Source organism: Phycisphaerales bacterium, from assembly GCA_035627955.1.
GTDB lineage: Bacteria > Planctomycetota > Phycisphaerae > Phycisphaerales > UBA1924 > JAEYTB01.
The window spans coordinates 1-57,671 of record DASPKU010000012.1; the positions used below are offsets into that span (position 1 = coordinate 1).

A 57,671-nucleotide genomic window follows, 5' to 3' on the forward strand; every position below is an offset into this window, starting at 1 on the left:
AAATGCCGTCGAGGTTGAGGTCGAAGGGCTCGGGGCAGTTGCTGGGCAGCAGCATCGCCGAGGCGGCGAGCGGGAGTGCGCAGGCCGCGGCGATGGCGGCGAGGGTGGAATGCTTGATCATTGGTGGGTGGTCCTGAGTCGATCGCAATATCAGCAGCTGCCGCCGCTCAGCACACGGAAGAACGCCTCGATGTCGCCGTCGGTTGCAACATCGCCGTCGGCGTTGAAGTCGGCCGACCCACAGGTGGGGCAACAGGTGCCGCCGATGCAGGCGAAGAACGCCTCGATGTCCTGGTCGGTGCCGGAGTCGCCATCGCCGTTGAAGTCGGAGGTCCCGCCCGGCGGAGTGCCGGGGGCGCGGAGGCGGACGATGGCGGGCACACCGTTGATGTGCACGGAGATGTAGACCGAGAGCTTGCCGTCGGCGCTCGCCATCTCGCTGATCGCGGCCACGGGGGCGATGTAGGTGACGACCTTGTCGCCTTCCGGCGTGCCGTCGCCGTCGGTGTCGACGGTGTCGTTGACCTTGAGGATGGGGGCGCCGTTGAGGAACGCCGCAAGGGTCACCACGCTGGCGCCGGGCTCGCGGGCGCCCCAGACCATCAGCAGGTCGTTGGTGAGGTTGAGCTTGAGCACCATGGGGGACCCTGACAGCACCAGGCCGCCGACGGTCGCTCCTTCACGGAACGCCAGCTGGTTGTTGACAATGACCAGCGAGTCCTGATCCTCGGAGTCGATCACATCAGCGGCCACGGCCCAGCGCTGCGGGTGGTTGCACCCGGGCACCTCGCCCGCGGCCGGCAGGTAGAAGCGGCGGACCGGATAGCCGTTCCAGGTGCCGCTCTGGCTGATGAGCGTGTGGTTGTTGTCGGGTGAGTTCTCCGGGGCCGCGAGGTTGCGGTTGATCACCCGCCACTCCCCCGCGCCCGCGTACCCGCGGTCGACCGCCACCACGGCGAGGATCTGCGAACCCAGCGGTGAGACCGAGAACGCTTCGATCGACGCGGAGGCGCCGATGACGGCCGCGTCGGGCTCAACGGTGTCGCCGCCGGCGAGGATGCGGGTTGGCGTCATCCCCATGAAGACGCCGCGGTTGACGGCGGCCCCGCGCTGCTGATCGGCCTCGCCGCCGAGCCAGTAGGGCGTGCCGGTTTTGGTGATGCCGGGCCGGCTGAGGAAACGCCAGCGGCGAGTGGCAGACAGCCCCGTGGGCATGGGCTCGCCCTCGATGTGGACAGGCCCAACCAGGTCAGGAGCGCCGAACCACATCGAGTCGAAGAAGCGCCGCATGTAGCTGAACTGCCGGTTCGCACCCGGCACCGGCGAGAGCTCGATGCTCATGGACAGCACGCCCGCGCTGCTGATCCCCAGGCACGACTCGATCCGAGCGGGGTGGTAGTCGGCGGTGCGCTTGGTTTGTGAGTAGTCGTGGATTGCTGACGTCGCACCGCGGTCATCACTCGTCCATAGCACCGTGCGAGTCGCTCGATCGTCGACATTCTTCTGAACGACCGCGGCGGCGTGGTCGCCGGCGGCGGCAAGCGCCTTGATGCGCGCGGCCTCCTGATACTGATGCATCGCCGCAAAGTCGGCCACCTGCGTCGGCCCATCGCCGGCCATCGCAACCGCCGACATCGCAACGGCCGCGCCAAAGAAGCTGAACTGTTTGATCACGCTCCGCCCTCCAAATGCAGGTGCACACAGTCGCACGCACGTTTGTGCGTCGCAGAGCAGATTGGAAGTGGTGGAAGCGGGGTTAGGGGCGGGGCTCAGCCGCTTGGGCTTTCTTTATACAGCTTTCATCTGTACTGCTGGTGCAGCGGGGTCAGCAAATTGGAAGATTAGTTGCACGGCCTCTGGAGAAACCCGGCGGTAAGTGTCGACGGATGAACTCGTTAGAGCCTGCAGGATGCGTACCTGAGTGTCTGGGTTTTTTTCTCAACCCGCGACCACGCTTAGGGGATCGCTCAAAGTTTGTGAGCGCAGCCCGATCCGCTGACTTGGGTCGGTAATGCGGAATTTCCGAGCCAACGGGGAGCATTTCCGCCCAACGCGGAGCCCGTTGGCCCCGACGCGGGACTTTTCCGGCCAACGCGGAACAAGTCAGCCCCGACGCGGGGTAAATCAGCCCTGAAAAGTTGCGTTGTGGCCCCAACGCGGGGCTCGTCGGGGCCATTTTCCATCGTGTCGGCGGCAACAACCCGCGCTGCGCGGCGGCAGCGGCGTTATTCGCGGACCAGGGCAGCAGGGCGGTGGTTATCGCGCCTGTCGCGCGCCTCGGCGCTCAGAGGATCTCAACGACCTTGTACATCTTCACGCCCCGCGGGGCGTTGTAGCGGACGATGTCGCCCACGCGGGTCTTGAGCAGGGCCTCGCCCATCGGGCTGGTGGCGGTGACCTCGTCGTACTCGTCGTTCTCGGTCCCCGAGAAGTCGCCCACCAGCTTGATGGTCTCCTTCTTGCCCTTGGGGGTGCTCTCGTCGGTCATTTCCTGGAGACGCACGGTGGAGCCGATGAACACCACGCCCTCGACCGCCTTGGCCATCTTCTCGTCGATGACGCTCATGTTCGACAGCCGTTCCTGGAGGCGGCGGATTTCCGACTCTTCGATGCCCTGCTGCTCGCGGGCGGCGTGGTAGTCGCCGTTCTCCTTGAGGTCGCCCAGGGCGCGGGCCTCGGCGATGCGGGTGGAGAGGACGGCGCGGTTGTTCACAAGGGCCGCCAGGCGGGCCTCGATCTGCTCTCGTTCGGCCTTGGTCACCAGTTCCATCGCGCGTTCCTCTGCGGGCCGTTGGCCGCCCGCGGTTGGGTCGGTACAGAAAGAAACCCCCGGGGCGTCCTTTCTGGAAGAAGGCCCCGGGGCGTCCCCACAATCTAGGCCACAACGCCGGTCCGTGCCACTCAGCCGGGTTCACCCGGTGTGCGGCCGCCCTTCACTGCGCCACGGCCCGCGATCAAGGCCGCGCCCCAGGTGAGCAGTCCGCCGGCCCAAGCGAGGACAACGCCGGCCCAGTGGCGTGCATCGATCGCTGCGGTCTGTCCGGTCCACGAGCGGTCCCGCGTGATCTCGTAAACGCCGGTGAGCGGGCTGGTCATGAGCCACTCCACCAGCGGTCGGGCGCGGCTGGGGTCAGCGGGGTTTGTCGGCGCGGAGAGCGCGGCGATCACCGGCCCCAGGACCACCAGCAGCACGAGCATCGCCATCATCCCCCAGCGCGAGAGGCGCGGGCGCACCATGTACGTCGCCAGCAGCCCGCCCATCAGCACCGCCCACCCCGCGATCAGCAGGTCCAGGCACAGCACCACGCGCCACGGCCAGCCCGCCATCCACGTGAACGCCTGCGGCCACAGCACCGCCTGCACCGGCCCCAGCAGCACGATGAGGTCCTGCACCACCGCGCGCACGCGGGTCCCTTCGCGGGGCAACTCCTGGGACAACCGCACCATCGGCCACAGCACGCACACGCCCGCGGCCGCGAGGGCGACCATCAGGCGCGCGGCGGGGCGGTAGACGTCGGCGCTCAGCAGCCCCAGGGCCCCCACTGCACCCACGGACACGACGGTCGCGCCGAAGAGGAACATGATCCACGCCGCAGCGAACGTGCGCGGCTCGCCGCGCCGGTGGGCCCAGCGGTCGCGCGGCGCATGGGTGTAATCAGGGTTTCCTTGCGACGCCGGGACTGAGCCGCCCTCATGCGACGCCGGGACTGAGCCGCTCTGGGCGAAGTCCCGGATTGGCGGCGACACCGGAGCAGGCTGAGGCTCACCCTCACGCGGCGGGTCTCCCCCACTCCCCGCCCCCTCCCCACTCACGGCTGAATCGCCGTCGCGGAGATATCAAACTGGAGGTTGGCCGCGTTCACGTAGATGAGCGGGTAGCCCGCGTCGATCCGCTTGTAGTCGTGCATGATCTGGGAAAGGTGCGCCAGCTTCTGGGGCGTGGACACCTCGCCGACCAGCGGCTTGGTCGGCCGCCCGCCCCACACGACGCGCGTGCCCTCGGGCGTGACCAGCGTCAGGCGGCCCTTGGCCGAGTACTCCGAGGCGTCAACGCCCGCGACCTGGTGGTACCACGCCTTCTCCTGCATCAGCTCGATCAGCTCGATGCTGGCGACGATGTCCTCCCCGGGCCACGCGGTGCCGTAGTCGGGCGTGCCGTCGGCGTACGCGGGGGGCGCCACGGCGGGGTTCATGACCACCCGGAAGTTGCGCTCAAGCCCCGCCTTCCGAACCGGCGGGAGCCGCTTGCCGTCCCACGAGACGAGGTAGTCATCCCCCTTGTAGCGCACGAACACGCCGGGGACGCGCCACTTGCCGGTGATGTTGACCTTGCCGCCCCGCCCGCGCGTCACGCTGGGCGTACCGTCGAACCAGCCGGAGGCCTTGAGCGCGTCGGCGACGCGCGCGAGCGGCTCGGGGCTGAAGGCCTCCTGACGCGTGTCGCCCAGGGCGTCGATCACGAGCTGCTCGATCTCCTCCTGGTTGGACTTGGGCAGCCATGTTGACGGCTTGCCATCGGGCGTCACCGCGTTCATGGGCCAGGCGATCTCGGGCTTCACGCCGTTGAGGCTCACGGTCTGCGCCGCCCGCTGCTCCAGCGGGCGCAGCCCCACCGCCACGGCGACGAACAGCCCGCCGATCAGGATGATGATGCTGAAGGAGCAGACGTACGTGATGAACTGCCGCCACTGAAACCCGGAGTTCGCGTCGTTCTTCGCCATAGTCGTCCCTGACGTGCCACCGAGATGTCTTCATCTCGGTGGCTGTTTGCCGGTCTAAACCGCGGCCTTCCGTGCCGCGGGATGCTGATGATCCCTGACCGCCAGCTCCACCAGTTTCGCCGCGAGGTCCGCGTAGGACAGGCCCGCGTGCTTGGCCGCCATCGGCATCAGCGAGTGGCCGGTGAAACCCGGCATGGTATTGACCTCCAGCAGCCACGGCGTGCCCTGTTTGTCGAGCAGGAAGTCGACGCGGGCGAGGTGGCGGGCGCCCAGGGCGTCCCACATCTGCTTGGCCGCGCCCTGGATCGCCTGCTTCACCCCTGCGGGCAGCTCAGGCTCAACCACGTACTTCGTGTCGTCGCTGGTGTACTTGGCCTCGAAGTCGTAGAACGCGACCTTGGGGATGATCTCGATGGGAGCGAGCACCTTGCCATCAAGCATGCCGACGGTGAGCTCGCGCCCGCCGAGCACGGCCCGCTCGATCATGTGCACCCGCCCGGGGTGCTCCCGCTGCTCGCTCATGACCCGCTCGCGCACGCCCGCCCACTCCCCCGGGGAGCGGACAAAGTGCACCCCCACGCTCGAGCCCTCGTGCACGGGCTTGACGACCACGGGCGCCTCGAACGGGCAGCCCTCGTCCGCCGCGTTAAATACCGCGGCCTCCTGCGTGCGGACGTCCACGCGCCACGCCGCGGCCTTGGTCGCCAGCTTGTCCATCGCGAGGCGTGCCGCCTGCGGGCGGCAGCCCACGTATGCCCGCCCGTCGCGCTCCAGCAGGTCCTGGAGACCGCCGCCCTCGCCCCAGCCGCCGTGGAGGACGGGGAAGATCACGTCGCCAGGCAGACCACTCAGCTCGGCCTGGGTGAGGCGGCCGATGACCTCGTAGCGCACGCGGTACGTGCCCAGACCCTTGAGCGCATCGGCCACGCCCTGCGAGCTCCACAAGCTCACCTGCCGCTCGGAATCGGGGCCGCCGCCTAGAACAAGAACATCCATACGTGCCACCGAGATGTCTTCATCTCGGTGCGTTCTCCTATTGATGTCTGGACCACACCACCACCTCAGGCTCGATCGTGACGCCGAACGCGTCGCGCACCCGAGCGACCATCTGCCCCATCAGCTCGATCACGTCACGGGCCTTCGCCCCCGCGTCGGTCACGACGAAGTTGCCGTGCCGCATCGAGACACTTGCCCCGCCCACGCGCATGCCTTTGCACCCGGCGCGGTCGATGAGCAGCCCGGCGGACACACGCCGGCCTTTCGCCCCCACCTCGCCGAGCTCCTTCACATCCTCGCCCAGCGTCGGGTTCTTGAAGCAGCAGCCCGCGGAGTTCTCCGCCATCGGCTGGCTGGTCTTCTTGTACGCCATGACATCCTTGAGCTTCGTCCGCAGGGCCGCGGCGTCGCCGGGCGGCAGCATGAGCTCGGCCCCGGTAATGATCAGCCCCTGCAACCCCGAGTGGCGATACGTGAAGCGGACGTCGCGCCCGTTCTCCAGCACCCGCTCGCGCCCGACGCGGTCCACGGCGAACACCCGCACGATCGATGGCCCGATCTCCCCGAACGCCCCGCCCGCATTCATCATCACGGCCCCGCCCACGGTCGCCGGGATCCCGCCAAGGCCCTCGAGCCCCGACAAACCCTGCCGCACCGACTCGGTCACCAGCTTGGCCAGATCCGCGCCCGCCCCCGCGTACACGCGCCCGGTCTTCACATCCATCTCGATCTTCGTGAACCCGGTCGCAGCGAGCTCAACCACCAGTTCCGACACGCCATCGTCATCAACCAGCAGGTTGGCCCCATCGCCGAGCACCCGCAGACGCGGATCAATCTCCACGCACCGCCGCAGTTCCTCCACCGAACGCGGCACACAGAACCGCTCCGCGCCACCGCCGATCCCAAACCACGTCGGAATGGGGGCGTTCGCCTGGATCACCGGTTCAGTCGCGACTGCGGTCATCTCAATCCTTCATACCAAACACGGAGGCACGGAGAGCACGGAGAGGATGGTGGGACGAAAAAAACAGGTCCAGCTTCAACATCCTCCCGTCATCTTCTCCCTTCCCATCCCAACTCTGCCTTCCTTCTCCGTGTACTCCGTGCCTCCGTGTTTAGTTTTCTGCCTCACGCCTTCAGGAACCCCCGCGCCACCTGCCACACCGGCCCCGCCCCCATCACCACCAGCAGGTCGCCGCCGCGGCAGACATTCTCGAGCTGCTCGACGATCGCCTCGAAGGGGTACAGGTGCATCGCCCGCACGCCCTTGCTGCGAAGGCGGTCAACGAGGTCGCCGGCCGTGACCTTCTGCTTCTCCTCCTGGCTGTCGCGCACGAAGTAGATCTGCGGCACGATGACCACATCCGCCTGCGAGAAGCTGCTGGCGAACTCCTCCATCAGGTGTCGCGTGCGGCTGTGCTGGTGTGGCTGGAAGACGCACACGAGTCGCCCGCCGCGGTCCTGCGGGCGCTCGCTCTCGCGCAGAGCCCGCAGCGTGCAGTCGATCTCGGTGGGGTGGTGGCCGTAGTCGTCGTACACGCGGACGACGCCGCCGCTGGGCATGGGCCGCTCGCCCAGGAACTGCATCCGCCGATCGATCCCGCGGAACGCGCCCAGGCTCTTCGCGAGCGTCGCGGCGTCACCGCCCAGCCACGATCCGAGCACGAAGGCGGTGGCCGCGTTCACGGCGTTGTGCGCCCCGGGAAGCAGGTTCGTCCACGTAGCCACGACCTCGCGCTCGTGCGACACCGTCACCTTCCGCGTCCCGGGGTCGTAGCTCACGACCCAGTTCGCCTCGGGCGAGAAGCCGATGGTCTCGACCTCGCAGTCCAAGCCGGCGGTCACCTCGCGCCGGTGGGCGCCGTCATGAGCGATCAGCAGCCTGCCGCCCGCGCTCTTCGCCGGCACCAGCTTCGCGAAGTCGCGGAAGGCCTCCACCACCGCGTCGAGCGAGCCGTAGATGTCCAGGTGATCAGCCTCCACCGACGAGATGCTCGCGATCGTCGGGCGGAAGTTGTGGAACGAACGGTTGAACTCGCACGCCTCAGCCACCAGGATGCCCGGCTTCCCCGCCATGCCCCCACGCGGGATCGCGTTCGCGCCCAGCCGGAACCCGGTGGGCTGCCCGATGTCCGCCAGCGCCCCCGTCGAGAGCTGCGCACTCGTCGCCCCCACGATCACCGTCGGGTCCAGCCCCGCGTCCGTCGCGGCACAGCCCAGCATGGCAGTGGTCGTGCTCTTGCCGTGCGTCCCGGCAATGGCCACCCCCGTCCGCCCCACCATCGAGCGGCCCAACGCCTCCGCGTACAGGTACACCGGCACGCCGCGCCGCTGCGCCTCCAGCAGCTGCGGGTGGTCGGGCCGCACGGCCGCGGTCGCCACCAGCACGTCGCACTGCTCGGGGATCCACGCCCGGCTCTGGTCAAACCCGACCGCCACACCCTCGGCCACCAGCGCGTCGGTCGTCTCGCTCTGTTCCTTGTCGCTCCCGCTCACCGCCGCGCCGCGGCTACGCATCATCCGGGCCAGCCCGGACATCCCGCACCCGCCGATGCCCACGAGGTACACCGACCGCCCCTCAAGGGCGGAAAACACCTCGGACTCGCTCGCTTGCACGCCGGAATGGACGGGGGAGTTGGGAGTGGGGCTCATCGCCCAAAGCTATCGGATGGCGGGCAACCGCCGGCCCAAAACACAGGTTGCTCTCTGTCTCCGCCCCGAAGGGGGCGTTGGAGCGTTGCCACGGGTGCAGCGACGCGGCTTCGCGTCGCTGAACCCATGGTTCGCTCGGGCGATCTCAAGCCGCCCCGTATGGGGCGGAGGAGCTGCAGCAGATCAGCGCAGAGCAAGTCACCCCTGCGCCGGCGTGTCTTTCAGCTGCTTGAGTTCATCCCGCAGGATGGCCGCGAGCTCGTAGTTCTCCTGCTCGATGGCCTTGGCCAGCCGCTGGCGGAGCTCGGTCTTCTGGGAGATGGGCAGCTTGGGAACCAGGGCGTCGCGCATGCCGCGGAGCAGTTCAACCTCGCTGCTCTGGTCGAACATCTGCGGCTTGCCCGAATCGTTGAAGTAGGATCGGAGGGCCTCCAGCCCCTCATCCAGGGCGTGGATCGCGGCCTTGGGCTCGTTGTCCTTCATCGCCTGGCTGGCAAGGGCCCTTGCCCGCATCATGGTGATGTAGGGGCGGAACTGCTCCAGGATGGTGCGGTCCTCCTCGGTGGAGGCGTGCTTGGCGCACAGGTCCAGCACCCGCAGGTTGCGGGTGGTGTCGCGTACCACGCGGTCAAAGTCCTCCAGAACGAGCAGGGCGAGGTACCGCTGGTAGAACTGCGCGGCCTCCTCCCGCAGGGCCCGGCAGTCGTCGGACGTCAGATTCTGCTTATCGGGCTTGCTCTCAGCCCCCGAATAATCGGGCTCATCCTCGCCCTCGAGCTGCGCCTCGAAGTACTCCAGGAGGCTGGGGTACCCGAACGGACGTTCGCCGTCCGGACGCCCGTCGGCGAACATTTGGATGATGCCGAGGTCCAGGCGGACCTGCACGCGGGGCTCGCCGTCGTCCCCCACGATCATGCGTGCGTTGATTTGCCCGGGCTGGAAAGCCCATTCCTGCAAGAGTTTAGAGATGTCCTGGCTCATGGGTTGCCGCCTGCCAATACTTCATCCTGCCAGCTTGGCGACACTCAAAATATACGTTCGGACGGGCCGGAAGGGTGCTGGAGGGGGGTGGCGCAGAAAAGTTCGTCGACGAGCAAAAAATTCCGAGTGTGCCTTGCATTTCGCGCAAACCGGCACATGTTCATACTGGGGAGAGGTGCGCGAGAGAGATCCTTCAGCCCTTAGGCCCCAGAGTCGATGAAACCCTAGGACGGGGTCATACGGATAGTGGCTTGCTGCCTGGGCCTGCGTGCCCCTGCGTTTGTGTGCAGAACCGGAGTTCCGACCGGGGCAGTACGGCGAATCTACGCCGGGAAGGGTGGGAGACGTGAGTCGAGTTTCCGCTGACAAGACAACCACAGGGAGCCGGTCTGTCCAATCGGACCTGTCGCTCTACCTCAAGGAAATCAACCGCTACACGCTGTTGACCGCCGAGGAGGAGCGCGAGCTTGGCTGGAAGATCATCAACGACAACTGCGCCGCCTCCCGCGAGCGCATGATCCGCTCCAACCTGCGGCTCGTCGTGTCGATCGCCAAGAACTACGTGAACCGCGGCCTGTCCCTCACCGACCTGATCGAAGAGGGCAACATCGGCCTGCTCCGCGCCGTCGAGGGCTTCGACCCCGCGCAGGGCGCCCGCTTCTCCACCTACGCCTCTTGGTGGATCAAGCAGGCGATCAAGCGGGCGCTGATGAACGCCACGCAGCCGGTGCACATCCCCGCCTACATGGTGGAGCTGATCGCGAAGTGGAAGATCGCGTACCGCCGCCTCGAGGCCGAGCTCGGCGCCCCGCCCAGCCTTCAGGACCTCGCCAAGGCGATGGACCTGCCCCTCAAGAAGGTCCGCATCATCCGCCGCTCCATCCGCGCCTTCCAGTCCGGCGGCAGCACCGCCAAGGACGACAACGGCGACCTCATCAACCTGTCCGAACTCGTGGCCGACACGCGCCACGGCACGCCCGACGAGCGCATGTTCCACCATGAGGAGCTCACCCTCCTCAAGAAGCTCCTCGAGTCCATTGACGAGCGCGAGGCCGCGGTGCTCCGCATGCGGTTCGGCCTCGACGGTTGCGAGCCCCTCACCCTCAAGCAGATCGCCGACGAGATCGGCATCAGCCGCGAGCGCGTCCGCCAGATCGTGGATGAGGGCCTCACCAAGCTCAACGCCCGCCTGAGCGACGAAAAGCCCAGCCGCTTCTTCCGCCGCATCGACCCGGAGCTCGAGGCCCTGGTCGAGGCCGCGCACCGCAAGGGCGACGCGGCGGCGAACTGAGCCGCGCGACAACAGTGATACACGAAGGCCGGCGCGTTGCGCCGGCCTTTTTCGCATAGGTCCTATGAGTCCTCTCGGTCCTATGGGGCTGCGCTACGCACCTATCATCCTCCCCTTCACGGAGTTGCCCCATGCGCGCCATCGTCACCGGCCAGGTTGGAATGGACAAGAAGCCGTACCTCGATGGCGCGGCCCGCTTCGCCGGCGAGCAGGGCGATCCCATCAGCATCTACCACGTCGGCGACATGATGTACCGCGAGGCCCGGGACGTGCGCCCCGGCCGCATCCTCGACCTGCCGCTGTCGCGCCTCGACTCCCTCCGCCGGGCCGCGTTCAAGGACATCATCGCTGACAGCCGCGACCAGAAGAACCTGATGGTGAACACGCACGCCACCTTCCGCTGGCGGCACGGCCTGTTCTCCGCCTTCGACTACGACCAGATCGCCAAGCTCAACCCGGACCTCTTCATCTGCCTGGTGGACAACATCGAGGTCGTGCACCACCGCCTGCACAACGAGCATGAGATCGACGCCACGCTCAAGGACTGCATGGTGTGGCGGGAGGAGGAGATCCTCGCCACTGAGCTGATGTCCAAGGCGATCCCGAGCTCCAAGTTCTACATCCTTTCCCGCGGCCGGCACCAGCCCACTGTGAAGCAGCTGTTCCGCCTCATCTGCCGCCCTGGGATGCGGAAGGTGTACCCCAGCTTCCCGATGTCGCACGTCGTGGACATGCCCGACGTGCTCGCCGAGATCGACGCGTTCCGCGCCGCCCTCGCCCAGCACTTCATCACCTTCGACCCCGGCGATGTGGACGAGAAGCTCCTGCTGGAGCGGTCGATGGCCGCGGCCCGCGAGGGCAAGGAGTTCCTGGAGGTTGCCCCGCACACCTTTGGCGGTGCCAAGACCGCCGCCCCCATCAAGGTCCGCATCCGCGAGGTGCTGGACATCGCCGGCGACATCGACGGCCAGATCTACATGCGCGACTTCAAGCTCGTGGACCAGTCGGACATGATCGTGAGCTACATCCCCGAGCTGCCCGGCGGCATCCCGGGCCTGTCAAGCGGCGTCGAGCGCGAGCTCCACCACGCGTGGGAGCACACGAAAGAGGTCTTCGTGGTGTGGAAGCCCAAGAAGAGTCCCTCGCCCTTCATCACCGAGACCGCGACCAAGATCTTCGCGAGCGTCGATGAGGCGATGCGGTACTTCGAGGCGAACGGGTACTTTGGTGAGAAGAACCTCTTCGGGAACTGAAAGACGAAGACCAAACACGGAGGCACGGAGTACAGGGAGGCGGAGTTGGTGAAAGGACGGGAGGCGGATGAGAGGCCACGGCCTTCTTGACCCTTGATTCCAGTTCCCACCTCAGTGCTCTCCGTACCTCCGTGTTTGGTACCCCGCCCCTGAAAGGCGCGACGGGGAATACCGAAAGCAGTGGCGTGGAGACCTACCCCCCACAAGCCGACCCCCTGCACGACCCGCACGCCGCGGAGTGGGAGCGGACGTGGGCGGTCTTCATGCACCTCACGGCGTTCATCCTGCCGGTGTTCTGGATCCCGGTGATCCCCGCCCTCATCATGTGGCGGGTGCGGCACAAGGAGTCGCCGTTCGTGGACGACCACGGGCGCGAGATCGTCAATTTTCACCTGTCGATGCTCGTTTACGGAGTGATCGCCCTGCTGCTCACGGTCATCTGCATCGGCGAGGTGCTGATCGTGGGCCTGTACCTGCTCGGCTACATCGCGGCCATCTTCGGCGCGCTCTCCGCCGGCAAGGGCCGCTACTTCCGCTACCCCATGTGCCTGCGGTTCCTGCATTAGCCTGGCGGTGCGCGGGGTGATTCACCACACGGCAGCCCGCATAGGGGCCAAACACCCCAAGACGCATCACCGCTTCCCACCGTCTAAACTCTGGGCCTGATGCCGCTGCTCCAGACCCAGAAACTGCACAAGACGTACAACGGGCGGGTCGTCGTCGACGACGTGGGCTTCTCGGTGGAGCGTGCCGAGGTGGTCGGGCTGCTGGGCCGCAACGGCGCGGGCAAGACGACCAGTTTCCGCATGACCATCGGCATGATCGACCCTGACCCGGGCTCCGGCAGCCGCGTGTTCTTCGATGGCCAGGACGTCACCGACCTGCCGATGTACCGGCGTGCCCGCCTGGGCATGGGCTACCTCTCGCAGGAGCCAAGCATCTTCGGCCGCCTCACCTGCGAGGAGAACCTGCTCGCGATCCTCGAGACGCTGAAGCTGCCGCGGGCCGAGCGCAAGCACCGCGCCGCGGCCCTGCTCGACCAGTTCGGCCTGCTCAAGAAAGCCAACGAGCCCGCCCGCACGTGCTCGGGCGGCGAGCGCCGCAAGCTCGAGATCGCCCGCGCCCTCGTGACCGAGCCCAAGCTCATCCTCCTCGACGAGCCCTTCAGCGGCGTCGACCCCATCGCGGTCGAGGACCTCCAGGCCGAGATCCGCCGCCTCGCGGACCGCAATATCGCGTTCCTGATCACCGACCACAACGTGCAGCAGACGCTGCGCGTGTGCGACCGCGCGTGCATCATCCTCGAGGGCCGCAAGATCGCGGAGGGCACGCCGCGCGACGTGATCAACGACCCCATCGTCAAGCGGGCCTACCTGGGCAACCTGTTCCGTGGCGACGAGTTCGACGATGTAGTTGTCGGCGCCGCACGGTGAGTGCCCGAGTCAGACTCGTTGTTTTCACTTCGGCGAAGTTTCTGACAGAATCGCTGCTTCAGCGGCAGGCGTATCCACCGTGATGTGGTCGGCTTTGCCGCCGCTCACGACAACCTTCGGGATAGACGACTTACACAGGTCCTCGCCAGCAGCGCACCGCTCGAATAGTCGAACCTGCGCCCGTGTGGCCATGAAGGCTCCGGGCACAACGTAGAAGGTGCCTTCCGGCAGGCTCGGCGATTTGCCATCGCCGGTTACCTCAATCGCATCCCCGGGCACCAGGTCCAGAAACGACTGTACAAGAGAACCATCAGACTTGACGAACGAGATTCCACGGAGCCGCGTTTCAGCGAGTCCTTTGCCTGTGAAGTTGGTAAGAGTGATGGGAACTTGAGCGGACTCTTTCCAAGTCGGCACCTGAAACACGCCGAGATTCGTGTCCTTCTGGATCGGCGGAGTCACGATTGGAACCGCCGCGGAGTTGCCGCACAGTGCAAACAGCACCGTCCGCTCGTTAGGCCTAATGCAGCCGATGGTCCACGAACCATTGACCGGCCGCTTGGCTTGCACTGTCAACGGGAGCTGGCGGCCAACCACCCCACCGTGCTGTACAGGAGTACCGGCGTCCTCAACCTTGAACGTAACCTTGAGCGCGGGCTGAACAACGATGCGGAGCGAACCACGCTCACTCCCCTGCGGCACGCTTGTGGCATATGCCTTTTCAAACGTATGAGCCTCGATCAGGGCAGCACCTGCAGCTTTCCTTTCGCGGTACTCGCTGTACTTCTCGCCCCTTCGCGCCGGCCCTACCAATGTCGCGATATCAACTTTTACATCTGTCGCGGGTGCCAAGAGGTTGAAATTGGCGGTTCCATCCGCGTCGGTCTCCGCGAACGCATTTGTCGAATCGACTTTAGCCATGAGCGGTACCCGTGCAACTGGCGTACCGCTCGCGTCCACAACTCTCACATCAACGGTGATGTGCCGCGGGTCAGCAGGTGCCTGATGCCACAACCCGCTTGTGAGGACGACAGCCGCAAGGAGGTTCATGACACGAATCCTTTCACTGAAACTCGTACAACCGCGGCCCCGTATCGGCCCCCGCCATCCGGTCCTTCACCTTCAGCAGCACTTCCTTGCCCATCGCCTCCGCGGTGGCCATCTCTTCCACCACCGCGTGATCAGCCCCGAGCTGCATCGCCATCAGGCCTTTGCTCAGTGCGTTGGCGCGGGCCGCGAGGAACACGTCCTTCTTGAGCATCCGCACCGTGCGGCAGGCCCGCAGCATGGCTTCCTCATCGGGCATCGTCAGCACAACGGCGTCGGCATGCTCGATGCCGGCCGAGTGCAGCACCTCGGGGTTGCTGGCGTCGCCATAGACGATCTTGCGACCCAGCAGCACCTGCCGCTGCACGGTGTTGGGGTTGAGCTCCACCACTGTGATGTCCACGCCTTCCGGCTGCAGCGCATCGGCCACAGCCCGCCCCACCGGCCCGAATCCCGCGATGATGACCTTGAACTTGTCCCCCTGGGCGTCGGCCACACCGTCAACGGCCGCGGGCTCCTCCCGCAGCATCGAACGCTGCACCCAGGGCGCATTTCGGACGGACTCAAGGCGCGGAGCCACCCGCCGCCCGAGCGCCGCGATGAGCGGTGACCACAGGATCGAGAACGCGACCACCGCGACCGCCTGCGCGACGTACTCCTCCGTGAACAAGCCCTCCTGACGCCCCTTCGCCAGGATGATGAGCGTGAACTCGCCCGCCGCTACGAGGGTGACCGCCGCGAGCACGCCCACCCGCAGCGACGCGCCCAGCGCCCACGATGCCAGCGGTATCCCGACCAGCCGCACGAACGCGAGCCCCAGCAGCCCCAGCAGCACGACCCACCACGAGCTCGCGACGTCCCGCAGCGGCACCGCGAGACCGACCGCGGTGAAGAACACGGCCAGGAACAGGTCGCGCATCGGGATCAGCTGCCCCGAGACCTGGAACCGGAAGGGCGTGCTCGCCAGCATGAAGCCGCCCAGGAACGCGCCCATCTCCGGGCTGAAACCCAGCCACGCGGTGTACATCGCGCCCGCGAGGGCCATGGCCGCGGAGACCACGATCATGACCTCGCCGCCATAGCGGCTTGCCTCCCGCAAAATCTTCGGGAGCACGAAGCGCCCAAACAGCAGGAGCAGGGCGATGCCAGCGACCGCGATGCCGCCCGCGCGGAGCGCCTGCAGCGGCGTCGTCTCCTCCTGGTTCACAGCAGTGCCGTTCCACAGCGCCAGGAAGGGGATCACCGCAAGGGCGACCACGGCGAGCAGGTCCTGGAACAGGCACATGCCGAATGCCAGCCGCCCGTAGGTCGTGTGCAGTTCCCGCCGCTGCTCCATCATGCGGATTGGCGCCGCCGTGGCCGTAAACCCCATCGCAAGGGCGATCCCGAGCGCCACCGGCACGCTGCCGACGAAGAGGTAGGCCAGGCCCCAGGCGAGGAGCACCATGATGGCGGTGGCCAGCGTCGTGCCGCCCACGATCGAGAACAGCCCCTTCTTGACCCTGGCCATGTCGAGCTCAAGGCCGAGGATGAACAGCAGGAGGATGGTCGAAAGGTGGCCGATCTCCTCGACGCGCCCAGCCGTGCGGATGATCTGGAACGCGTGCGGCCCTATGAGCGCGCCGGCGATGATGTACCCGGGGATCGAGGGCAGCCGAAAACGGTTGAACGCGAGCGCCACCAGCGCCGCCATCGCCAGGACCACAACGAGGTCCAGAGCGAAGTTGCGTTCCGCGGCGGTTTCGGCGAGCAGTGCAATCAGCATCGGCGTCTCAATGGCTCACTTGCGGGCGACCAGCACGGCCAGCAGTGTAAGGTCCGCCGGGGTCATCCCCTCCAGCCGCCCCGCCTGCCCGAACGTGGCCGGCCGGAACTTCACCAGCGCCTGGCGGGCCTCGGTCCGCATCTGGTGGAACGACTCGTACGGGGCATTCTCTGGAAGACGGCGGTGCTCGAGCTCCGCCTGCCGCTTGATCTCCGCCCGCTGCCGCACCAGATAGGGCTCATACCGGCGGTCGGCGTACACAGTGGTCAGAGCCGAAACAGCCGATCGCGCAAGCGATCGGATGTCTTCGTCACCCACTTCCTCCAGATCCCGCCGCAAGTCGTCCAACTCGAACTCCGCCGCCATCATCCGCCGCCCCAGCGGCACACCCTCAACCCGCGCCGCATCGATGGCCGCGTGCAATGCCCGCATCTGCTCCCCGCGCAAAGCAAACACCCGCGACCGCACCCGCCCCCACGCGTTCTCCAATAACCCCACCTCCCGCGCCACGGGCGTCAGCCGGTCGGCGGCGTTATCCGCCCGCAGCAGCAGCCGGTGCTCGGCGCGGCTCGTGAACATGCGGTACGGCTCGATCGGGGTCTTGGTCACGAGGTCGTCCATCAGCACGCCGATGTACGCCTGCTCGCGCCCCAGTACCCATTCACCCTGGCCCGTCGCACGCCGGGCCGCATTGACGCCCGCCACAAGCCCCTGCGCCGCGGCCTCCTCATAGCCGCTGGTCCCATTGATCTGCCCCGCGAGGAACAGGTTCCGCACCAGCTTCGTCTCGCCCGTGGCGCGGATCTGGTGCGGGCGCACCATGTCGTACTCGACCGCGTACCCGTAGCGGTACACCTCCGCCCGCTCGCAGCCCGGCATCGAGCGCACGATCGCGTCCTGCACATCCGCCGGCAGGCTGGTGGAAATCCCGTTGCAGTAGACCCAGTCGTCGCGGAGCGATTCGGGCTCGAGGAACACGCCGTGCGTCTCGCGCTCGGCGAAGCGCACGACCTTGTCCTCGATGCTGGGGCAGTAGCGAGGGCCCACGCTCTCGATCTGCCCCGAGTACATGGGCGCGCGGTGCAGGTTGACACGGATGATCTCGTGCACAGCGCGCGTGGTGTGCGTCTGGGCACACGCGACCTGCGGCAGGAGTGGGAAGCGCTCGAACAGAACCGAACGCGCAAGCGATCGAGTGCATTCCTCTTCGCCTTCCGCTCGGAAGTCCTCAGAGAAAGCACCTCCGATTGCTCGCGCAATCGACTCCTTCGATCCCGTGAGATCGGAGAACGGCGCCGGCCGCTCATCCCCCCACTGCTGCGGCAGTCCGTCCCAGTCGATCGACCCCCGCTTCAACCGCGGCGGCGTTCCCGTCTTCAATCGCCCCAGCTCGAACCCCAGCTCGCGCAAGGCCCCCGAGATGCCCACCGCCGCTGCCTCACCGAACCGCCCGCCCTCCGTCCTGCGCTCGCCGGTGTGCATCAGCCCCCGCATGAACGTGCCAGTGGTCAGCACAACCGCGCCCGCGTGCAGCTCCAGCACCTCACCGGAAGGCGCCCGCTTCACGACCACCCCGCGCAGCTCGCCGCGCTCCACCACCAGCCGCTCCACGCTCCCCGCCACCAGCTCGATCTCAGGGCGCATGGCGATCAGACGCTGCACTTCCTCCGCGTACGCGTGCTTGTCGCACTGCGCCCGCGGCCCGTGCACCGCCGGCCCCTTGCTCGTGTTCAGCACCTTGAACTGAATGCCCGTCGCGTCCGTCGCCAGCCCCATGAGGCCGTTGAGCGCATCCACCTCTCGCACGAGCTGGCCCTTCGCCAGGCCGCCGATCGCCGGGTTGCACGACATCACCCCGATCTTGGATGTGTCGAGCGTGACAAGCGCGACTGACGGCCCGTCGGCTCCAATCGCGGACCCACCCAGCACATTGGCCGCCGCCCACGCGGCCTCCACGCCCGCGTGCCCTCCCCCCACCACGATGACCCTGTACGCCTGCACGCCCAATCTTACGGGACGCCCCGGCTCAGAAACTCCACCGCATCCCGCACCACCAGCCGCTGCGCGTTCGCGAACAACTGGACCAGGGGAGCGGGGTCGCCTTTGCGTGCCGTGGACACGCAATGCAGGTACGTGGGGTGGGCCGTGGGCGGGAGCATCAGGGGGAAGCCCCCGGCGCGGATCATCACCGCCGAGGCCAGGGTCCGCGCCAGCCGCCCGTTGCCGTCATAGAAGGGATGGATCACGCCGAGCGCGTGCAGCACCCACGCCGCACGCACCAGCGCCGGCACCCCCGCGGCCCTCGCCGCGGCATTCGCCCGTATGGCCTCCGCAATCGACGGCAGAACCCGGTCAACGGGCGCCGTGTCCTTCCGCACGCCCTCCCCGTCGATGACCAGCACCATGTGCCGCCGCCACTTGCCGCGGCTGTCACGGAGCACCTCGGGGTCCTGCACCATGCCAGGCACCGCGGGCGGACGCAGCGTGGGGCAGAGCAGCGCGTGCAGCTGCGCCACCTCGGCGGGCGCGATGTCCACCCCTTGCTTGATCACGCCGACCAGCAGGTCGGCGCTCTGCCGACGCCCGGCCTCTGTCGGCCACTTCGAAAGATCGGTGCTCACCTCCGCCGAAGCCGCGACTGCGGCGTCGATCCCGATCTCCAGCATCATCGCGATGTGCGACCGCCCGCTCACCTGGATCGGGCGCACCAGCAGCCCGCGCGAGGCCCAGTGCTCAACCAGCGTGCGCATGGCCGCGTCGAGCCGCCCCGCTTCGGACAGGGCCGTGCGGAGTGCAAGCCACGCCGCCCGCAGGCCGCCGGTGTCCTCCGGCAGCTGCCACCGCGCGTCCAGCGGCAGCGGTGGGATGTACCGGAGGTACTCCGAGCCATCCGGCAGCCTGCCGACCGGGTCAGTCATGAACGGTTCCGTGACCTGCAAACAGCAACCCTGCAACACAATCCCCTGACGGGGACCGACACCCGTTCGCGTCTGGTCACCAGCGGTTGCACCGGAGGGCGAAGGTTCGCGCAACTCGCTCCAAGGCCCTTGCGGCGGCCACGTTGTGCGACCGGGGTGCGCCGGAATTCGGCGCCTGTCCGACGGATCAGCACGCCCACCGCATCTTGTCACCCGGGCGGGGTGACTTATCCGGACGGAGGGGTTATGCGCGCGTCTGCGGCAGTGAAAACGATGATGCGGATTGCAGGCTTCTCGGTGTGCACCATGCTCGCGGGCGCCGCAGTGGCCCAGCCCGCCGTACCCTCGCCGGCAACGCCGCCGCAGGCCGAAGCTGCTCAGCAGCCGACCACAAAGCTCGAAGTCAAGCCGCTGGGCGCTGTGCCCGTCGTCATCACCAACGTCACAGTGATCACTATGACCGACGCGGGCACGCTGCCCAAGCGCACCGTCGTTGTCCGTGACGGCAAGATCGCTGAAATCACCGACAAGCCCGTCTCCCTCAAGGGTTCGACGGAGGTTGATGGCTCGGGCAAGTTCCTGATCCCCGGCCTCTGCGATATGCACGTCCACTTCCCGCCCTTCGCTGGCGATCAGGGCGACCCCTCCTGGCGCGCGGCCGCGCTGCTGCTGGCCAACGGCGTTACCACCGCCCGCGGGATGATCGGGCACGATGCCCACATCGAGCTCCGCCGCCGCATGGCCACCGGCGAACTCGTCGGCCCGCTCTGCTACTTCGCCGGCCCGCCGATGAACGCCCAGGCGCACAAGACCGCCGACAAGGCCCGCGAGGCCGTGGCGGCGCAGAAGGCCAGGGGCTTTGACCTCATCAAGTCGCACCGGGTCATTGTGCCGCAGGTGTACGAGGCCATCCAGAACACCGCCCGCGAGCAGCGGATCGCCGTGGCAGGGCACGTGGACAACGAGGTTGGCCTCGACCGCGCCCTCGCCGCCACCATGCAAATTGAGCACATGGACGGCCTGCTCGCCGCCATCTGCCCCCCGGGCGCCGAGCACGGCTGGGCACAGATGCCCGCCCCGCACGTGAAGGACGCCGCGGACCTCACGCAAGTCCCTGCGGTTGTTGCCCGCATCAAGAAGGCGGGAGTGACCGTGACCCCCACGGCCGCGCTCTTCGACCTCATCGCCGACGTGAACACCACCAACGAGACCCTGCTCAAGAAGCCGGGCATCAAGTACATCATGCCCAACGCCGTCAAGCAGTGGGAGCAGCAGCGGCAGCACACCGTCGACAACGGCCCGTTCTCTGATGGGGAGCTGGGCCCCTGGTTCACCCGCGTGCGGGCAGCGTTCGTTGCCGAGCTCAACAAGCAGGGCGTGCCGCTGATGGCGGGCTCCGACTCGCCGCAGTTCTTCCTCGTCACAGGCTTCGCCCTCCACGAGGAGCTTGAGGCCCTCGTCCGCGCGGGCCTCTCGCCCGCGCAGGCGCTCAAGGCCGCGACCGCGACTCCCGCCGACTACCTGCGCTCGCTCCCGAACAAGGGCTCGGGCGCTGGGATTGACCCGGACTTCGGGGTGATCGCCGCGGGCAAGCGCGCGGACCTGGTGCTGCTCAGCGCCGACCCGACCAACGACATTGCGAACACCCGCAAGATCGAGGCGGTTTGCGTGCGCGGCAAGTGGCTCGACCGCGCCGCGCTCGATGACCTGCTCAAGCAGATCGAGGCCTCGGTCGCCCCCAAAAAGCCGCAGGAGTAAGCACGAGCCCTGTGCGCAAGCACAGGGGATACCTGCACCCACGGTTCCTGCAAAGAAAGAACCCTGTGCTCGCGCACAGGGCTCGTGGTTCTCCCCGTGTTTCCGGCCCCGCTTACGACATCACCACCTCGCGCTGGTGCACACCGTTCAGCACCGGCGCCCGCGCCGGCAGCCGCTCGATCGGCAGCCCGTCGGCATCGAGCTCCGCGTGCTTGTGCTGGGCTGCGATCAGCATGTAGATGCACGGCACCACGAACAGCGTGAACAGCGTCGAGATCGTCATCCCCGCCACCAGCGTGATGCCGATGCTGTTGCGGGCCTCGGCGCCGGCGCCGGTGACGAGCACCAGCGGGAAGTGGCCGAACACCGTGGCCGCGGAAGTCATGAGGATGGGCCGCAGGCGCGTAGCGGAGGCCTGCTTGACCGCCTCGAACTTGCTGAGCCCCTGCTCCTGCAGGTGGTTGGCGAACTCCACGATGAGGATGCCGTTCTTGGCCACCAGCCCCACCAGCGTGATGAGCCCCACCTGCGAGTAGATGTTGAGGGTCGTGAAGCCCAGGTAGGTGAACAGCAGCGCCCCGGTGATCGCCAGCGGCACCGACCCCAGCAGCACGATGAGCGGGTCACGGAAACTGGAGAACTGGGCCGCGAGCACGAGGTAGATGAGCCCCAGGGCCAGGCCCAGCGTCGTGACCAGCGAGGAGGACTCCTTGCGGATCTGGCGGCTCTCGCCGGCGTAGTCGATGGTGTACCCCGCGGGCAGGACCTTGCGGGCCGCGTCCTCGAGGGCGGTGAGGGCCTCAGCCTTGGTCACGCCCGGGGCCGCGCCGCCGAACACCTTGAAGCTGTTGCGCTGCTGGAACCGCGTCAAGGCCCGCGGCCCCGCTTTGGTCTCGAGCTCCAGGAACGACCGCACTGACGCCAGTCCGCCGTTGGCCGAGCGCACCTTGAGGTCCAGGATCTTCTCCGGGGTGGAGCGGTCCAGGTCTTCCACCTGCGGGATGACCTTGTAGCTGCGGCCCTCGTAGTTGAAGCGGTTGGTGTACCCGCCGCTGAGCATCACTGCGAGGTCCCGTCCGACGCTCGCGAGGTCCAGCCCCAGGTCCGCCACCTTCTCGCGGTCGATGACGATCTTGGTCTGCGGCAGGTCGAGCTTGAGGTCGGTGTCGGCGTACTGGAACTTGCCCGACTGGAACGCCGCGCCCACGAGCTGCCCGGCGAGCGGGGCCATGTCCTCGGCCTCGTCGGTGCTGGTGATCACGAGCTCCACGTCGAACTGCCCCGCGCCCGGCAGGGGCGGCGGGGTCTGCGGGAACGCCATCACCCCCGGCACCATGGAGAGCTGGGCGTACAGCCCGTCCATCCCGTGCTTGGCGGGGTCGCCGTCCTTGATCTGCGCCGTGGTGCGGTCGCGCTTGCCCCAGTCCTGCGTCTGGATGCCGCCGAAGCCGCTGTTGACCATCGCGACCTGGAAGTAGAACTTCCGCTCGGGCACGTTGAGGAAGATGTCGCCGACCTGGTTGAACGACTTGATCGTGTTCTCGAGCGACGAATCGGGCGCCGCCTGCACGAAGGTGAAGATCACGCCCTCGTCCTCTGTAGGAGCGAGCTCGCTGCGGGACTTCAGGTACAGCGGCACCGCCGCCGCGGTGATCAGCAGGGCGCACACCGCCACCGCCCACCGCATCTGGAGCACGAAGTCCAGCTGCCGCGCGTACACGCGCCGGATCGTCTCGAACCGGCGGTTGACGAACCGCTGGAAGCGGCTCTCCTTCCCGCCCGCGGGCACCATCTTCGCCGACATGATCGGGCTGAGCGTGATCGCGACCACGCCAGAGATGATCACCGCGCTCGCCAGCGTGAACGCGAACTCGCGGAACAGCATCCCCGTCAGCCCGCCCTGGAACCCGATCGGCGCGTACACCGCCGCCAGCGTGATCGTCATCGCGACCACCGGCCCCATCAGCTCGCGGGCCCCGATCAGCGCCGCCTGCAGGCGCGTCTTGCCCTCCTGCACGTGCCGCTCGACGTTCTCCACCACCACGATGGCGTCGTCCACCACCAGACCCACGGCCAGCACAATCGCCAGGATCGTCAGCAGGTTCAACGAGAAGCCCATCAGCAGGATGGCCAGGCACGCCCCCACCAGCGACACCGGCATCGCGACCAGCGGCACCAGCACCGTCCGGAACGACCCCATGAAGATGAACACCACCAACGCCACGATCCCGATGGTCTCCATCAGCGTGGTGCGGATCTCGCGGATCGCGTTCTCCATGTAGTACGTGCCGTCGTAGGCGAGCGTCATCTCAACGCCCGACGGCAGCGTCGGCTGCAGCTCCGCCAGCTTGGCCTTGAGCGCCTTCGCCACGTCCAGCTCGTTAGCGCTGGGCAGCGGCCAGATGCTGAACCAGATCGCGGGCTTGCCGTTGAACCCGGCCTGCCCCATCGGCTCCTCGCTCCCAAGCTCCACCCGCGCCACGTCCCCCAGCCGCACGATCGTGCCCTGCACCTGCCGCACGATCAGCTGGCGGAACTCCTCGGGGCTCCGCAGGTCGGTGTCGGTCACCAGGTCGATCTGCACCTCGGCGCCCTTGGTCCGCCCCACCGTCGCCACGAAGTTGTTCCGCACCAGCGCGCTCTGCACCTCGAAGGGCGTCACGTCGAACGCCTCCAGCTTGCGGCTGTCCAGCCAGATCCGCATCGCCAGCGCCCGCGGCCCCTCGATGCCCGCCTTCTGCACGCCCGGCAGGCTCTGCAGCTCCGGCTGCAGCTCCCGCGCCATGTAGTCGTTCAGCTGCGGCAGCGTCAGCGTGTCGGTCTGCATCGCGATGTAGAACGTCGCGTAGGGCTTGTCCGTCCGCACGATCTCGATCACCGGGCTCTCGGCCTCCTGCGGCAGCTCGCTCCGCACCTGATTCAGGCGCGCCGAGATCTCCGCCAGGGCGTCGTTGCTGTCGTGGTTCAGCCGCAGCCGCACCGTGATCATGCTCACGCCCGCGGTCGAGCTCGACTCGATGTAGTCGATGCCGTCGATCGCCGACACCGCCTTCTCGATCGGCGTCGTGATGAACCCGCGCACGGTCTCCGCGCTGGCGCCGATGTAGAACGTCTGGATGGTGACTGCCGAGGACTCCAGGCGTGGGTACTGCCGCACCGGCAGGTGCGAGATCGCCTGGAACCCCACCGCGAGGATGATCAGGTTGATCACGATCGCCAGCACGGGCTTCTTGATGAAGATGTCGGTGAACGACTTCATTCGTGTGCTCTTGTATGTGCTCTGAAACAACCGCGGAACGCTCGCCCCACCGCTGCCGCTGACTCTGCTGACTTAGTGCTCTGGCTTACTTGCTGCTCGCCACCGGCTTCTCAGTGCCGGCATTCGGAGCCGCGCCCTCCGGAGCCCCCGGCCCCCCCGGACCGCCGCCCGGCGGCCCCGCCTGCGCCTTGATCACCGTCGCCCCCGGGAACAGCTTGAAGGACCCGCCCGCGGCGATCTCCTCGTTCCCCTGCAGCCCCTTCTTCACCAGCACCTTGCCGCCGATGTCCGGGCCCAGCTCCACCATCATGGTGTTGGCCATGAACAGCGGCGGCATTCCCGGCATCTGCTTCTCGGCGGGCGCGGGCACCACCGCCCACACGTGATCGCCGAACGCCGCGCGACGCACCGCGGTGGTCGGGATCGCCAGGTAGTCACGCGGGGCCTCCAGCGGCACCACCACATCGATGAACATGCCCTGCTTCAGCTTGTGCTCGGGGTCGGGGATCGTCGACCGCACGCGGATGTTCCGCGTGTTGGGGTTCACCTGCGAATCCACGGACAGCACCGTGATCTTGAGATCCGGCCCCAGCACCTCCGACTGCGCCACCACTGTCAGCCCCGGCACGGCGCGGCTTGCGTACTCCTGCGGGATCGCGAAGTCGAGGTAGATGTCGTCGGTGATCTCGGCCAGCATGATGATGGGCGTGCCCTCGGGCAGGTACTGCCCGGGGTGCACCGTGCGGATGCTCGCGCGAGCGTGGAACGGAGCCGTGATCGTCTTCTTGTCGATGACCGTCTGTATCTGCGCCACCCGCGCCGCGGCCTGCTCAACCTCCGCCCGCGACTTCGATATCGCCGACTGCGCCCGCTCGATATCGGCGTTCGCCTTCCGCAGGTCCGCGTTCACGCGGTCGATCTCGGACGCTGATACCGCGCCGCTGGCCGTGGAGTACCGCTGCTGGTTGCTCCTTGCAAGCTCCAGGTTCGACTGCGCCACCACGAGGTCCGCCTGCGCGAGTTCGACGCCCTTCTGCGCCACCGACATCGCCGCGTTCGCCGCCGCCAGGTCGGCCTCCTCGGTCCGCGTATCAAGCTTGAGCAGCACCTGCTCGGCCTGCACCTCATCGCCCGTGTCGAACATCACCTCGCGCACCGTCCCGGAGACCTCATTGGCCACCTGCACCGAGCGCTTGGCGACCACCGTGCCCACAAGCCGCGCCGTCTCGAACCACGAGACCTTCTCAACCGGCACCACGTCCACCGTGAACATCGGCGTCATTGCCGGCTTCTCGGCCGCCTTATCCTGACGCTTCTTGAACAGGTAAACCCCGCCGCCCGCGACGAGAAGAACGACGACCAGCAGGACGCCGGCGATAATCGGCTTGTGCTTCATGGGTGGTGCTCGCTGCCCTTCCAGGCTCACGGCGCCGCGCGGCGCCCGCTCGCCCCGGTGCTCTCGGATCTCTTCCCGGCCCGGGTGGAAAGAACCCTATGTTCGATAGTTGAGGTTTTCAACTGTTCCGCTACACTCACTCCTGATGCCCCAGTGCCGCATCCCACGCCCCAAGGACCCAGACGCCGCGCTCCGCGCCGAGGTGGTCGAAGTCCTCTTCGCTTACGTCGAGCGCCTCCGCGTTCACTTTGAGGGCATCGCCAAGAGCCACGACCTCACCCCCGTGCAGGCCAAACTCCTGCTGGGCCTTGGGGATAAAGCGCCCATGCGCACCCTCGCCTCCGAGATGTGCTGCGACCCCTCCAACATCACCGGCGTTGTTGACCGCCTCGAAGAACGCGGCCTCATCTCCCGCACCGAGGACCCCGAGGACCGCCGCGTAAAGATCCTGCAAACGACCGCCGCGGGCCGCAAACTCCGCGACAGCTTCGTCGCCAAGCTCTTCGCCGACGTCCCCGGCATGTCCAATCTGACCCGCGCACAAGTTGCGGGACTGAAAGCCGCGCTCGCGCCGCTCGTAGAGGAATGACCCGACGCCGGGACTGAGGAGTCCTCGACGAAGTCCCGGGTGGTGTAACCATCGATGCGGTTCACACACCCGCACTCGTCGCCGAACTCCCCTCTACCCTCCGAGGGTTGACCCTCCTCGACCCCACCTCCGCCCTCCTCGCCGCGGCCATCACCATCCCCGCGCTGCTGGTCCTCTACCTGCTCAAACTCCGCCGCCGGCCCGTCCGCGTCTCCACCATCATGTTCTGGCCGCGCGCCACCGAGGACGTGCAGGCCAACGTGCCGCTGCGCATGCTCCGCCCCTCATGGCTGCTGCTGCTGCACCTGCTGATCCTCGCCTGCTTCTGCACCGCCCTGGGCCGCCCCGCGCTGCTCCAGGGCGCGCCCGCCGCGGAGCGCGTCATCCTGCTGATGGACACCTCGGCCTCAATGGGCGCGCTCGAGCCCACCGAAGGGCCCGAGCCGCTCTCGCGACTGACCAAGGCGAAGCGCCGCGCCCTTGACCTGGTCGATGAGCTCCGCTCCGGCGGTGGCCGGCGCGAAGTGTGCGTGGTCGCGTTCGCCGCCGATGCCCGCGCCGTCACCGGATTCACCAGCTCCCGCGCCGTGATTGCCGACGCCGTCAACAGCCTTCAGCAGACCGACGAGCCCGGCAACCTGTCCGCCGCCATCAAGCTCGCCGACGCCATCGCGGCGGGCGCCTCCGACGCCGAAGCCGACGGCGGCGAGCCCCCCACCACCCTCCTCCTCAGCGATGGCTCATTCCGCGACCAGGGCCGCCTGCCCGCATCCACCAGCCGCCTGCGCTTCGAGCGCGTGGGTGCTCAGGAGCTCGACAACCTTGGAATCGTCGGCTTCTCCGTACGCCGCGATGCCGCGGACCCCGCCACTGCCCGGGTCTTCGTCGACGTCCTCAACACCGGGAACCAACCCCTCGCCGCCCCCCTGTCGCTCTCCCTCGACGGCACCATTCTCCAGAGCCGCGCCATCGACCTCGCCGCCGCCACCCCAGCCGGCCCCGCGCGCCAGAGCGCCATCTTCGAGCTCCAGAACACCACGGGCGGCGTCCTGCTCGCGACCATCGGGCGCGACGACACGCTCGCCGCCGACAACATGGCCGGCGCGGTCCTCCCGCCCGCCGAGCGCCCCTCCATCCTCCTCGTCGTCCCAGACGACGCCGCCGATACCAGCAGCCTCACCGCCGCGACCTGGATCCTGGAGGATGTGCTCACCGAGCTCCGCTCCCGCTCCTTCCGCCGCATGCCCGCCAGCGAGTACGAGCGCAACGCCGCGACGGGCGACCTCGCCGCCGCGGACCTCATCGTCTTCGACCGCGTAAGCCCCACCCGTCTCCCCCCGGCCCCCACCATCCACTTCGGCGCGGTGCCCATGTTGACGTTCCTCACCGCCGCCGGAACCGCCGGCCCCACCAACATCCTCTTCTGGCAGCGCTCGCACCCCATCCTCCGCAACGTCGCCCTCGACAGCGTGCTCGTCTCCCGCAGCACGCCGCTCGTCATCGAAACGCCCCCGCCCCCGCAGCCCGGCACTCCGCCCACACCCGCCCCCCAGGAACTCATGCGCGGCCTCGACGGCCCCCTCATGGCCCTCGTCACCGATGCGTCCGGCACCCGACGCCTCGTCGCCGCATTCGACCTCTCACACACAAACTGGCCGCTCCAGGCCGGCTTCCCCATCTTCCTGTCTGACGCGGTGGACTTCCTCACACTCCGCGCCGACGCCGCCGCTGGCCGCGCCTTCAAGACCGGCGAGCCGGCCGAAGTCCGCCTCCGCCCCGACACCCCCGGCCGCGTCACCCTCCGCGGCCCCGTCGAGCTCGTCCTCCGCGAGGCCGACAAGCCCAGCGCCTCCACCCTCAGCGCCGGCCTGCTGCCCCGCGCCGGCGTCTACCTCGTCACCGGTCCGGCGCTCGACAACGCCCTCGTCATCAACCTCGCCGACGACGTCGAGAGCGCCCTCGCCAGCCCGCCCGCCCTCGAAGTCGCTGGCCGACCGGTCGAGGGCGTCACCGGCGTCTCCGGCACGCGCGAGGTCTGGTGGTGGTTCGTCCTCGCTGCCGCGGCCATGCTCGCCTTCGAATGGTTCATCTACGGCTGGTCGATCAGGGCATAATCCGCAGCTGTTCGATCAACAGATCAGCAATCTGCTCGCAGGTGAGCCCGTCGGTCTCGACCACGACATCCGCGATTGCACGGTACAGACCGTCACGTGCCTTCAGCACGTCAGGCACTTCCGCAACGGCGTCACTGCCGACGAGCGGAGGCCGCGCGGTCGTATCCCCACGCAGCCGCGCCTGCAGTTCCGAGGCGCTCGCCCGCAGGTACACGAGGCGAACTCCGTCCATGCTCCGCAGAGCTTGAACTGCTCCAGGCGCCGTGGGCGTCCCCCCACCCAGCGCCAGCACACCGACACTGGCCGACCGTCCGCTCATCGCTCGCAACGCCGCGACCTCCGCCGCACGGAACGCCTCCAACCCGCGAACACCCAGCGCCTCGCCAGCACCCGCAAAGCCCAGCACCTTCGCAGTCTCGTCATCAAGGTCGACGAACTCACGCCCGAGCCGACCGGCGATCAGCCTCCCAATTGTCGACTTCCCCGCACCTCGCAGCCCCATCAGCACGATCATGCAACCATGCGGCGCTTCGTTCACCGCTAGAGCTCCCCTGCCGCTCGAAGCGTCTGATCCAGAACTGCCGTTGAAATCCGGAACTGGATCCGCGCGATCAACGCCTCAATGAGCGGTCGCACCTCGCCCACATGCCCGCGCGACTTCGCCTCAAGGAGAACTCCGAGAACGCCAGTGGTTTCGAGCCCCAGCTGCACCGCAGCGCTCCGGCCCGCCCGCTCATCAATGAGGACCTCAGCGCCCAGCTCCAACGCGAGCGCAATCGCCTCCGATTCGCCAGGCCCCAGGCGTGCCTGCAGCTCTTCAACCCGGGCGCGATCGCCAGGCGCGACAACCTTCAGCCACGGCAGTTTCGGGAATGCGTTCCCTTTCGACAGCTCTGCCTCCACTGCGGGAGGTATCAGCACTTGCCCGTACAGCTTTGTGAGCAGGTCAAGCAGTCCCAACGACTCAAGCGCCCGCAGCGGCGACGTGTCGCTCACTACCAGCACTCAGGCGCCCTTCCGCTGCTGCTGCCGCACCTGCCGACGCGCCAGCGATCGCAGGTCGAGCTCCAGGTCATCAGCGGTGTACCTGTAAGGAGCGATCCCCCGCTTCTTGAGCTCGCCCTCCACGGCCACACGATCGAGCCCCGCCAGCCGGGCCGCGTCAGGTAGCTCGATCTTCTCCGATTCGAACAGTCGGCACGCAAGCTCCACGAGCACATCCCGCTCGCTCCACCCCGCCGCCCTCAGGATGTCATCGGGGATCTCCACCTTCATACCCCCGATCGTAGCGAACCACCTTCCCGCCACGCGAACCCCACACCAGCAGCAAAACGAACGAAGCCCCGCCGATCGGCGGGGCTTCATCCAAGTGGGCGAGGAGGGACTCGAACCCCCGTAGGCTTTCGCCAACAGATTTACAGTCTGCCCCGTTTGACCGCTCCGGCACTCGCCCAGGGCTCCCCCATCCAGCCGGACCGGCCGGGACGAGGGGTGGGAGTGTATTCGCACCCACCCCGCGCTTCCACGCCGCGCCCCAACCCCAACGCATGAACGCTCCCGGCATGAGCGCACCTGCACCCCCCGCCACCCCGCCCTCCCACACGCCTCGGCGACGCTCCACCCCATGCCCGCCGACAACACCCCACACGGGCCCACCCGGGCTCAGGTGATCGTCATCACCGGCGCCTCCTCCGGCGTCGGCCGCGCCACCGCCATCGCCTTCGCGCGGCGCGGCTGCACCATTGGCCTCCTCGCCCGCGGCGAGGACGGCCTCGCCGGCACGGTCCGCGATGTGGAAGCCGCCGGTGGAAGGGCCATGGCCGTGCCCACCGACGTCTCCGACCCACACGCCGTCGAGTCCGCCGCCGCCACCATCGAAGAGGCCTTCGGCCCCATCGACGTCTGGGTCAATAACGCCATGACCGCCGTCTTTGCCCCCACCTGGGACATGACCGCCGACGAGTTCAAGCGTGTCACTGAGGTCTCCTACCTCGGCTACGTCTACGGCACCCTCGCCGCCCTCAAACGCATGCTCCCCCGCGACCGCGGCGTCATCATCCAGGTCGGCGCCGCCCTCGCCTACCGCTCGATCCCCTTCGTTTCCGCGTACTGCGCCGCCAAGCATGCCGTGAAGGGCTTCACCGAGTCCCTCCGCGTCGAGCTCATGCACCGGCGCTCGAGGGTCCGCACCACCCTCGTGCACCTGCCGGCGATGAACACCCCCGCCTTCCGGACCATCCGCAACAAGATGCCCAGGCGCGTCCAGCCAATCCCGCCCATCTACCAGCCCGAGCTGGCCGCCGAAGCCATCCTCTGGTCCGTCTCCCACGCCCGACGCGAGCTCTTCGTCGGCTGGCCCACCATCAAGGCCGTCTTCGGCAACCGCATCGCCCCCCGCACCGCCGACCGCTGGCTCGCCACCAGCGCCCTCGACCACGCCCTCTACGACGGCCCCAACGACCCAGACCAGCCCGACGCCCTCTTCTCCCCCGTCCCGGGCGACCAGGGAGCCCACGGCGACTTCGACCACCGCTCCCGCGACGTCAGCTGGGCCCTCTGGGCCGACATGAACCGCCGTTGGCTCGCCCCCGCCGCGTTCGCAACCCTCGGCTTGCTGGCCGCGTCCCTGATCCCCACGTTCAGGGCTGCCGGACGGGCCCGCCAGCGCCCCCTGGCCGCTAACCTCCTCCCCCGCCGCCCCTTGCAGGCCGGCCGCCGCGCCGCCTTCGCCCGCGCCTGAACCCCGTCGATGACCCGCCCCCCTTGCCCGGACGAGGGTTGGCGCTACTATTCCGGCCCTACTTGGAGTTCCGCATGTACGCCATCATCGACGAGTCCGGCAGCCAGCGCAAGGTCACCCAGGGCGAGGTCATCCTCGTGGACCTGATCGATGAGGGCAAGGCCGAGGCCGGCAAGACCATCACCTTCGGCAACGTCCTCGTTGTCGGCGACGTCGGCGGCGCGGCCAAGGTCGGGGCCCCCTTCGTCTCCGGCGCCTCCGTCACCGCCGAGGTGATCGAGCCCATGGTCAAGGGCGAGAAGCTCCACATCCAGCACTTCCAGGCCAAGAAGACATGGCAGAAGAAGACCGGCCATCGCCAGCGCTACACCAAGGTCAAGGTCACCGGCATCAAGGGCTGATCAGGCCATCACACAGCATCTAAGAGCCCCGAGCGCAGGCTCGGGGTTTTTTCTGCGCGCACCGCCGAGCCCGTTTGCTCCCCCACCCCTCCCGTGGTACACCACACGCCCCACACCGGGAGGAGTCGCCAATGTCCAAGATGAACACCAAGCAAACCGGCCCCAAAAACACGAAACCCGCCCCCAAGCCCACGCCCAAGCCGGCCCCCAAGAACGTCATCCCCAAGGCTCCGCCCAAGCCGCAGCCCTCGCCCATCCAGAAAGCCAACACCAAGCTCAACCAGGATGAGGGCAGCGGCCACTCCCGCTCGCGCCACGTCGGCATGACCGACAAGAAGCTCGTCGACCGCAAGATCGACACCGCCACGAGTTTCAAGACCAAGCACGACCAGAACAAGGTCGCCGCGTCGGGCCTGGGCACCAAGGCCGCCAACAACGCCGTGAAGAAGGCGATCTCCACCGGCCAGAACCAGGCCATCACGGTGAAGGGCTCCACCGGCCGCACCGCTTCCATCACCCGCGTCGTCACCAGCGACGGCCAGAAGTTCAACGCCAAGGTCACCGAGAGCAAGATGGTCATGCAGGGCGGCACCGGCAAGGTGCTCACCACGTACGCCACCAAGGGCACCATGCTCCCCAAGCCCGCCCCCGGGCCCAACCTCAAGCCCAGCACCCCCAACAAGAACGTCAAGGACATTGCCTCCGGCGCTGGCAGCCTCCGCAAGGTCCCCGCCCCCGTCGCCCGCACCGGCATGCCCATGGGCAAGGTCGTCGACAAGAAGTCCAACTAACAAGTCGAACTGGCGCCGCTCACCAACCTCCTTTCCAAGGGCCCACTTCGGTGGGCCCTTGTCATTTCGGGTTGATCCCCTCCTCTTCACCGTCTAGCTTTCTCTCAGGTGGAAGCACCGGGCCCTCTGTTCGAGCGCGGCGGCCCGGCCCTCCAGAATCACTCACGCCCGCGCCCATTCCTGACAGGTGAACCCATGACCCGCTCGCTCCACAGCGCGTGCGCCCTCTCCCTCGCCCTCCTCGCCGGCACCCTCACCGCCTGCTCAACCAGCAGCACCACCAACCCCGGCCAGCTCGCGGCCCAGCCCACCAAGGCCCGCCTATTCGACGGCCTCGGCAACCACACCCGCAAGGTCACTACCTCCAGCCCCGACGCCCAGCGCTACTTCAACCAGGGCCTCAACTGGATGTACTCCTTCAACCACGACGAGGCCATCCGCTCCTTCGAAGAGGCCGTCCGCCTCGACCCCGGCTGCGCCATGGCGTACTGGGGCATCGCCCTCTGCCACGGCCCGCACATCAACGCCCCCGTCATGACCGAGGACTCCACCAAGGCCGCGTGGTCCGCCCTCCAGAAGGCCAAGGACGCCGCCGACAACGCCACGCCCGTTGAGAAGGCACTCATCGACGCCCTCGCCTCCCGCTACATCGACCCCGCCTCCGCTAAGGACGGCAAGCTCCCCCTCACCTTCGACGAGCGCAGCACCCTCGACAAGGCCTACGCCGAAGCGATGTCCCGCGTGTACGACGAGCACAAGGACGACGCCGACGTCTGCACGCTCTACGCGGAGAGCCTCATGGACCTCCGCCCCTGGGACCTCTACGAGGTCGGCACCGCCGCGCCGCGCCCCGAGACGCCCCGCGTGCTCGAAGCCCTCGAGCTCGCCCTCAAGATCAACCCCAACCACCCCGGCGCGTGCCACTACTACATCCACGCCGTCGAAGCCTCCAGCACGCCCGAGAAAGCCAGCGCCGTCGCCGACCGCCTCCGCACCCTCGTCCCCGCCAGCGGCCACATGGTCCACATGCCCAGCCACATCGACGTCCGCACCGGCAAGTGGGCCCTCGCCGCCGAGCAGAACCGCAAGGCCAACAAGGTCGATGACGAGTACCGCAAGCTCAGCCCCAAGCAGGGCCTCTACCGCCTCTACATGGCCCACGACGACCACTTCCTCGCCTACGCCTGCATGATGCTCGGCCGGCGCGAAGAGGCCCTCAAGGCCGCGGCCGACATGGTCCGCAAGATCCCCGCCGACTTCGTCAAGGACATGGCCCCCTTCGTCGACGCCTACACGCCCATCGGCAGCGAGGTCATGGTCCGCTTCGGCATGTGGGATGAGATCCTCGCCAGCCCCAAGCCCCCCGAGCACCTCCCGATCACCGTCGCCCTCTGGCACTTCGCCCGCGCCGCGGCCCACAACGCCAAGGGCAACACCTCCCTCGCCCGCGAAGAGCAGCGAACCTTCCGCACCCACATCAAGACCATCCCGCAGGAAGCGATGATGGCCCAGAACCCCGCGCACAAGGTCCTCGAAATCGCCGACCACACGCTTGAGGGCGAAATCCTCTTCCGCGAGGGGAAGACCGACGACGCCGTGGCCAGCCTCAAGAAGGCCATCGCCATCGAGGACACGCTCCGCTACATCGAGCCGCCGGACTGGGTGCAGCCCGTGCGCCACTCCCTCGGCGCCGTCCTCCTCGCCGCCGACCGCCCGCAGGATGCCGAGGCCGTGTACCGCGAAGACCTCAAGATCTGGCCCGAGAACGGCTGGGCCCTCTACGGCCTCTCCCAGTCACTCAAGGCTCAGAACAAGGACACTGCGGAGATCGACAAGCGCTTCAAGGAAGCGTGGAAGCACGCCGACACCAAGCTTCACGCGTCTTGCCTGTGCGTGCCCACAAAGTGAAAATGGAAAAGTGAACAGGGAAAATGGGAGGGAGCCATGGTGAGCCGTCTGAAGCCCGAGATCGTCGCACGCGCTGAGGAGTTCAGCGACAGGATGCTTGATGTCGTCGACGCCCTCGAGAAGAAGCGCGTCTATGCCCGCATCATCGACCAGATGGTCGGCTGTGGCACTTCGGTTGGGGCGAACGTGTGTGAAGCGGACCAGGCGATGAGCGCCAATGACTTCTGCAAAGCGCTGGGCGTCTCAGTCAAGGAACTCGGCGAGTGCGGCTACTGGCTGCGCCTGTGCGTCCGCCGCAAGTGGATCCCGGCTTCGCGCCTGACCAAGCTCCAGGATGAGGGAGTGCAGTTGCTCAAAATCTTCGGAACGATGATCAAGCGCACGCGCGCGAAGAACCGTAAGCGCTGACCATTTTCACTTTTCCCTTTTCACTTTTCACTTTACGCGCCCGCATTCCTTCCGGGAACCGGCGCCCGCGTGAACCCCTGACAGCCCGAAATCGGAGTCACCACCAAGTGCAAGGACGCGTGCCGCGGATGCCCGCACTCCTCAACGAGATCCTCCGGCGCCTGCCCCGACACACGAATCTGGTACAGCCGCGGCTGCTCCTGCGGCTGGTTCTCCCCGAAGTGGGCGCACAACCCGCACTGGCCTTCGTGTACCTGTTGCATGTCTTCAGTCTGCCCGCGCCGCCCGACCCCCGCCTGTTGTCCGCCTGAGCGGCCGTTCAGATTCCTCACCCGACTCACCCGGCAAGCCCGCGCCGCCGCAGCACCAGCTGGATCACCCGCGCAACCTCCGCCTGGTCCACGCCTGTGAAGCGGTGCAGCTCCGCCAGCTCCGGCTCGAGCCGGCGTGCAGAGGTCTGATCCAGCTCACCGCCCCCGAGCTCGAGCAGCGCCCTCACATACCCCTCGTGCGCCCGCCGCACCAGACCCGCCGCCCCCGGCGTGCTCATGAGCCGTGCCTCCGCCTCACGCCTCACCGCACGCGGCAGCTCGAACACCGGCTGGGTTGGATCCTCACTCCGCCCCACCCGCCGCACGAGCCCAGCCTGCCCGAGCCGCTCCAGCTGCTCTGCAAGGCGCAGGTCCGCCACCGACGCGTGCGGATCCTCCCCCCGCCGTGCCAGTGCAGCCGCCGCCCCGCTCATCGCCCGCATCGCCCGCACCGACCACCGTCCCGCAAACACCGACGCCCGCAGCAGCACCGCCAGGTTCGCCGGCTGCTGCACATCCACCGCCCACGCGGCAACAGCCTGCAGCACGCGCTCCGCGCTGAACGCCGCCAGATCAGTCACACCGGCCATCGCCGCCCGCTGCCGCAGCTGCGCCTCGAACTGCGAGGGCGTCATCGTCCCCGCCAGCCCCGCCGCCAGCTCCACCGCCTGCGGGCTGCCCCGGAGCACCGCGCACACCCGTGCCGTCTCCTGCGGGCGCTCACGCCACGCGCCCGCCTCAGGGCCCGCCACGCGCTCCAGGAAGTGCGCCGCCGTCGCCCCGGGCGCCGCATCCTCCATGGGCATGACGACCACCACCTCTTCGCCAGGAATGTGCAGCGCCCGCGACCCACCGCACAGCACCCGCAGGTTGGGGCACGCCCGCAGCAGCCCCTCGACCACCGGTGCAAGGTCCGGCCCCGCGTCATCGATCACCAGCAGCACATCGCGCGTGCCAATCCGCTCGATCAGCTCCTGCTCGACCCCGCCGCCCCGCCCGCGCACGTTCATCGCGAGCGCGATCAATACCGTCGCCACGGACGGAGCGCACCCCGCCGGCACAGGCACCCACCACGCCCCGCCCGCAGTGATGTCCCGCACCGACCACGCCGCCGCGTGCAGCACGCTGCTCACCCCGCTCCCGCTCGGCCCAGCAACCGTGACGATCCGCCGGCTCTTGAGTGCACCCGCGACACGCTGAACCAGCGCCCCGCGCCCGATCAGCGCCCGCCGCGGCTGCTCCACATTCCCCAGTTCCCTCGGCATCACTCCGTCGGACGCCCCGCCCGCCCGCGACGCGACAAATACCCGCCCCCCCGACAACTCCCGCAGCGAGTCCTCGATCAGCCCCACCGCCTCCTTCATCGACACCGCCCGCTCCGCCGCGCTCTTCTTGAGGCACGTCTGCACCAACCGCAGCACCCGCCCCGGCGTCCCCCGCGGCAGGGCCGCGTACTCCGGCTCCCCCAAGATCGTCAGCGCGATCGTGTCCGCCAGCGTCTCACCGCCAAACGCCGCCCGGCGGGCCAGCAACTCGTACAGCACGCACCCCAGCGACCACACGTCGCTCGCCGGCGTGATCACGTGCCCCCGCGCCTGCTCCGGCGACATGTACCCCGGGGTTCCCAGCAGGAACGCCGGCACTGTGCTCCGCGGGCTCACCTTCTGCACCAGCGTCGCCGCGAGCGGGTCCACCGCAATGTCCTGCTGCCCCGCCTTGGCGATGCCGAAGTCCAGCACCTTCACCATGCCGTCCGCACGCACCTTCACGTTCGCGGGCTTGAGGTCCCGGTGCACCACGCCCCGCGCGTGCGCCTCTCCTAACCCCAGCGCGATCTGGCGCGTGATCTCCAGCGCCTCCTCCACCCCCGGCGGGCTCACCCGCACCCGCTCGCTGAGCGTCGGCCCCTCTGCCAGCTCCAGCACGAGGTACGTCCCCGCCTCGTCGCTCTCGATGCCGTAGATGCCCGCGATGTTGGGGTGGTTGATGGCCGCGAGGGTGCGGGCCTCACCCTCGAACCGCGTCCGCCACAGCACGTCGCCCGCGTACTCAGCCGGCAGGCTCTTGATCGCCACCGCCCGCCCGAGCTTCGTGTCTACCGCGCGGTACACCACGCCCATGCCGCCACGCCCGAGCTCGTGCTCGACCGCGTAGTGCGCGATGGTCTTCAGTTCGCTCACGCCCGCCCGCCCCCCGGGCCTGCATCCCCGCCATTCGCAACCACGCTGTTCTGCCCGTGCGCCAGGTGCCTTCCATGCCGCACGGCGTACCACGCGATGCACGCCCCCACCCCCGCCAGCAGTGCCGACGTGTAGTACGGCGCACCCGCCTCCCACTTCTGCGGCGTCTCATAGTTCGTGATTGCGTACTTGAAGATCGTCCCCCCCAGCGGCGGCCCGATGATCGCCGCGACGCTGTTGAGCGCCGTGATCGCGCCCTGCGTCGCCCCCTGCTCGTCCGGCCGCACCGTCTTGGTGATCATCGCCTGGATCGCCGGCTGCGAGATCCCCGCGAAGCACGCGTAGCTGATAATCAGGAAGATCATCCACCCCTCGGTCACCGTGCCGTACCCCAGGTACGCCAGCACCGAGATGCACACGCCCGTCATCAGCGTCCGCCGCTCGCCCACCTTCGCGATGATCCTGCCCGCCACCACGCCCTGCACGAAGAACGTGGCCACCCCCACCGCGAACAGCGAGTACCCCACGTTCCGCTCCGTCCACCCGTAGCGGTACCCCGTGTACAGCACCCACGTCACGTGCAGCAGGAACTGTGCGAGGCTCAGGAAGAACAGCGACAGCGCCAGCTCCGTGACCAGCGGGTACTTCAGCAGCGCGTTGAACGCCCCGATCGGGTTCGCCCGCCCCCACCGCAGCGGCGCCCGCCGCTCCCGCGGCAGCGACTCAGGCACGACAAACAGCCCGTACATGCAGTTCAGCATCGTCAGCGCACCCGCCACGTAGAACGGGTAGCGGATGTTGCCCGTCATCTCGATGCCGAACCAGTCCAGCACGGGCAGCGTGTGGTGCGGGTCCCCCACCACGCCCCCGATCAGCGGCCCGAAGATGAACCCCAGCCCGAACGACGCCATCATCATCCCGAACGACGCCCCCCGCTTCTCCGGCGGCGTCACATCCGCCAGGTACGCGCTCGCCACCGTCACGCTCGCCCCCGACGCCCCGCTGATGAACCGCGTGATGTACAGCCACGCCAGCGTCGGCGCGAACGCCGACGCGAAGTAGTCGATCCCCGACCCCAGCAGCGCCACCAGCAGAACCGGCCGCCGCCCGAAGCGGTCCGACAGCACGCCCATGAACGACGAGAACAGGAACGCACCCACCGCGAACAGGGCCCCGAACGTGCCCACCTTCGCCGCCGCGTCCGCCTCGCTCAGGTTCCCGCCCAGCTCCTGGATCAGCCGCGGCGACACCGGAATCAGCAGCCCGATGCCCATCGCATCGAGCATCACTGTCAGCATGATGAACCAGATGCTCGCCCGCCTCGCCGCCAATCTCAGCTCCTCCAGGGGAGCCAGAGGATACAACCCCGAAAGAACATCTCGCGGCCACTTCCGACTTCCCACTTCCCACTTCCGACTTACCCTCCCCCTATGCACTTCGACCTCGTCGACCGCGTGCTCGAGCAATCCCCCGACCGCATCGTCACTTTGAAACTCGTCACCGGGGCGGAGGAGTACCTCCAGGACCACTTCCCCACCTTCCCCGTCCTCCCCGGCGTCCTCATGCTCGAGTCGCTCGTCCAGGCCGCCCAGCGCCTGCTGAAGGACCGCACCTCCACCCCGCTCGTGCTCGGCAAGGTCCGCGCCCTCAAGTACGGCCGCTTCGTCAAGCCCGGCAGCACCCTCCGCGTCGAGGTCTCCCTCCACAAGTCCAACGACGACGGCACCTTCGACCTCAAGGGCGAGGCCACCCTCCTCGACCCCCAGTCCCCCGAACAGCCCACCGCCGTCTCCGGCCGCTTTGTGCTCCGCCCCGTTTCCGTCGCCGGGTAACCAGCCACGCTCAAGGGCTCCCGATGTTCCATCCCTTCTTCAAAGAGGGCATTCTGGGCTGGCCCTTCAACGACCTTGAACGCGCCCTCGAGGCCGGTCTCACGGACCCCGCACGAATGCCGGCGTTCTGGGGACTGTTCCTGCAAAGCAAGGTCCTTGCCCTCGCCAAGAACGAAGTGCCCGAATCTGGGACAGGTTCCATCCTGGCGGTCTTCACCGCCCCGGAGGGCCACGCGGCCATCATCGCTTTCACCTCCCCTCAGGTGGCCCAGGCGACCATCCTCGAACCTACGCCAATGAGCGAGATCAGCCTTCCCACCCTGCTCGAATACCTCGGCGAAACCTCAATCGTTCTGAACCCCAGCGGCCCCTACGGCAAGGAGTTCCTCGCCGCCGAGCTCCGCGCCGGCAGGCAGGGCGTCACCCGCACCGGCCGCGACGGCATTCATGTCGCCCCGGGTACGCAGGTGTTTTTCGGGGCCCTCGCGGAAGACCCGCTCGAGTTGATTGAGGCCGTCACCTCCGTCTGCCGCGCCGATGAGACCATCCACTCGGTTTTTATCAGCGGCGTCTGCGTTCCCGCGGCCGGCGACACGGCCGCGCACCCGCTCATCGGCATCGATGCCCACGACTTCGCCGCGGCCAAGGCTCGCATCTCGCGGGCCATGGGCGGCTGGACTTCCCGCGAGAACAAGCCTGTCGACTTCATCAACATGCGTGAGGCGGGCACCTTCGCCGACCACCTTAAGAAGGACGGGAAGCGGATCTACAAGAAGCGGGGCTGGCTGGGCAGCCTGCTCGGGTGACCCCGCCGGCCCGCCTAAAGCACCTGCGCCGCAACACATACAGCCGTCAACCGCGCCGCACGTCCAAGTTTGTGCCAACTCACTTGGCCGCGTCTATCATGCTCTTTCCGCCGCATACACGTTGGGGACTGAAGCACGATGACGCAAGACGAGGTCTTCCAGAAGGTTCGCACGGTGCTCATGGACGCTCTGGCCGTGGACGAGGACGAGGTCACCATGGACGCCGTCCTCACCAAGGACCTGGGCGCCGAGTCGATCGACTTCCTCGACATCGTCTTCAAGCTTGAGCAGGCCTTCGGCATCAAGATCAGCCAGGGCGAGCTCTTCCCCGACAACGTCGCCCAGGACCCTAAGTACGTCCAGAACGGCAAGGTGACCCCCGAGGGCGTCGCCGCCCTCAAGGCCCGCATGCCCCACGTCAACTTCTCGAAGTTCGAGCAGGACCCGCAGCTCGGCAACGTCGCCAACGTCTTCACCGTCGAGGCCCTCGTCAAGTTCGTGCAGGGCAAGCTGAAGGCGTAAAGGTTCAAATCGCAAGTGGTCAAAGGGCAATGAAGCCCGCGGCGCTCCTCTGATTTGCCCTTTGCCCATTTGCCCTTTGCGAATTTCTCCCCATGCGCTGGATGTGGATCGACAGAGTCGTCCTGCTTGAGCCCCGCCAGAAGATGGTCGCGCTCAAGAACATCTCCATGGCCGAGGAGCACCTGCACGACCTGCCCCACGGCGGATCAAGCCCCCTGATGCCCGCCAGCCTCATCATCGAGGGCATGGCCCAGACCGCCGGCATCCTCGTCGGCCACGCCAACAACTTCCGCGAGAAGGTCGCCCTCGCCAAGATCAGCAAGGCCGAGCTGAACGAGGACGCCCCGCCCGGCTACACCCTCCGCTACACCGCCACCATCCAGCACCTCGATGCGCTGGGCGCCTCCACCACCGGCACCGTCGAGCTGCTCGACCCCGCCACCGGCCACGCCCGCGCCATCGGCGCCATCGACCTCATGTTCAGCCACCTCGACCACAACCTCGCCGGCGCCGAGTTCCCGCAGCACAACTTCGTCTTCAGCGGCCTCTTCAAAACCCTCCTCGAGACCAGCGGCGTCAAGCTCTCCTGATAGGACCTATAGGACCCATAGGACCTATACGACCTACTAGGATTGACCGTGACACCACCGGCACAAACTGATCTGTGGACCACGCGCCGCCTCCTCGCGTGGATGCAGGAAACCTTCGCCAAAAAACACCTCGACGCACCCCGCAAGCAGGCCGAGATGCTCCTCGAGCACGTCATCGGTTGCAAAACCCTCGAGCTCTACACCAACCCCGACCGCCCCGCCTCCCCCCTCGAGCGCGACACCCTCCGCAACCTCGTCCAGCGCGCCCTCAAGCACGAACCGATCCAATACCTCGTCGGCAAGGAACGCTTCTTCGGCCTCGAGCTCCTCGTCGACAAGCGCGTCCTCATCCCCCGCCCCGAAACGCAGACCATCGTCGAAGAGGTCCTCCAGCACCTCCGCGCCAACCATGGCCAGTCCGCCACCAAAGGCGACGGCCTCCTCCTCGCCGACATCTGCACCGGCTCCGGCGCCATCGCGATCGCCCTGCTCAAAAACCTCCCCGCCGCCCGCGTGGTCGCCACCGACCTCAGCAAGGACGCGCTCGAAGTGGCCCGCACCAACGCCACCCGCCACGGTGTCCTCGACCGCCTCGACCTCCTCGAAGGCGACCTGCTCGCGCCACTGCACGACCACCCCACCACCCGCGGCGTCGCCTCCCTCGATTACCTCGTCTCCAACCCCCCCTACATCCCCGACGAGGAATGGGCCGCTGTCGAGCCCAATGTGAAGGACTACGAGCCGCACCTCGCGCTCCGCTCCAGCCCCGACGGCCTCACCCACGTGCGCCGCCTGATCAACGACGCCCCGCGCCTGCTCAAACCGCAGGGCCTCATGCTCATCGAGGTCGCCGAATCACGGGCCGCGCAGGCCGCCGACCTCGCCCGCGCCCACCCCGACCTCACCGACGTCCGCACGCTCAAGGACCTCTTCAACAAACCCCGCGTCATTGTCGCGGCGAAGAAGTAGCAACGTGCCAGCGAGATGTCCTCACCTCGGTGGGGAGCCGCGCGGGAACTCAATCCACCGCGTTCTTGACTTTGTCCCCCGCGTTCTCCACCGCCTTGCCCGCGTCCTTCGCGGCCTTGTCGATGTTCTCCCCCGCCTTCTCCGCCGGCCCCTTCTTCTCGCACCCCGCAAGCACCACCGACGACGCGGCCGTCGCGAGCGCGACGATCACGCCAACGACAAACGCCTTCCGCGCAAACGCCGAGAGCGAAGCAGTCAGAGCACTGGGAATCGAAAGCGTGTCCATGATCTCCTCCGTAGCCGAACCACCGGCCGTTGCGGACTCTAGATGTACGACAAGCCCGCTCCAGCACCACCTTGATCCGCTTTCCATAAGCGAACTTTCATCGACCCTTTCACGCTGTTAGTGCTGACTACGACCGCACCTGCGATCACCCGGGCCCGCGCGGCCCCACCCGCGACCACTCGGCCCCGCACCACCCCCGGCCCAACCCCCGATTTGACGCCTACCCCCCGAATCTGCACCATACCGCTCCGGCCGCTCCGGCCGCCCTGCCTGGGGGTGCGTGTGCTCTGCCCGTTCTGCAACGCCAACGACGACAAGGTGATCGACAGCCGCAGCAGCGATGCCGGCAAGGTCATCCGTCGCCGGCGCGAGTGCCTCACCTGCCACCGACGCTTCACCACCTACGAACGCGTCGAGCAGACCGCACGCCTCACCGTCGTCAAACGCGACGGCTCCCGCGCCCCCTTCAACCGCGACAACATCATGCGCGGCGTCCAGGCCGCCTGCGGCAAGCGCCCCATCCCCGAGGACGTCAAGGAGAACCTCGTCTCCGACATCGAGGAAGAACTCCACCGCGACTTCGACCGCGAGGTCGAGAGCAGCATGATCGGCGAGCGCGTCATGGCCCGCCTCCGCGACATCGACGAGGTCGCCTACATCCGCTTCGCCAGCGAGTACTACAAGTTCCGCTCCGTCGACGAGCTCAAACAAACCCTCGAGCTCCTCGACGGCCGCATCAAGGACACCAAGGACCAAGGCAAGCTCTTCTGACTCGTATTGGGTACCCCGTCTCTCCGAGACGGGTGGCCAGCTCCCCAGCGTACGATCGGCAGGGATGACGCTGAACGTCCCCGGCGACATCATCGCACGATCTGGGCACACCACCATGGACCTATTGATCGAGCTCGCATGTCGCCTGTTCGACGCCGACAAGCTCGGGAAGAGTGCCGCGGCTCGACTCTGCGGGATGGAACGCACCGCCTTCGAATTCGAACTCGATCGTCGCGGCCTTCCTCTTTATCACGTGACGGACGAGGACTGGGAGCTTGACTGCAAGTTCCGCCGATAAGCCGACGAGCAGTCCGAGGCTCCTCCACTCCTCCACTCCTCCACTCCTCCACTCCTCCACTCCCCCACTCCTTCCCCCGCCCCCCATCCGGCATTAGGATTCCCCATGCGCACCGCCGCCCTCGCCCTCACCACCCTCGCGCTCCTCGGCTGCCAGTCCCCCCCGCCGCGCCAGCGTCCCCCCGCCCCCAGCACCCTCGGCGCCAGCACCCGCACGATCACCGTCCCCACGCGCCCCGCGCCCACCCTCGCCCAGGCACAGCAGCAGCAGGCCTTCCTCGCCGCCGCCGCCCTCGAGTCCAAGATTGGCATCGACGTCGAGCCCGTCTCCGGCGCCGCACCCGCGTGGTGGCCCATCGGCTCCACCGCCCAGGGCATCGGGCGTGGCCAGTCCCCCCTCATCGAAGCCGCGTACCAGTCCGCCGTCCGCCAGGCCCGCGGCACCAGCGCCACCGCCCCCGCCATCTCCAAAATCTCCTACGCCCGCCTCCCCGCCGGCGACTACATCGTGTGGGTCCAGTCCGCGACCGCCGCGGCCGCTGCCGCCCCCACCGCCCCGGCAACGCCTACGTCCATCGCCGCAGCTCCCACGCCCGAACCGCTCGCACCCGCCCCAACCAACGACCAACCCGCAACCACTCCAGCCGCGAACCCGACCACACCCGCAAACCCCGAGACACCTACGACCACCCCCGAGCCCCCACGCGACGGCCCCCCCAAGGTCCTCCCCCCCAGCCCCCCCAAAGACCCGCTCGCGCCCTCGTGGTTCAGCACCACCGCCCGCGAAGAGAACGGCCGCGTCTACATGAGCGCCTCCGCCGAAGCCGCCACCGTCCGCGAGGCCCCGCGCATGGCAATCGAGTCCGCCCGCGCCGCCCTCGCCGCGGCCATGAAGCAGGACGTTCCCGATGTGCACCCCGAAGCCACCTTCGTCACGCCCATCGAAGGCCGCTACCGCGCCTACGTCCTCGTCAGCACCCCGGGTACCATCCGCAAATAGTGCCGCGATCATGCCTCATGATCGTGCCCCCAATCGCAATCCTGCCTCCAATCGACCGACCTCCCACCACAGGTGACCTGAAATGGCCAACAAGGTGTTTGCAGACGCGAAGGCCGCCATGGCCGACCTCAGGGACAAAGGCATCCTCCGCGACGGCATGACCGTCATGGTCGGCGGCTTCGGCCTCTGCGGCATCCCCGAGACGCTCATCCTCGCCCTGCGCGACAGCGGCGTGAAGGGCCTCACCTGCATCAGCAACAACGCCGGTGTTGACGACTTCGGTCTGGGCCTGCTCCTCCAGACCCGCCAGATCAAGAAGATGATCTCCAGCTACGTCGGCGAGAACGCCACCTTCGAAAAGCAGTTCCTCTCCGGCGAGCTCGAGGTCGAGTTCAACCCCCAGGGCACCCTGGCCGAGCGCATCCGCGCCGGCGGCGCCGGAATCCCCGCCTTCTACACCGCGACCGGCGTCGGCACGCCCGTGGCCGAGGGCAAGGAGACCCGCACGTTCCTCCGCCCCCGCGAGGACACCGCCCTCCACAACCGCCCCGGCCAGCGCCCCTCATCAGCGCAGCCCCGCGAGTTCGTCATGGAGACCGGCCTCTTCGCCGACCTCGCCCTCGTCAAGGCCCACAAGGCCGACAGCTTCGGCAACCTCGTCTACCGCAAGACCGCCCGCAACTTCAACCCCATGATGGCCACCGCCGCCACCTTCACCATCGCCGAGGTCGAAGAGATCGCCCCCCTGGGCGCCCTCGACCCCGACACCATCCACACCCCAGGCAACTTCGTGAAGCGCGTCATCAAGTCCACCCCCCAGAAGCGCATCGAACAACGCACCATCCGCCCCTCGTGAGGACGGTTGGTTCTCGGTCCTCGCGACCCGATGACGGACGCCCGTCCCATTTTCAGCCGGGCGGGAACCGCGGCCCGATACAGCGCTCCCTGCCCGGCAACCACGCCGCCACACCACCGGGCAGACAGGGGCGTCCATGGAATACCGCGTCCGTCTCAACCTGCTCAGTACCGCCGTCGTCCTCGCCATCGGTATCGCCGCGAGCGTGATCACCAGCACCATTGTGGCGGCCCGCGCGTACCAGAGCCGAGTCCGCCAGCTCGCGAGCAACCAGCGCGAGATAACCGTCAAAGGCTCCGCCCGCGAGCGCGTCACCTCGGACATCGGCGTCTGGTCCATCTCCGTTTCTGAACGTTCCAAGGCCCTGGCCGACGGCTACACCGCCCTCGAGTCCAGCACCGCCAAAGTTCAGGCGTTCCTCGCTGAGCAAGGCTTCAGTGCCTCGGAGATCGCCCTCGCCTCTATCGAGACCGATCCCCATCATGCACGCGACGAGCGTGGCAACTCCAGTTGGGAAGTGGAGGCATACACGCTGTCGCGCGTCCTCACCGTGACCAGCCCCCAAGTCGCGCGTTTCCCCAAAGCCGAAGCCGAGGTCACCCGCCTGATGAAGGACGGCGTGAGCGTCCGCTCCTACGCACCGCGGTACTACTACTCCAGGATCGCCGATCTCAAAATCCAGATTCTCGGCAAGGCAGCGCAGGACGCGCACGCCCGCGCCCAGGAAATCGCGAAGAGCTCCGGCGGCCGCGTCGCCGATGTCCGCTCGGTGCAGATGGGCGTTCTTCAGATCACCGAGCCTCACTCAACCGAGGTGAGCTCCGCAGGCCTCTACGACACTTCCACCATCGAGAAAGACGTCACCGCCGTCGTCACGGTCGCCTACGGCCTCGAATCCTGAATAAAAAGGCCCGGCGCACCCGCGCCGGGCCCTCATCACATCAGCTCAACTGAACACTACCGCCGGCCGCCGCGCCCGCTCTTGCTGGTCTTCACCTTGCGGCCGATCATGTTGCGGTCCTCGCCGCGACCACGGTCATCATCCCCGTCGCGGTCGCTGCCCTTGTTCTCAGGCTTCTTGGTCTTCTGACCCGACACCTCATCCGCCACGAACTGCGTGTTCGTCAGCGTCCCGCGGGTCTCTACCCGCTGGATGCGGCTGGGGGTCATGAACACGTCGTCCGCGTTCCCGAAGTTTCCATCCGTCGGGTTCACGCCCGCGGCGAACGTGCTGTTCGTCGCCCCGCCGCGCAGCTCGATCTTCTTGATCGTGCCGCCCGCGTAGGTGTCGGCCGCCGCGCCCTCCCCGCCGAAACGGGCGTCGCTGCCAAGGTTCGCGCCGGCGATGATCGTCGACGCCGTCACCCCGCCGCGGATCTGCACGTGGTCGATGTTCCGCGCCGACACGGTGATCCCGCTCACGCCGCGGTCGCTCCGCAGCGTCTTGAGATTCCCGTTCACGCCCATCGCCCACCCGTCCATGATCGAGCGGGCGTACAGGTTCCCCACCTGCCCGGTGATGGTCCACGTGCCGCCGGTGATGTTCCGGATGCCCGCGTTCCACAGCGCCTTGCCGCCGCCGTTGTTCAGGATCAGGTCCGCCCCGAACGTGCCCGCCAGCAGCACGTGCACGCGGTCCGCGATCAGCTGATCCGGCGCCGACGTCTGGCTCGTCCAGCTGTTCACCTTGAACAGCGCGAACTCATCGTTGTGCGTGACGGTCACGTCCTTCAGCGAGTCCACGTTGAAGATGGTCCACGTGCCCTCGCCGCCGAAGGTGATGGCGCCGTTGGCGATGTCGTCGCCCTGGAAGTGCCTGATCTTCCCGGTGACCGTCACGTTGCCGTCAACGTCGGTGCGGTGCAGGTGGATGTGGCCAACGTCCCCGTTCACCACGATCCCGCCCAGCACCGGGTCGGCCGTGCTGCCGTCCCCGCGCTTCACCTTCACCACCGTGCGGTCGTTCGTCCCCGTCAGCGTCACGATCCACTCGCCGTTCTCCTGGCTCAGCGTGCCCGTGCCCGGCCCATCAAGCTTGAACACGGCCACCTGCCCGTCGGCCAGAGTCTTGGTCAGGGCCACGCGCTGACCATTCACCACCCCGAACACGTCAGCGGGCGGCGGAGGAGGCGGCGGAGGGGGCGGGGGCGGCGGCGGCGGAGGAGGAGGCGGGGGCGGCGGCTGCACTTCCCCGATCTGCAGTGTGTCCGTCGTCGCCGCCGCGTTGTTCGCCGCGTTGTCCCCCGCAGCATCAGGGATCTGCAGCGTCGCGATGATCATGTACTGCCCCGCCGGCACATCCGCCGTCGTCGGGCGCGCCCGCACCAGGTTGTACTCCACCACGTCGCTCGTGGTGTAGGTGCCTAGGAAGAACTGCCCGAGCTGGAAGTCCTCCGGCCCCGGCACATCATCCGCCGACAGCAGGAACTTCAGCTCCCCGCCGCTCTCGTACGTCACATCACCGACGTTCCGAACCGTGCCCGCCACGTGGATCAGCTCCGCCGGCGTCCCCGGGTCGGTGATCGTGATCGGGCTGATCGAAATCGCCAGATCCGCGGCCAGCATCGCCCGGCTCTCGAGCACATCCATCGGACTCGAAGGCTGCGCAAACATCCTCATCACAGATCTCCTGTAGACCGGCTTACCCAGCACACCGGGTGACCAAAAGCATAAACCCCCCTAGCTGGCTGCCAAGTGGTTTCTGACAGTCTGAGCGCAATATCACGGCGGGTAAGGCATCTCGCAGGGGGCGCACGACCGATCAATCCACAAACCCAAGGGTTCTGTCCGGGTGCCTCAACGACCTACTCTCGTGCCTCGTGCCACCGAGATGTCCTCATCTCGGTGCGCCCGTGCCACCGAGATGTCCTCATCTCGGTGCTTCCCCCCGGCACCTCCCGAGCCCCCCATGTTCCGCGACATCGAAAAGGTCCTGATCACCCGCGACAAGATCGCCGCCCGAGTCCACGACCTGGGCGCCCAGATCGCCCGCGACCTCCAGTCCGTGCTCGGCGACGACCACGACCACACCAACGAGGTCGTCCTCGTTTCCGTCCTCACCGGCTCGATCATCTTCGTCGCCGACCTCGTCCGCCAGCTCCCCCTCAAGCTCAGCATGGGCCTCGTCGCCGTCTCCAGCTACCCCGGCACCTCGATGGAGAGCAAGGGCGTGCACATGCGCTCCGAGCTCCCGCAGAACCTCACCGGCAAGCACGTCCTCGTCGTTGACGACATCCTCGACTCCGGCCAGACCCTCGACGTCCTCTCCCGCCTCATCCTCGAGCAGAAGCCCGCGTCCCTCCGCCTCGCCGTGCTCCTCCGCAAGCCCGGCAAGGCCAAGGTCCCCGTGCACGTCGACTACGTCGGCTTCGACATCCCCGACGAGTTCGTCGTCGGCTACGGCCTCGACTACGACGGCTTTTATCGGAACTACCCCGAGATCGCCACCCTCAGGCCCGAGGCCGTCGCACGCTCGCAGTCCTGACGTGCCACCGAGATGTCCTCACCTCGGTGGTCCCTGCATGTGACAGCGCCCACAACTCCCTGCCATACTCTCCGCGCCCGCATGCACCCCGCGTCCCAACCACCCAACCCGCCCACCGGCCTGCTCCGCCGCTACGTGCCCGAGGGCGAGCGCATCATCCTGTGGCTGCACCCTTCGCCCTGGTTCATCGTGCTCCGATCGTTCTGGGTGATCGCTGTGGTGATGCTCATCGTCGTCGGGATCCGCTACGGCGCCGGCGTCATCGACCTGCCCGTCGTTGTCGACTTCGCCGCGTGGATCGGAGCGGGCATCCTCGTGGCCGTCGTCGTCTGGCAGTCCCTCGAGTGGCTCAGCCGGCTGTACGTCCTCACGGACCGCCGCCTCATCGCCGTCGCCGGCGTCGTCCGCCAATCCATCTCCGACGTTCCACTCCGCAACGTCCGCAACCTCGTCATCGTCCGCTCCCTCGCCGACCGCCTCCTCGGCCTTGGAACCCTCGGCGCCGCCACCGCCGGCACCGCCAACTACGAGGTCGTCTGGGTCGAGCTCGAGAAACCCAACGACGTCATGCGCCTCGTCCGCAAGGCCGTTGATGATGTTGTCGGTCCTCAAGGTGGCACCGGTCTCCCGACCGCTGCTCCTCAAGGTGGCACCGGTCTCCCGACCGGTGCTCCCCCTCACCCCCTCATCCTCGGCCTCACCGGCGGCATCGGCGCCGGTAAGTCCGCCGTCGCCCGCCTCCTCGAGCAACGCAACTTCCTCCTCATCGATTCCGACAAGGACGCGAAAGAAGCCCTCGACCGCCCCGAGGTCCGCTCCCAGCTCGTCCAGTGGTGGGGGGACAGAGTCCTCACCCCCGAAGGCACCGCCAACCGCAAGGCCATCGCCGAGATCATCTTCTCCGACCCCGCCCAGCGCGCCCGCCTCGAAGCCCTCATCCACCCCCTCGTCAAAGCCGACCGCGCCCAAGTCATCGCTCGCGCCGCCCGTGAGCACCGCCGCGGCGTCGTCGTCGACGCCCCACTCCTCTTTGAAGCCGGCTCCGACAAGGAGTGCGACTTCGTCCTCTTTATCGACGCCCCCCGCGACCAGCGCCTCGCCCGCGTCGCCTCCCGCGGCTGGGACGAGGCCGAGCTCACCCGCCGCGAAATCGCCCAACTTCCCCTAGAGGAGAAGCGCCGGCGCGCCGATACCACAATCGTCAACGATTCCACAATCGAGGCCCTTCAAGCCCGCGTGGACCTCGCCCTGAACGATCTCTTAGCCCGTCCGCGTCCTGCCCGGATTCCGGGAACTTGGCCGCACCCCGGGCAGTAGGCTATAGTGTCGCGACGGGGAAGAACGCCAGGCGCATCAGCACGGCGTCCACCCCAGTCTCCCAGAACCCAGCAAGTCAGCACGACAGTCCCGCCCGCCCAACGGGCCGGCGAACTCACGATCCTCGATCCCCATTTTGTTCCCCCGCCCCGTAACCGGGGCCGCACGCCGGCGGGCAACCGCCGCGACCCTCTGGGTTCACGCCCACCCCCACATACACACCCCGATTCACCTCGCCACCGCGGCGATCCGTTTGGAAGGGTTCAATGGCCAAGGCATCCAAGTCCATGAGCGAAGAAACCAAGACCGAGGGCGCCCCCCGCACCCGCCGCACCGCCGCAAAAAAGGAAGCTCCCGAAGCCGCGGCCCCCGCGCCCGCCCGCGAGCGTGAGCCCGCTCGCGAACCCGCTCGTGAGACCCCCGCCCCCCGCCAGGAGGCACCCGCTCCACAGCCTCAGCGCGAAGCGCCCTCGCAGCCCCCGCGCGACCAGGTGCAGCAGGCCCCGCGCGACCAAGGACAGCGTGATCAGGGCCAGCGCGAGCAGGGCAACCAGGGCCAGCGCGACTTCCGCGACCGCCCCGACTACCGCCAGAACGGCCCGCAACAGGGCCAAGGTCAGCAAGGCCAGCAGCAGGGCGACCGCCCCCAGCAGCAGGGCGACAACCGCTTCGACCAGCGCCGCGATAACCGCGACCAGCGCGACTTCCGCGACAACCGCGACCAGCGCGACAACCGCGACGGCGGCAACCAGCAGTTCCAGCCCAACCGCAACGGCCAGGGCGGCCCCGGCGGCCCCAGTGGTCAGGGCGGCGGCGGCAACTACCCCAACAACTACGACATGATGGACCGCGGCTTCCGCCGCAAGAAGAAGCGCCGCAAGGGCGGCATGGGCATGGGCGGCATGGGCGGCGGCGGTGGCCAGCCCGGCATGTCCCTCATGCACCAGGGCCAGCTCCACGCCTACCTCCCCAGCGACGAGGAGCTCGAGCGCGAGGCCGTCGAGCTCGAACGCGCCGTCAAGGCTGGCGAGGTCAAGCAGGGCGCGGCGGAATCCGTCTCCATCGCCGAGCTCCAGCAAATGACCCTTGAGGAGCTCCACAAGGTCGCCCACCGCGAGGGTTTCGCCGACGTCCAGTCCACCCCCCGCCAGGACCTCGTCTTCAAAATCTTGAAGGCCCGCGCCGCCCGTCAGGGCCTCATGTATGGCGAGGGCACCCTCGAGATCATGCAGGACGGCTTCGGCTTCCTCCGCTCCCCCGAGCAGTCCTACCTCCCCGGCCCCGACGACATCTACATCAGCCCCTCCATGATCCGCCGCTACGGCCTCCGCCGAGGCATGGTCGTCAAGGGCGTCGTCCGACCCCCCAAGGAGAACGAGCGCTACTTCGCCCTCCTCCGCGCCGACAAGATCAACGGCCGCGAGCCCCAGAAGGTCCACGACCTCCGCGGCTTCGAGGACCTCACGCCCCTCCACCCCGAGCAGCGCTACGTGCTCGAGACCGAGCCCAGCGAGATCGAGTGCCGCGTCATCGACCTCGTCACCCCCATCGGCAAGGGCCAGCGCATGCTGATCGTCGCCCCGCCCCGCACGGGCAAGACGGTCCTCATGCAGAAGATCACCAAGGCCATCACCCGCAACAACAAGGACGTCAAGATCATCGTCCTCCTCGTCGACGAGCGCCCCGAAGAAGTCACCGACTTCAAGCGCAACTGCGCCGCCTCCAACGTCGAGGTCGTCGCCTCCACCTTCGACGAGCAGTCCTCACGCCACGTGCAGGTCGCCGAGATGGTCATCGAGAAGGCCAAGCGCATGGTCGAGTTCGGCGACGACGTCGTCATCCTCCTCGACTCCATCACCCGCCTCGCCCGCGCCTACAACGCCGAGACCAGCCACTCCGGCAAGATCATGACCGGCGGCCTCGACAGCAACGCCCTCCAGCGCCCCAAGAAGTTCTTCGGCGCCGCCCGCGCCATCGAGCAGGGCGGCAGCCTCACCATCATCGGCACCGCCCTGGTCGACACCGGCTCCAAGATGGACGAGGTCATCTTCGAGGAGTTCAAGGGCACCGGCAACGCCGAGCTCCACCTCGACCGCAAGCTCGTCGAGAAGCGCATCTGGCCCGCCATCGACGTCGCCGCCTCCGGCACCCGCCGCGAAGAGCTCCTCCTCGACCCCAAGGAGCTCGAGCTCGTCTACCGCCTCCGCAAGGTCCTCTCCGACATGAACGTCGTCGAGGCCATGGAGCTCCTCAAGACCCGCCTCAAGAAGGTCAAGACCAACGCCGAGTTCCTCGTCACGATGTCCCTCGGCTGATTCACTCCAGCATGTGTGGCATGCTCACCGCTCTGGGTGAGCATGTCTTTGATCGCCGTCGCTGACCCCGCCACCCCCGCCACCGAGATGCCCTCATCTCGGTGGCTGTCTTTTTGCAACCCACGCCCCCAGCCCTGGTATCACCCGCACCATGACCACCCCCCGCCTCCTCATCGCCGCCGCCCTCCTCGCCCTCTCTGCCACCGCCCTCGCCCAGCCCTGCACCCCCCACTTCGTCACCGGCTACAACACCGCCGCCTCTCTATCCGGCACCGTCACCGCCGCCACCACCTTCCGCGGCCAGCTCCTCGCCTCCGGCAACCTCCAGGTCGGCGGCATCACCACCCGCTTTGCCCGCTTCAACGGCCAGAGCTGGGAGGCCGTCCCCAACCTCACCGTCAACGGCGACGTCAACACCCTCGTCTCCCGCACCGAGAACGGCAACGAAGTCCTCTACATCGGCGGCACCTTCAGCACCGTCAACGCTCAGCCCTCCATCGGCATCGTCCGCTGGGACGGCAGCACGGTCACGCACTTCCCCGGTCTCTTCTCCCAGTCCGGCGGGGTCGCCGCCATCGAGTTCTTCGATAGCGGCGCTGGCCCCGAGATGCACATCGCCATGCGCAGCCTTGTCGCGAAGTGGAATGGAGCCGCCTGGACCAGCATCGGCGTCACCACCGGCAACTCCAACATCCGCGCCCTCCACACGTTCAACGACGGCTCCGGCACGAAGCTCTACGCCGCCGGTTACTTCACCTCCATCGCCGGCCAGCCCATCCACAGCATCGCCGCATGGGACGGCGCCACCTGGCACGCCGCCAACGCCGGCCTCCTCCCGCAGGAAGGCTTCCCCACCGACATCTACACCCTCACCGTTCACAACGACGGCGCCGGCCCCCGGCTCCACGCCGCGGGCTGCATCAACACCATCGCACGCAACTTCGGCGACACGGCCGTGGCCCGCCTCGAGGGCGGCACGTGGGTCTCCCTCCTCGCCGAAGATCAGACCAGCAACGCCCGCTCCGCCTCGAAGCTTCTCTCCACGGTCGAGAACGGCGCCCCCGTGCTCTACGCCGCCATGGGCTCACTCGTCGAAGACCCCACGCGCATCCGGAGGTTCTCCGGCGGCGTGTGGACCAACGTCGGCCAGCCGATCGCCACCTCGGTTGATCTGTCCACCGACGAGATCTCGGAACTCCTCATCGCCCCCATCAACGGCCAGAACACCCTCCTCGCCCTCGGCACCGTCGCCAACGGTGCCCTCCGCTGGACCGGCACCACCTGGTCCACCATCGAGTCCTGGAACTCGCTCCCGCCGCCACCCGCAGGCGCCCGCATCTACGCCGACCCCGCCGCCACCGACGGCGTCTACTACATCGACGGCGCTCCACGCAAGGGCAACACCTACCTCGACAGCACCGCGCCCGTCCCGCCCTCCCGCGGCCTCGCCCGCTTCTCCCGCGACTCTCAGAGCCTCCTCGTCTTCGCCAGCGAGACCCAGACCGCACTCCACGACGGCACCGCCTGGATCACGCTGCCCGCCGTGCCCGGCAACATTCAGACGCTCCGCGCCTCTCGCGACACCATCGGCCAGGGCGACACCGCCTTCCTCGTGACAGCCACCGACGCCGCCGCGCAGGTCTACAGGCTCGACGGCCTTCAGTGGTCCCCTGTCGGCCCTCCGATCGAAGCGAACACCTCCAGCTTCTTCCGCGCGGTTCAGACCTACAGCAGCGGGGCCGGCCCGGAGGTCTACGTCGGCGGCCGCATGGGCCCCGCCAATGCACGCCGCCTCGTCCGTCTCGCCGGCGACCAGTGGCTCGACGTCCCCGGCGTGGACGGCACGGTGTACGACCTCACGATCTTCGACGTCGGCGATGGCCCCGAGCTCATCATGGCAGGCGACTTCCTCGCCACAACCGGCCAGACGTCCGGCGGCGTCTCACGCTGGAACGGCGCCCGCATCGCCCCGATTGGCAGCGGAATCAGCGCGCCGGCGCGGGGATCGGCGTTCGCCGTATTCAATGACGGCTCGGGCCCAAGGCTCTTCATCGGCGTGGCGTCCGCCAGCCCCCCGCTCCGCTACTGGAACGGCTCCACCTGGGCCTCCCTCGGCGCCTTCAGCCCCGGCAGCAGCATCTCCGGCCTCGCCCCGATCATCGACGAGGACGGCAACCCCTCGCTCATGATCACCGGCACCTTCACCGCCGCCGGCGGCATCCCCGCCACCAACCTCGCCCAGTACACCGCCTGCCGCGCCACCTGCACCGCCGACTTCAACGGCGACGGCGACACCGGAACCGACCAGGACATCGAAGCCTTCTTCGCCTGCATCGGCGGCACCTGCTGCCCCACCTGCGGCAGCCCCGACTTCAACCACGACGGCGACACCGGAACCGACCAGGACATCGAGTCCTTCTTCCGAGTCCTCGGCGGCGGCACCTGCTGAAAGTGGCAAGCTCAGTGTGGCATGCTCACCGCTCGGGGTGAGCATGTCCTCAAACAGGAAGCCCGCGCGTCAGCAGAGGGCATCGCCGCGCCTCGCGGCGATCCGCTTCGCACCCATGCCACTGAACTCACCCTGCTGAACAGGAAGCCCGCGCGTCAGCAAGGGCATCGCCGCGCCTCGCGGCGATCCTCACCGAGCAGCAGCCAACGGTGCCACCAAGAAGTCCTCATCTCGGTGGCTCCTCTTCCACATCACACGACCCCCGCGCGCAACCCCCCTCCCTCCAACGCCTTCCACCCCATCGGCGACGTTTGTGCGCAAACTCGTGGTCATGCGCACTTTCCCCTTCCCTCCCACCACCGCCCAAGGTAGGGTTCCGTACGGCCACCCGCCCGGAGCCCACCCATGCCCACCACCCCCGCCGCGCACCTCCCCACATCCCAAATCCCAAATCCCAATCCCACATCCGAAATTTCCCCCTCCCCCGCCCCCCTCCTCCCCCTCGCCGCCCCCGACGAGTCCGCCCTCCTCGCCCTCATCCTCAACAACTTCGACATCTTCCAGGCCGCCAGCGACTGCCGGCAGACCCCCGCGTTCCTCATCGCCTTTTCCACCCGCCCAGATATCGCCGCCTACCTCGCCGCCTACCGCGCCCTCACCAACCTCGGCCTCGAGCGCAGCGCCCTCGACACCCTCTCACGCCTCTTGAGCCCGCCCCACAACGCCACCAAACAGCTCGATCACCACAAAGTCGAATCCCGCCGCAGCGCCACCACCATCCTGCGCGCAATCCGATCCCAGCAGGAACCCCGCGCGTCAGCAAGGGAGCCATCACGCCCCGCGCCGATCCCACCCACCACGCCCACCCGTGCCACCGAGATGTCCTCATCCCGTGCCACCGAGATGTCTTCATCTCGGTGCGCCCTCTCCCCACACGAGCCGCCCGCATCAACCGCGACGCGTGCCCCCGAGATGTCCCCTTCTCGGTGCGTTCACACCGCCCCGGCCACCACTCCCACCTCCCTCCACACCACCGCCGGCAAACTCCCCCCGAACCCCTCCCCTTCCTCTATCGTTAACCTTGCATCCCGTCCGATCCCCCGTGGGCCCTGAGGCCCCCGTTTCACCAGCCCAAGGGTCCCCCATGCACCGCGCCCACGTTCTCGCCCTCCTCTTCCTCGCCGGCACCGCCGCACACGCCCCCGCACAGCCCCCCGCCGCACCCCCCGCCGCTCCTCAAGCTCTGCAGGCCCGCTCCCCCCTCGGACCCTTCGTCTCCGGCGAGATCGCCCGCATCGCCCTCATGGACATCCGCGGCCTCAAGGACCCGCGACCCACTGACTACCAGGTCACCCTCGGCCTGCTTGGCCTGGCCCAATCCCTCGCCCCCGCCGACGAGGCCCTCGCCCGCCGCCGCGCCGAGGCCGCGTGGCAGGCCGGCGACGCCGACGCCCTCGCCGCTGCCACTTCCGACATCATCCGCCTCGACCCCAAGGACACCGTCGCCACCCTCCGCTACCTCACCACCCGCATCGGCGCGATGCAGACCGCCGACGAGCGCCTGGCCGCCTACGACCGCGCGGTGGCCGCGCAGTCGCTCGACGCCTCCATCCGCTCGCGCATGGCCCTGGATGCCGCCCTGCTCCTCAAAGAACGCGGCGACGACGCCGGCTTCGTCCAGCGCCTCAAGCAGGCTACCCAGCTCGACTCCACCAACAAGGAGGCCGCCCTCCTCGCCTTCACCTACTTCACCCAGCGCGTCACCGACCCCATGGGGCGCCTCGAGCTCGCCAGCAACCTCCTGCTCGCCGACCCCCTCGACGTCAAGAGCCACGAGCTCCTCCGCGCCGAGTTCGCCGCGCTCAACGCCTGGCGCGCCGCGGCCCGCTTCCACCGCGTCGCCACCGGCATCCACCAGGCCTCCGGCCTCCAGGACGAGACCCCGCTCCATATCACCGACGCCGCGCTCAAGTGGCGCGTCGATGGTGTCCGCGCCCTCCTCGACAGCATCAACAACACCCTCGCGGTCCAGCGTCAGCACTGGAAGGAGCTCGCCGACCGCCCCGGCGGCAGCTTCATCAAGGGCCCCGAGGACGTCCGCCTCGGCGAGCCCTTCGAAGAGATGCGCCTCGCCGCCGCCATCGCCTCGCAGCGCCCCAACGACATCCAGGCCTCTCTCACCGACATGACGGCCAACCTCCAGCGCCGCATCGAGCTCCTCCGCGACGTCACCCGCCGACCCGCCGACATGACCGCCGAGCAGGCCGCGGACGCCCTCACCACCGCCGCCTCCTCGCAGGCCCTTTGGCAGTGCCTCGCATCCGTCCTCGCCCCCGCCCAGCCCGCGCCCGCCGAAGGCGCCCAGCCACCCGCACCGGCCGCGCCCTACACCATCCCCGTCGAGGCCAGCTCCCCGCTCGTCAGCGGCTGGGCCGCGCTCCGCGACAAGAACTATGAGGCGGCCAAGACCAACTTCGCGCAGGCCGGCGACTCGCTCTGGGCCCAGCTCGGTCGCGCCATGCTCCTGTACAAGACCGTGAGCAACGGCGAGTCCGCCCGCGCCCTCTCCGATGTCTCGAGCGCCGCGCCGCTCACCGCGCTCGGCTCTCTCGCCGCGACCCTCGCCGCCGAGCAGCAGCTCAAGGACGGCGGCGGCCGCCCCGTGACTGACGCCAAACCCTTCGAGGACTTCGCCACCTCCATCCCGCCCTGGATCGACGACATGGCCAAGCGTCCGTGGGGCTTCCAGGCCATGCGCGTCGAGCCCGTCACGCCCGTGGCCGGCAACCTCCAGCCCATCAAGCTCCGCGTCCGCCTCAAGAACCTCTCGCCCATCCCCCTCGGCGTCGGCTCCTCCCGCACCATCAACACCCGCCTCCTCTTCGTCCCCTCCATGGCCAACAACGCCGGCGCGGCCCTCATGCTCGAGCCCGAGGTCATCGAGATCGATCGCCGCCTCCGCCTCATGCCCGGCGAAGAGCTGGTCTGCGAAGTCTGGCCCGAGGTCGGCATGGTCGGCTTCGCCGTGCAGCAGAACTCGCACTTCCCCAGCCGCATCCGCTGGCGCGTCATCCAGGGCTTCGAGGTCACCGGCCCCAGCCAGCGCCGCCCCGGCCTGGGATGCGTCGAGTCCCAGATCGACGCCGGCGTGCTCCACGAATCACTGCCCGAAGTCCGCATGAAGGGCGACGACCTCGTCAACGCCATCGCCACCGCGCCCGAGCAGTCCCTGCCCGCGCTCTTCGTCGCCGCGCGCATCCGCCTG

The 57,671-nt window shown here is 68.0% G+C and carries 50 protein-coding genes and 1 tRNA gene (1 of these 51 running past the window's edge); 29 read left to right on the plus strand and 22 right to left on the minus strand.

Going from position 1 to position 57,671, the window contains the following annotated elements:
- Nucleotides 1-150 precede the first annotated feature (150 nt).
- The 8 genes from VD997_09795 to VD997_09830 all read right to left on the minus strand — a co-directional run bounded on the left by VD997_09795 (nucleotide 151) and on the right by VD997_09830 (nucleotide 9,350).
- The gene (locus tag VD997_09795; protein HYE62278.1) at nucleotides 151-1,674 is read right to left on the minus strand and encodes a hypothetical protein; all 1,524 of its coding nucleotides are present in this window, start codon (nucleotides 1,672-1,674) and stop codon (nucleotides 151-153) included.
- Between the two features lie 610 nt (nucleotides 1,675-2,284).
- Nucleotides 2,285-2,770 (minus strand): GreA/GreB family elongation factor, encoded by a 486-nt coding sequence (locus VD997_09800; GenBank protein ID HYE62279.1) that lies wholly within the window; start codon nucleotides 2,768-2,770, stop codon nucleotides 2,285-2,287.
- Between the two features lie 131 nt (nucleotides 2,771-2,901).
- A complete protein-coding gene (locus VD997_09805) occupies nucleotides 2,902-3,747 on the minus strand; it encodes a hypothetical protein (GenBank protein ID HYE62280.1) in 846 nt (281 codons plus the stop codon).
- A 62-nt stretch (nucleotides 3,748-3,809) separates the two neighbouring features.
- A complete protein-coding gene (locus VD997_09810) occupies nucleotides 3,810-4,721 on the minus strand; it encodes a hypothetical protein (protein ID HYE62281.1) in 912 nt (303 codons plus the stop codon).
- Between the two features lie 54 nt (nucleotides 4,722-4,775).
- Complete coding sequence (locus tag VD997_09815) at nucleotides 4,776-5,717, minus strand: D-alanine--D-alanine ligase (protein ID HYE62282.1); 942 nt, start codon at nucleotides 5,715-5,717, stop codon at nucleotides 4,776-4,778.
- Nucleotides 5,718-5,754: 37 nt separating this feature from the next.
- Entirely contained in the window at nucleotides 5,755-6,681 is a 927-nt protein-coding gene (gene murB / locus VD997_09820; protein HYE62283.1) for a UDP-N-acetylmuramate dehydrogenase, read from the minus strand.
- 164 nt (nucleotides 6,682-6,845) lie between these two features.
- Complete coding sequence (gene murC / locus VD997_09825) at nucleotides 6,846-8,369, minus strand: UDP-N-acetylmuramate--L-alanine ligase (protein HYE62284.1); 1,524 nt, start codon at nucleotides 8,367-8,369, stop codon at nucleotides 6,846-6,848.
- Between the two features lie 198 nt (nucleotides 8,370-8,567).
- Entirely contained in the window at nucleotides 8,568-9,350 is a 783-nt protein-coding gene (locus tag VD997_09830; GenBank protein HYE62285.1) for a UvrB/UvrC motif-containing protein, read from the minus strand.
- 346 nt (nucleotides 9,351-9,696) lie between these two features.
- Here VD997_09830 and VD997_09835 point away from each other — a divergent pair, with 346 nt between their 5' ends.
- The 4 genes from VD997_09835 (at nucleotide 9,697) to lptB (ending at nucleotide 13,327) form a co-directional block, all read left to right on the plus strand.
- Complete coding sequence (locus VD997_09835; protein ID HYE62286.1) at nucleotides 9,697-10,641, plus strand: sigma-70 family RNA polymerase sigma factor; 945 nt, start codon at nucleotides 9,697-9,699, stop codon at nucleotides 10,639-10,641.
- 131 nt (nucleotides 10,642-10,772) lie between these two features.
- Complete coding sequence (locus VD997_09840) at nucleotides 10,773-11,894, plus strand: AAA family ATPase (GenBank protein HYE62287.1); 1,122 nt, start codon at nucleotides 10,773-10,775, stop codon at nucleotides 11,892-11,894.
- 185 nt (nucleotides 11,895-12,079) lie between these two features.
- Complete coding sequence (locus VD997_09845; GenBank protein ID HYE62288.1) at nucleotides 12,080-12,460, plus strand: DUF4870 domain-containing protein; 381 nt, start codon at nucleotides 12,080-12,082, stop codon at nucleotides 12,458-12,460.
- A 99-nt stretch (nucleotides 12,461-12,559) separates the two neighbouring features.
- Nucleotides 12,560-13,327 (plus strand): LPS export ABC transporter ATP-binding protein, encoded by a 768-nt coding sequence (gene lptB, locus VD997_09850; GenBank protein ID HYE62289.1) that lies wholly within the window; start codon nucleotides 12,560-12,562, stop codon nucleotides 13,325-13,327.
- Between the two features lie 24 nt (nucleotides 13,328-13,351).
- Here the strand turns inward: lptB and VD997_09855 are convergent, their stop codons facing one another.
- The 4 genes from VD997_09855 to VD997_09870 are packed head-to-tail and all read right to left on the minus strand — an operon-like array spanning nucleotide 13,352 to nucleotide 19,057.
- Nucleotides 13,352-14,377 (minus strand): hypothetical protein, encoded by a 1,026-nt coding sequence (locus VD997_09855; GenBank protein HYE62290.1) that lies wholly within the window; start codon nucleotides 14,375-14,377, stop codon nucleotides 13,352-13,354.
- 13 nt (nucleotides 14,378-14,390) lie between these two features.
- The gene (locus tag VD997_09860) at nucleotides 14,391-16,139 is read right to left on the minus strand and encodes a cation:proton antiporter (GenBank protein HYE62291.1); all 1,749 of its coding nucleotides are present in this window, start codon (nucleotides 16,137-16,139) and stop codon (nucleotides 14,391-14,393) included.
- Between the two features lie 15 nt (nucleotides 16,140-16,154).
- Nucleotides 16,155-18,140, minus strand: coding sequence for an FAD-dependent oxidoreductase (locus VD997_09865; GenBank protein HYE62292.1), 1,986 nt, complete (start codon nucleotides 18,138-18,140; stop codon nucleotides 16,155-16,157).
- An 8-nt stretch (nucleotides 18,141-18,148) separates the two neighbouring features.
- On the minus strand, nucleotides 18,149-19,057 hold the full coding sequence (locus VD997_09870) for a Fic family protein (GenBank protein HYE62293.1): 909 nt from the start codon (nucleotides 19,055-19,057) through the stop codon (nucleotides 18,149-18,151).
- 273 nt (nucleotides 19,058-19,330) lie between these two features.
- Between VD997_09870 and VD997_09875 the strand changes: the two genes are divergently transcribed.
- Complete coding sequence (locus VD997_09875; protein HYE62294.1) at nucleotides 19,331-20,815, plus strand: amidohydrolase family protein; 1,485 nt, start codon at nucleotides 19,331-19,333, stop codon at nucleotides 20,813-20,815.
- A 112-nt stretch (nucleotides 20,816-20,927) separates the two neighbouring features.
- Here VD997_09875 and VD997_09880 read toward each other — a convergent pair whose 3' ends face one another.
- The gene (locus VD997_09880; protein HYE62295.1) at nucleotides 20,928-24,074 is read right to left on the minus strand and encodes an efflux RND transporter permease subunit; all 3,147 of its coding nucleotides are present in this window, start codon (nucleotides 24,072-24,074) and stop codon (nucleotides 20,928-20,930) included.
- Between the two features lie 85 nt (nucleotides 24,075-24,159).
- Nucleotides 24,160-25,470, minus strand: coding sequence for an efflux RND transporter periplasmic adaptor subunit (locus VD997_09885; GenBank protein ID HYE62296.1), 1,311 nt, complete (start codon nucleotides 25,468-25,470; stop codon nucleotides 24,160-24,162).
- 145 nt (nucleotides 25,471-25,615) lie between these two features.
- On the opposite strand from VD997_09885, the gene VD997_09890 reads away from it, so the two are divergent.
- Nucleotides 25,616-26,059 (plus strand): MarR family transcriptional regulator, encoded by a 444-nt coding sequence (locus VD997_09890; protein HYE62297.1) that lies wholly within the window; start codon nucleotides 25,616-25,618, stop codon nucleotides 26,057-26,059.
- Nucleotides 26,060-26,166: 107 nt separating this feature from the next.
- A complete protein-coding gene (locus VD997_09895) occupies nucleotides 26,167-28,173 on the plus strand; it encodes a vWA domain-containing protein (protein ID HYE62298.1) in 2,007 nt (668 codons plus the stop codon).
- Here the strand turns inward: VD997_09895 and VD997_09900 are convergent.
- The 4 genes from VD997_09900 to VD997_09915 all read right to left on the minus strand — a co-directional run bounded on the left by VD997_09900 (nucleotide 28,163) and on the right by VD997_09915 (nucleotide 29,626).
- On the minus strand, nucleotides 28,163-28,711 hold the full coding sequence (locus tag VD997_09900) for a shikimate kinase (protein HYE62299.1): 549 nt from the start codon (nucleotides 28,709-28,711) through the stop codon (nucleotides 28,163-28,165). The genes VD997_09895 and VD997_09900 overlap by 11 nt on opposite strands.
- 2 nt (nucleotides 28,712-28,713) lie before the next feature.
- Nucleotides 28,714-29,169: a DUF3368 domain-containing protein gene (locus VD997_09905; GenBank protein HYE62300.1), complete on the minus strand. Its 456-nt coding sequence runs from the start codon at nucleotides 29,167-29,169 to the stop codon at nucleotides 28,714-28,716.
- A 9-nt stretch (nucleotides 29,170-29,178) separates the two neighbouring features.
- A complete protein-coding gene (locus VD997_09910; GenBank protein ID HYE62301.1) occupies nucleotides 29,179-29,448 on the minus strand; it encodes a UPF0175 family protein in 270 nt (89 codons plus the stop codon).
- 95 nt (nucleotides 29,449-29,543) lie between these two features.
- Nucleotides 29,544-29,626, minus strand: a tRNA-Tyr gene (locus VD997_09915).
- A 171-nt stretch (nucleotides 29,627-29,797) separates the two neighbouring features.
- Between VD997_09915 and VD997_09920 the strand changes: the two genes are divergently transcribed.
- From VD997_09920 to VD997_09945, 6 genes are all read left to right on the plus strand, one after another.
- Entirely contained in the window at nucleotides 29,798-30,913 is a 1,116-nt protein-coding gene (locus tag VD997_09920) for an SDR family oxidoreductase (protein ID HYE62302.1), read from the plus strand.
- A gap of 74 nt (nucleotides 30,914-30,987) precedes the next feature.
- Entirely contained in the window at nucleotides 30,988-31,314 is a 327-nt protein-coding gene (gene rplU / locus VD997_09925; GenBank protein HYE62303.1) for a 50S ribosomal protein L21, read from the plus strand.
- A 131-nt stretch (nucleotides 31,315-31,445) separates the two neighbouring features.
- Complete coding sequence (locus VD997_09930) at nucleotides 31,446-32,105, plus strand: hypothetical protein (protein ID HYE62304.1); 660 nt, start codon at nucleotides 31,446-31,448, stop codon at nucleotides 32,103-32,105.
- 195 nt (nucleotides 32,106-32,300) lie between these two features.
- A complete protein-coding gene (locus tag VD997_09935; protein ID HYE62305.1) occupies nucleotides 32,301-34,013 on the plus strand; it encodes a tetratricopeptide repeat protein in 1,713 nt (570 codons plus the stop codon).
- A gap of 36 nt (nucleotides 34,014-34,049) precedes the next feature.
- Complete coding sequence (locus tag VD997_09940) at nucleotides 34,050-34,421, plus strand: four helix bundle protein (GenBank protein HYE62306.1); 372 nt, start codon at nucleotides 34,050-34,052, stop codon at nucleotides 34,419-34,421.
- Between the two features lie 128 nt (nucleotides 34,422-34,549).
- Entirely contained in the window at nucleotides 34,550-34,732 is a 183-nt protein-coding gene (locus VD997_09945; GenBank protein HYE62307.1) for a hypothetical protein, read from the plus strand.
- Between the two features lie 26 nt (nucleotides 34,733-34,758).
- Here VD997_09945 and VD997_09950 read toward each other — a convergent pair whose 3' ends face one another.
- Complete coding sequence (locus VD997_09950) at nucleotides 34,759-36,912, minus strand: protein kinase (GenBank protein HYE62308.1); 2,154 nt, start codon at nucleotides 36,910-36,912, stop codon at nucleotides 34,759-34,761.
- Nucleotides 36,909-38,243 carry a TCR/Tet family MFS transporter gene (locus VD997_09955; protein ID HYE62309.1) on the minus strand — a complete coding sequence of 445 codons (1,335 nt, stop codon included), beginning with the start codon at nucleotides 38,241-38,243 and terminating at the stop codon, nucleotides 36,909-36,911. The genes VD997_09950 and VD997_09955 overlap by 4 nt, the downstream gene beginning before the upstream one ends.
- A gap of 99 nt (nucleotides 38,244-38,342) precedes the next feature.
- On the opposite strand from VD997_09955, the gene VD997_09960 reads away from it, so the two are divergent.
- The 5 genes from VD997_09960 (at nucleotide 38,343) to prmC (ending at nucleotide 41,631) form a co-directional block, all read left to right on the plus strand.
- The gene (locus VD997_09960) at nucleotides 38,343-38,744 is read left to right on the plus strand and encodes a hypothetical protein (GenBank protein HYE62310.1); all 402 of its coding nucleotides are present in this window, start codon (nucleotides 38,343-38,345) and stop codon (nucleotides 38,742-38,744) included.
- 23 nt (nucleotides 38,745-38,767) lie between these two features.
- Complete coding sequence (locus tag VD997_09965; protein HYE62311.1) at nucleotides 38,768-39,550, plus strand: enhanced serine sensitivity protein SseB C-terminal domain-containing protein; 783 nt, start codon at nucleotides 38,768-38,770, stop codon at nucleotides 39,548-39,550.
- 138 nt (nucleotides 39,551-39,688) lie between these two features.
- Complete coding sequence (locus tag VD997_09970) at nucleotides 39,689-40,072, plus strand: acyl carrier protein (protein ID HYE62312.1); 384 nt, start codon at nucleotides 39,689-39,691, stop codon at nucleotides 40,070-40,072.
- Between the two features lie 101 nt (nucleotides 40,073-40,173).
- The gene (locus VD997_09975; GenBank protein ID HYE62313.1) at nucleotides 40,174-40,662 is read left to right on the plus strand and encodes a hypothetical protein; all 489 of its coding nucleotides are present in this window, start codon (nucleotides 40,174-40,176) and stop codon (nucleotides 40,660-40,662) included.
- A 48-nt stretch (nucleotides 40,663-40,710) separates the two neighbouring features.
- Entirely contained in the window at nucleotides 40,711-41,631 is a 921-nt protein-coding gene (gene prmC, locus VD997_09980) for a peptide chain release factor N(5)-glutamine methyltransferase (GenBank protein HYE62314.1), read from the plus strand.
- Between the two features lie 49 nt (nucleotides 41,632-41,680).
- On the opposite strand, the gene VD997_09985 is transcribed toward prmC, so the two are convergent.
- Nucleotides 41,681-41,917 (minus strand): hypothetical protein, encoded by a 237-nt coding sequence (locus tag VD997_09985; protein HYE62315.1) that lies wholly within the window; start codon nucleotides 41,915-41,917, stop codon nucleotides 41,681-41,683.
- Nucleotides 41,918-42,199: 282 nt separating this feature from the next.
- On the opposite strand from VD997_09985, the gene nrdR reads away from it, so the two are divergent.
- The 5 genes from nrdR (at nucleotide 42,200) to VD997_10010 (ending at nucleotide 45,742) form a co-directional block, all read left to right on the plus strand.
- Nucleotides 42,200-42,688 (plus strand): transcriptional regulator NrdR, encoded by a 489-nt coding sequence (gene nrdR / locus VD997_09990; GenBank protein ID HYE62316.1) that lies wholly within the window; start codon nucleotides 42,200-42,202, stop codon nucleotides 42,686-42,688.
- A 64-nt stretch (nucleotides 42,689-42,752) separates the two neighbouring features.
- A complete protein-coding gene (locus tag VD997_09995) occupies nucleotides 42,753-42,986 on the plus strand; it encodes a UPF0175 family protein (protein HYE62317.1) in 234 nt (77 codons plus the stop codon).
- A 105-nt stretch (nucleotides 42,987-43,091) separates the two neighbouring features.
- The gene (locus VD997_10000) at nucleotides 43,092-43,985 is read left to right on the plus strand and encodes a hypothetical protein (protein ID HYE62318.1); all 894 of its coding nucleotides are present in this window, start codon (nucleotides 43,092-43,094) and stop codon (nucleotides 43,983-43,985) included.
- An 82-nt stretch (nucleotides 43,986-44,067) separates the two neighbouring features.
- A complete protein-coding gene (locus VD997_10005) occupies nucleotides 44,068-44,841 on the plus strand; it encodes a CoA transferase subunit A (GenBank protein ID HYE62319.1) in 774 nt (257 codons plus the stop codon).
- Nucleotides 44,842-44,977: 136 nt separating this feature from the next.
- Nucleotides 44,978-45,742: an SIMPL domain-containing protein gene (locus VD997_10010; protein ID HYE62320.1), complete on the plus strand. Its 765-nt coding sequence runs from the start codon at nucleotides 44,978-44,980 to the stop codon at nucleotides 45,740-45,742.
- 56 nt (nucleotides 45,743-45,798) lie between these two features.
- On the opposite strand, the gene VD997_10015 is transcribed toward VD997_10010, so the two are convergent.
- A complete protein-coding gene (locus VD997_10015; GenBank protein ID HYE62321.1) occupies nucleotides 45,799-47,460 on the minus strand; it encodes a hypothetical protein in 1,662 nt (553 codons plus the stop codon).
- Between the two features lie 289 nt (nucleotides 47,461-47,749).
- On the opposite strand from VD997_10015, the gene hpt reads away from it, so the two are divergent.
- The 6 genes from hpt to VD997_10045 all read left to right on the plus strand — a co-directional run.
- Entirely contained in the window at nucleotides 47,750-48,325 is a 576-nt protein-coding gene (hpt, locus tag VD997_10020; GenBank protein HYE62322.1) for a hypoxanthine phosphoribosyltransferase, read from the plus strand.
- Nucleotides 48,326-48,406: 81 nt separating this feature from the next.
- Nucleotides 48,407-49,642: a dephospho-CoA kinase gene (gene coaE / locus VD997_10025; GenBank protein HYE62323.1), complete on the plus strand. Its 1,236-nt coding sequence runs from the start codon at nucleotides 48,407-48,409 to the stop codon at nucleotides 49,640-49,642.
- Nucleotides 49,643-50,580: 938 nt separating this feature from the next.
- Nucleotides 50,581-51,957 carry a transcription termination factor Rho gene (gene rho / locus VD997_10030; protein ID HYE62324.1) on the plus strand — a complete coding sequence of 459 codons (1,377 nt, stop codon included), beginning with the start codon at nucleotides 50,581-50,583 and terminating at the stop codon, nucleotides 51,955-51,957.
- 151 nt (nucleotides 51,958-52,108) lie between these two features.
- Nucleotides 52,109-54,406, plus strand: a complete 2,298-nt coding sequence (locus VD997_10035; protein ID HYE62325.1) for a hypothetical protein — start codon at nucleotides 52,109-52,111, stop codon at nucleotides 54,404-54,406.
- Nucleotides 54,407-54,811: 405 nt separating this feature from the next.
- Nucleotides 54,812-55,519, plus strand: coding sequence for a hypothetical protein (locus tag VD997_10040; GenBank protein ID HYE62326.1), 708 nt, complete (start codon nucleotides 54,812-54,814; stop codon nucleotides 55,517-55,519).
- Nucleotides 55,520-55,550: 31 nt separating this feature from the next.
- A protein-coding gene (locus VD997_10045; protein HYE62327.1) for a hypothetical protein crosses the window boundary here: on the plus strand, nucleotides 55,551-57,671 show its 5' portion. Its footprint extends 435 nt past the window's final position; the window shows 2,121 of its 2,556 coding nt (coding positions 1-2,121); the start codon lies at nucleotides 55,551-55,553; the stop codon falls past the right edge of the window.

Bases quoted from the DNA above. Each gene is read 5' to 3' on its own strand.
- VD997_09960 (HYE62310.1), top strand. From the start codon at position 38,343: ATGCACTTCGACCTCGTCGACCGCGTGCTCGAGCAATCCCCCGACCGC.
- VD997_09975 (HYE62313.1), top strand. From the start codon at position 40,174: ATGTGGATCGACAGAGTCGTCCTGCTTGAGCCCCGCCAGAAGATGGTC.
- VD997_10015 (HYE62321.1), bottom strand. From the start codon at position 47,460: ATGAGGATGTTTGCGCAGCCTTCGAGTCCGATGGATGTGCTCGAGAGC.
- hpt (HYE62322.1), top strand. From the start codon at position 47,750: ATGTTCCGCGACATCGAAAAGGTCCTGATCACCCGCGACAAGATCGCC.
- VD997_10005 (HYE62319.1), top strand. From the start codon at position 44,068: ATGGCCAACAAGGTGTTTGCAGACGCGAAGGCCGCCATGGCCGACCTC.
- VD997_09910 (HYE62301.1), bottom strand. From the start codon at position 29,448: ATGAAGGTGGAGATCCCCGATGACATCCTGAGGGCGGCGGGGTGGAGC.
- VD997_10010 (HYE62320.1), top strand. From the start codon at position 44,978: ATGGAATACCGCGTCCGTCTCAACCTGCTCAGTACCGCCGTCGTCCTC.
- VD997_09840 (HYE62287.1), top strand. From the start codon at position 10,773: ATGCGCGCCATCGTCACCGGCCAGGTTGGAATGGACAAGAAGCCGTAC.
- VD997_09985 (HYE62315.1), bottom strand. From the start codon at position 41,917: ATGGACACGCTTTCGATTCCCAGTGCTCTGACTGCTTCGCTCTCGGCG.
- VD997_09885 (HYE62296.1), bottom strand. From the start codon at position 25,470: ATGAAGCACAAGCCGATTATCGCCGGCGTCCTGCTGGTCGTCGTTCTT.
- rplU (HYE62303.1), top strand. From the start codon at position 30,988: ATGTACGCCATCATCGACGAGTCCGGCAGCCAGCGCAAGGTCACCCAG.
- VD997_09870 (HYE62293.1), bottom strand. From the start codon at position 19,057: ATGACTGACCCGGTCGGCAGGCTGCCGGATGGCTCGGAGTACCTCCGG.
- VD997_09940 (HYE62306.1), top strand. From the start codon at position 34,050: ATGGTGAGCCGTCTGAAGCCCGAGATCGTCGCACGCGCTGAGGAGTTC.
- VD997_09970 (HYE62312.1), top strand. From the start codon at position 39,689: ATGACGCAAGACGAGGTCTTCCAGAAGGTTCGCACGGTGCTCATGGAC.
- VD997_09875 (HYE62294.1), top strand. From the start codon at position 19,331: ATGATGCGGATTGCAGGCTTCTCGGTGTGCACCATGCTCGCGGGCGCC.
- VD997_09930 (HYE62304.1), top strand. From the start codon at position 31,446: ATGTCCAAGATGAACACCAAGCAAACCGGCCCCAAAAACACGAAACCC.
- VD997_09965 (HYE62311.1), top strand. From the start codon at position 38,768: ATGTTCCATCCCTTCTTCAAAGAGGGCATTCTGGGCTGGCCCTTCAAC.
- VD997_10035 (HYE62325.1), top strand. From the start codon at position 52,109: ATGACCACCCCCCGCCTCCTCATCGCCGCCGCCCTCCTCGCCCTCTCT.
- VD997_10040 (HYE62326.1), top strand. From the start codon at position 54,812: ATGCCCACCACCCCCGCCGCGCACCTCCCCACATCCCAAATCCCAAAT.
- VD997_09855 (HYE62290.1), bottom strand. From the start codon at position 14,377: ATGAACCTCCTTGCGGCTGTCGTCCTCACAAGCGGGTTGTGGCATCAG.
- VD997_09830 (HYE62285.1), bottom strand. From the start codon at position 9,350: ATGAGCCAGGACATCTCTAAACTCTTGCAGGAATGGGCTTTCCAGCCC.
- VD997_09935 (HYE62305.1), top strand. From the start codon at position 32,301: ATGACCCGCTCGCTCCACAGCGCGTGCGCCCTCTCCCTCGCCCTCCTC.
- VD997_09890 (HYE62297.1), top strand. From the start codon at position 25,616: ATGCCCCAGTGCCGCATCCCACGCCCCAAGGACCCAGACGCCGCGCTC.
- VD997_09920 (HYE62302.1), top strand. From the start codon at position 29,798: ATGCCCGCCGACAACACCCCACACGGGCCCACCCGGGCTCAGGTGATC.
- coaE (HYE62323.1), top strand. From the start codon at position 48,407: ATGCACCCCGCGTCCCAACCACCCAACCCGCCCACCGGCCTGCTCCGC.
- VD997_10000 (HYE62318.1), top strand. From the start codon at position 43,092: ATGCGCACCGCCGCCCTCGCCCTCACCACCCTCGCGCTCCTCGGCTGC.
- VD997_09800 (HYE62279.1), bottom strand. From the start codon at position 2,770: ATGGAACTGGTGACCAAGGCCGAACGAGAGCAGATCGAGGCCCGCCTG.
- VD997_09815 (HYE62282.1), bottom strand. From the start codon at position 5,717: ATGGATGTTCTTGTTCTAGGCGGCGGCCCCGATTCCGAGCGGCAGGTG.
- rho (HYE62324.1), top strand. From the start codon at position 50,581: ATGCACCAGGGCCAGCTCCACGCCTACCTCCCCAGCGACGAGGAGCTC.
- VD997_09860 (HYE62291.1), bottom strand. From the start codon at position 16,139: ATGCTGATTGCACTGCTCGCCGAAACCGCCGCGGAACGCAACTTCGCT.
- lptB (HYE62289.1), top strand. From the start codon at position 12,560: ATGCCGCTGCTCCAGACCCAGAAACTGCACAAGACGTACAACGGGCGG.
- murB (HYE62283.1), bottom strand. From the start codon at position 6,681: ATGACCGCAGTCGCGACTGAACCGGTGATCCAGGCGAACGCCCCCATT.
- murC (HYE62284.1), bottom strand. From the start codon at position 8,369: ATGAGCCCCACTCCCAACTCCCCCGTCCATTCCGGCGTGCAAGCGAGC.
- VD997_09880 (HYE62295.1), bottom strand. From the start codon at position 24,074: ATGAAGTCGTTCACCGACATCTTCATCAAGAAGCCCGTGCTGGCGATC.
- VD997_09810 (HYE62281.1), bottom strand. From the start codon at position 4,721: ATGGCGAAGAACGACGCGAACTCCGGGTTTCAGTGGCGGCAGTTCATC.
- VD997_09995 (HYE62317.1), top strand. From the start codon at position 42,753: ATGACGCTGAACGTCCCCGGCGACATCATCGCACGATCTGGGCACACC.
- VD997_09945 (HYE62307.1), top strand. From the start codon at position 34,550: ATGCCCGCACTCCTCAACGAGATCCTCCGGCGCCTGCCCCGACACACG.